56 protein-coding genes and 1 pseudogene (2 of these 57 only partly in view) are annotated in these 57,671 nt (G+C 50.0%); 46 read left to right on the forward strand and 11 right to left on the reverse strand.

What is annotated here, in order from left to right; genetic code table 11:
- From ACAN56_RS08375 to ACAN56_RS08385, 3 genes are all read left to right on the forward strand, one after another.
- On the forward strand, nucleotides 1-357 hold the 3' portion of the coding sequence (locus tag ACAN56_RS08375) for a hypothetical protein (protein ID WP_379141950.1). 381 nt of this gene lie to the left of the window's left edge; 357 of the gene's 738 nt are visible here — the last part of the coding sequence; the start codon falls outside the window, past its left edge; its stop codon occupies nucleotides 355-357.
- A 109-nt stretch (nucleotides 358-466) separates the two neighbouring features.
- Nucleotides 467-1,129, forward strand: a complete 663-nt coding sequence (locus tag ACAN56_RS08380) for a DUF2625 family protein (RefSeq protein ID WP_379141953.1) — start codon at nucleotides 467-469, stop codon at nucleotides 1,127-1,129.
- Complete coding sequence (locus ACAN56_RS08385; RefSeq protein ID WP_379141955.1) at nucleotides 1,126-1,986, forward strand: metallophosphoesterase family protein; 861 nt, start codon at nucleotides 1,126-1,128, stop codon at nucleotides 1,984-1,986. The genes ACAN56_RS08380 and ACAN56_RS08385 overlap by 4 nt, the downstream gene beginning before the upstream one ends.
- A 319-nt stretch (nucleotides 1,987-2,305) precedes the next feature.
- Here ACAN56_RS08385 and ACAN56_RS08390 read toward each other — a convergent pair whose 3' ends face one another.
- From ACAN56_RS08390 to ACAN56_RS08400, 3 genes and pseudogenes are all read right to left on the reverse strand, one after another.
- Complete coding sequence (locus tag ACAN56_RS08390; protein WP_379141957.1) at nucleotides 2,306-4,582, reverse strand: preprotein translocase subunit SecA; 2,277 nt, start codon at nucleotides 4,580-4,582, stop codon at nucleotides 2,306-2,308.
- Between the two features lie 106 nt (nucleotides 4,583-4,688).
- Nucleotides 4,689-4,886: pseudogene (locus ACAN56_RS08395) on the reverse strand (helix-turn-helix transcriptional regulator).
- A gap of 625 nt (nucleotides 4,887-5,511) precedes the next feature.
- Nucleotides 5,512-6,375: a sulfurtransferase gene (locus tag ACAN56_RS08400; RefSeq protein ID WP_379141959.1), complete on the reverse strand. Its 864-nt coding sequence runs from the start codon at nucleotides 6,373-6,375 to the stop codon at nucleotides 5,512-5,514.
- 244 nt (nucleotides 6,376-6,619) lie between these two features.
- Here ACAN56_RS08400 and ACAN56_RS08405 point away from each other — a divergent pair, with 244 nt between their 5' ends.
- The 3 genes from ACAN56_RS08405 (at nucleotide 6,620) to ACAN56_RS08415 (ending at nucleotide 9,538) form a co-directional block, all read left to right on the forward strand.
- A complete protein-coding gene (locus tag ACAN56_RS08405) occupies nucleotides 6,620-7,579 on the forward strand; it encodes a phosphotransferase (RefSeq protein ID WP_379141961.1) in 960 nt (319 codons plus the stop codon).
- 358 nt (nucleotides 7,580-7,937) lie between these two features.
- Nucleotides 7,938-8,498, forward strand: coding sequence for an AAA family ATPase (locus tag ACAN56_RS08410; protein ID WP_379141963.1), 561 nt, complete (start codon nucleotides 7,938-7,940; stop codon nucleotides 8,496-8,498).
- A 68-nt stretch (nucleotides 8,499-8,566) separates the two neighbouring features.
- Nucleotides 8,567-9,538, forward strand: a complete 972-nt coding sequence (locus ACAN56_RS08415; RefSeq protein ID WP_379141965.1) for an alpha/beta fold hydrolase — start codon at nucleotides 8,567-8,569, stop codon at nucleotides 9,536-9,538.
- A 73-nt stretch (nucleotides 9,539-9,611) separates the two neighbouring features.
- On the opposite strand, the gene ACAN56_RS08420 is transcribed toward ACAN56_RS08415, so the two are convergent.
- Entirely contained in the window at nucleotides 9,612-9,983 is a 372-nt protein-coding gene (locus tag ACAN56_RS08420) for a hypothetical protein (RefSeq protein WP_379141967.1), read from the reverse strand.
- A 295-nt stretch (nucleotides 9,984-10,278) separates the two neighbouring features.
- Between ACAN56_RS08420 and ACAN56_RS08425 the strand changes: the two genes are divergently transcribed.
- From ACAN56_RS08425 to ACAN56_RS08445, 5 genes are read left to right on the forward strand one after another with little or no spacing between them, the layout of a single operon-like run.
- A complete protein-coding gene (locus ACAN56_RS08425) occupies nucleotides 10,279-11,250 on the forward strand; it encodes an ABC transporter ATP-binding protein (RefSeq protein ID WP_379141969.1) in 972 nt (323 codons plus the stop codon).
- Complete coding sequence (locus ACAN56_RS08430; protein ID WP_379141971.1) at nucleotides 11,243-11,989, forward strand: ABC transporter permease; 747 nt, start codon at nucleotides 11,243-11,245, stop codon at nucleotides 11,987-11,989. Before ACAN56_RS08425 ends, ACAN56_RS08430 begins: the two co-directional genes overlap by 8 nt.
- The gene (locus tag ACAN56_RS08435) at nucleotides 11,989-12,363 is read left to right on the forward strand and encodes a GntR family transcriptional regulator (protein ID WP_038591147.1); all 375 of its coding nucleotides are present in this window, start codon (nucleotides 11,989-11,991) and stop codon (nucleotides 12,361-12,363) included. The genes ACAN56_RS08430 and ACAN56_RS08435 overlap by 1 nt, the downstream gene beginning before the upstream one ends.
- 13 nt (nucleotides 12,364-12,376) lie before the next feature.
- Entirely contained in the window at nucleotides 12,377-13,078 is a 702-nt protein-coding gene (locus tag ACAN56_RS08440) for an ABC transporter ATP-binding protein (protein WP_038591149.1), read from the forward strand.
- Nucleotides 13,072-13,803, forward strand: coding sequence for a hypothetical protein (locus ACAN56_RS08445; protein WP_379141974.1), 732 nt, complete (start codon nucleotides 13,072-13,074; stop codon nucleotides 13,801-13,803). Before ACAN56_RS08440 ends, ACAN56_RS08445 begins: the two co-directional genes overlap by 7 nt.
- A 154-nt stretch (nucleotides 13,804-13,957) precedes the next feature.
- Here ACAN56_RS08445 and ACAN56_RS08450 read toward each other — a convergent pair whose 3' ends face one another.
- Complete coding sequence (locus ACAN56_RS08450; protein WP_038591155.1) at nucleotides 13,958-14,332, reverse strand: PilZ domain-containing protein; 375 nt, start codon at nucleotides 14,330-14,332, stop codon at nucleotides 13,958-13,960.
- 127 nt (nucleotides 14,333-14,459) lie between these two features.
- Between ACAN56_RS08450 and ACAN56_RS08455 the strand changes: the two genes are divergently transcribed.
- From ACAN56_RS08455 to cysK, 8 genes are all read left to right on the forward strand, one after another.
- Nucleotides 14,460-15,065, forward strand: coding sequence for a pentapeptide repeat-containing protein (locus ACAN56_RS08455; RefSeq protein WP_038591158.1), 606 nt, complete (start codon nucleotides 14,460-14,462; stop codon nucleotides 15,063-15,065).
- 157 nt (nucleotides 15,066-15,222) lie between these two features.
- On the forward strand, nucleotides 15,223-16,854 hold the full coding sequence (locus ACAN56_RS08460; RefSeq protein WP_379141978.1) for a sensor domain-containing diguanylate cyclase: 1,632 nt from the start codon (nucleotides 15,223-15,225) through the stop codon (nucleotides 16,852-16,854).
- 521 nt (nucleotides 16,855-17,375) lie between these two features.
- The gene (locus ACAN56_RS08465) at nucleotides 17,376-18,179 is read left to right on the forward strand and encodes a glycoside hydrolase family 73 protein (protein WP_379141981.1); all 804 of its coding nucleotides are present in this window, start codon (nucleotides 17,376-17,378) and stop codon (nucleotides 18,177-18,179) included.
- Between the two features lie 5 nt (nucleotides 18,180-18,184).
- Nucleotides 18,185-18,463, forward strand: a complete 279-nt coding sequence (locus tag ACAN56_RS08470) for a holin (RefSeq protein ID WP_038591166.1) — start codon at nucleotides 18,185-18,187, stop codon at nucleotides 18,461-18,463.
- Between the two features lie 136 nt (nucleotides 18,464-18,599).
- Complete coding sequence (locus tag ACAN56_RS08475; protein WP_379141983.1) at nucleotides 18,600-19,022, forward strand: hypothetical protein; 423 nt, start codon at nucleotides 18,600-18,602, stop codon at nucleotides 19,020-19,022.
- A gap of 159 nt (nucleotides 19,023-19,181) precedes the next feature.
- Nucleotides 19,182-19,316, forward strand: coding sequence for a YjcZ family sporulation protein (locus ACAN56_RS08480; RefSeq protein ID WP_218642515.1), 135 nt, complete (start codon nucleotides 19,182-19,184; stop codon nucleotides 19,314-19,316).
- Nucleotides 19,317-19,444: 128 nt separating this feature from the next.
- Nucleotides 19,445-19,897, forward strand: a complete 453-nt coding sequence (locus tag ACAN56_RS08485) for a GNAT family N-acetyltransferase (protein WP_038591171.1) — start codon at nucleotides 19,445-19,447, stop codon at nucleotides 19,895-19,897.
- A gap of 34 nt (nucleotides 19,898-19,931) precedes the next feature.
- Nucleotides 19,932-20,870, forward strand: coding sequence for a cysteine synthase A (cysK, locus tag ACAN56_RS08490; protein ID WP_076109223.1), 939 nt, complete (start codon nucleotides 19,932-19,934; stop codon nucleotides 20,868-20,870).
- A 1,541-nt stretch (nucleotides 20,871-22,411) separates the two neighbouring features.
- Here the strand turns inward: cysK and ACAN56_RS08495 are convergent.
- On the reverse strand, nucleotides 22,412-22,891 hold the full coding sequence (locus ACAN56_RS08495) for a ferritin-like domain-containing protein (RefSeq protein WP_379141987.1): 480 nt from the start codon (nucleotides 22,889-22,891) through the stop codon (nucleotides 22,412-22,414).
- A 543-nt stretch (nucleotides 22,892-23,434) separates the two neighbouring features.
- On the opposite strand from ACAN56_RS08495, the gene ACAN56_RS08500 reads away from it, so the two are divergent.
- The 3 genes from ACAN56_RS08500 (at nucleotide 23,435) to coaD (ending at nucleotide 25,215) form a co-directional block, all read left to right on the forward strand.
- Nucleotides 23,435-23,695: a hypothetical protein gene (locus ACAN56_RS08500; protein WP_379141989.1), complete on the forward strand. Its 261-nt coding sequence runs from the start codon at nucleotides 23,435-23,437 to the stop codon at nucleotides 23,693-23,695.
- 409 nt (nucleotides 23,696-24,104) lie between these two features.
- Complete coding sequence (rsmD, locus tag ACAN56_RS08505; RefSeq protein ID WP_038599635.1) at nucleotides 24,105-24,713, forward strand: 16S rRNA (guanine(966)-N(2))-methyltransferase RsmD; 609 nt, start codon at nucleotides 24,105-24,107, stop codon at nucleotides 24,711-24,713.
- Nucleotides 24,697-25,215: a pantetheine-phosphate adenylyltransferase gene (gene coaD / locus ACAN56_RS08510; protein WP_144024236.1), complete on the forward strand. Its 519-nt coding sequence runs from the start codon at nucleotides 24,697-24,699 to the stop codon at nucleotides 25,213-25,215. Before rsmD ends, coaD begins: the two co-directional genes overlap by 17 nt.
- Here coaD and ACAN56_RS08515 read toward each other — a convergent pair.
- Complete coding sequence (locus ACAN56_RS08515) at nucleotides 25,187-26,416, reverse strand: nucleoside recognition domain-containing protein (protein WP_052092054.1); 1,230 nt, start codon at nucleotides 26,414-26,416, stop codon at nucleotides 25,187-25,189. The genes coaD and ACAN56_RS08515 overlap by 29 nt on opposite strands.
- Nucleotides 26,417-26,570: 154 nt before the next feature.
- On the opposite strand from ACAN56_RS08515, the gene ACAN56_RS08520 reads away from it, so the two are divergent.
- The gene (locus tag ACAN56_RS08520; RefSeq protein ID WP_379141992.1) at nucleotides 26,571-27,608 is read left to right on the forward strand and encodes a SepM family pheromone-processing serine protease; all 1,038 of its coding nucleotides are present in this window, start codon (nucleotides 26,571-26,573) and stop codon (nucleotides 27,606-27,608) included.
- On the opposite strand, the gene ACAN56_RS08525 is transcribed toward ACAN56_RS08520, so the two are convergent.
- Nucleotides 27,598-28,836 (reverse strand): nucleotidyltransferase, encoded by a 1,239-nt coding sequence (locus ACAN56_RS08525; protein ID WP_379141994.1) that lies wholly within the window; start codon nucleotides 28,834-28,836, stop codon nucleotides 27,598-27,600. The genes ACAN56_RS08520 and ACAN56_RS08525 overlap by 11 nt on opposite strands.
- Before the next feature lie 149 nt (nucleotides 28,837-28,985).
- Here ACAN56_RS08525 and ACAN56_RS08530 point away from each other — a divergent pair, with 149 nt between their 5' ends.
- The 18 genes from ACAN56_RS08530 to hydF all read left to right on the forward strand — a co-directional run bounded on the left by ACAN56_RS08530 (nucleotide 28,986) and on the right by hydF (nucleotide 46,214).
- Nucleotides 28,986-29,495, forward strand: coding sequence for a YceD family protein (locus ACAN56_RS08530; RefSeq protein ID WP_379141996.1), 510 nt, complete (start codon nucleotides 28,986-28,988; stop codon nucleotides 29,493-29,495).
- Between the two features lie 62 nt (nucleotides 29,496-29,557).
- Nucleotides 29,558-29,731 carry a 50S ribosomal protein L32 gene (rpmF, locus tag ACAN56_RS08535; RefSeq protein WP_019911234.1) on the forward strand — a complete coding sequence of 58 codons (174 nt, stop codon included), beginning with the start codon at nucleotides 29,558-29,560 and terminating at the stop codon, nucleotides 29,729-29,731.
- Between the two features lie 269 nt (nucleotides 29,732-30,000).
- The gene (fapR, locus tag ACAN56_RS08540) at nucleotides 30,001-30,597 is read left to right on the forward strand and encodes a transcription factor FapR (RefSeq protein WP_038591193.1); all 597 of its coding nucleotides are present in this window, start codon (nucleotides 30,001-30,003) and stop codon (nucleotides 30,595-30,597) included.
- Nucleotides 30,581-31,570: a phosphate acyltransferase PlsX gene (gene plsX / locus ACAN56_RS08545; RefSeq protein WP_038591196.1), complete on the forward strand. Its 990-nt coding sequence runs from the start codon at nucleotides 30,581-30,583 to the stop codon at nucleotides 31,568-31,570. The genes fapR and plsX overlap by 17 nt, the downstream gene beginning before the upstream one ends.
- Before the next feature lie 8 nt (nucleotides 31,571-31,578).
- Complete coding sequence (locus tag ACAN56_RS08550; RefSeq protein WP_144024237.1) at nucleotides 31,579-32,568, forward strand: beta-ketoacyl-ACP synthase III; 990 nt, start codon at nucleotides 31,579-31,581, stop codon at nucleotides 32,566-32,568.
- A 97-nt stretch (nucleotides 32,569-32,665) separates the two neighbouring features.
- Complete coding sequence (gene fabD, locus ACAN56_RS08555) at nucleotides 32,666-33,598, forward strand: ACP S-malonyltransferase (RefSeq protein ID WP_379142003.1); 933 nt, start codon at nucleotides 32,666-32,668, stop codon at nucleotides 33,596-33,598.
- Between the two features lie 33 nt (nucleotides 33,599-33,631).
- Entirely contained in the window at nucleotides 33,632-34,381 is a 750-nt protein-coding gene (gene fabG / locus ACAN56_RS08560; RefSeq protein ID WP_038591204.1) for a 3-oxoacyl-ACP reductase FabG, read from the forward strand.
- Between the two features lie 121 nt (nucleotides 34,382-34,502).
- The gene (locus ACAN56_RS08565; protein ID WP_019911228.1) at nucleotides 34,503-34,736 is read left to right on the forward strand and encodes an acyl carrier protein; all 234 of its coding nucleotides are present in this window, start codon (nucleotides 34,503-34,505) and stop codon (nucleotides 34,734-34,736) included.
- 221 nt (nucleotides 34,737-34,957) lie between these two features.
- Nucleotides 34,958-36,196 (forward strand): beta-ketoacyl-ACP synthase II, encoded by a 1,239-nt coding sequence (gene fabF / locus ACAN56_RS08570; protein ID WP_076109231.1) that lies wholly within the window; start codon nucleotides 34,958-34,960, stop codon nucleotides 36,194-36,196.
- Between the two features lie 12 nt (nucleotides 36,197-36,208).
- Entirely contained in the window at nucleotides 36,209-36,913 is a 705-nt protein-coding gene (rnc, locus tag ACAN56_RS08575; protein WP_038591210.1) for a ribonuclease III, read from the forward strand.
- Nucleotides 36,914-37,191: 278 nt separating this feature from the next.
- A complete protein-coding gene (locus ACAN56_RS08580) occupies nucleotides 37,192-37,542 on the forward strand; it encodes a Na-translocating system protein MpsC family protein (protein ID WP_379142008.1) in 351 nt (116 codons plus the stop codon).
- 133 nt (nucleotides 37,543-37,675) lie between these two features.
- Nucleotides 37,676-39,820, forward strand: coding sequence for a formate dehydrogenase subunit alpha (gene fdhF, locus ACAN56_RS08585; protein WP_379142011.1), 2,145 nt, complete (start codon nucleotides 37,676-37,678; stop codon nucleotides 39,818-39,820).
- Nucleotides 39,817-40,407 carry a 4Fe-4S dicluster domain-containing protein gene (locus ACAN56_RS08590; protein ID WP_379142013.1) on the forward strand — a complete coding sequence of 197 codons (591 nt, stop codon included), beginning with the start codon at nucleotides 39,817-39,819 and terminating at the stop codon, nucleotides 40,405-40,407. Before fdhF ends, ACAN56_RS08590 begins: the two co-directional genes overlap by 4 nt.
- A gap of 32 nt (nucleotides 40,408-40,439) precedes the next feature.
- On the forward strand, nucleotides 40,440-41,837 hold the full coding sequence (locus ACAN56_RS08595; RefSeq protein ID WP_379142016.1) for a [FeFe] hydrogenase, group A: 1,398 nt from the start codon (nucleotides 40,440-40,442) through the stop codon (nucleotides 41,835-41,837).
- Entirely contained in the window at nucleotides 41,834-42,418 is a 585-nt protein-coding gene (locus ACAN56_RS08600; protein ID WP_038591225.1) for a 4Fe-4S dicluster domain-containing protein, read from the forward strand. The genes ACAN56_RS08595 and ACAN56_RS08600 overlap by 4 nt, the downstream gene beginning before the upstream one ends.
- Nucleotides 42,419-42,445: 27 nt before the next feature.
- Entirely contained in the window at nucleotides 42,446-43,486 is a 1,041-nt protein-coding gene (gene moaA / locus ACAN56_RS08605) for a GTP 3',8-cyclase MoaA (protein ID WP_379142019.1), read from the forward strand.
- Nucleotides 43,487-43,508: 22 nt separating this feature from the next.
- Nucleotides 43,509-44,915: an aspartate ammonia-lyase gene (locus ACAN56_RS08610; RefSeq protein WP_052092553.1), complete on the forward strand. Its 1,407-nt coding sequence runs from the start codon at nucleotides 43,509-43,511 to the stop codon at nucleotides 44,913-44,915.
- A 30-nt stretch (nucleotides 44,916-44,945) separates the two neighbouring features.
- The gene (gene hydF / locus ACAN56_RS08615; protein ID WP_379142021.1) at nucleotides 44,946-46,214 is read left to right on the forward strand and encodes a [FeFe] hydrogenase H-cluster maturation GTPase HydF; all 1,269 of its coding nucleotides are present in this window, start codon (nucleotides 44,946-44,948) and stop codon (nucleotides 46,212-46,214) included.
- An 88-nt stretch (nucleotides 46,215-46,302) separates the two neighbouring features.
- Here hydF and hydG read toward each other — a convergent pair whose 3' ends face one another.
- From hydG to fdhD, 3 genes are all read right to left on the reverse strand, one after another.
- Complete coding sequence (gene hydG, locus ACAN56_RS08620; RefSeq protein ID WP_379142023.1) at nucleotides 46,303-47,718, reverse strand: [FeFe] hydrogenase H-cluster radical SAM maturase HydG; 1,416 nt, start codon at nucleotides 47,716-47,718, stop codon at nucleotides 46,303-46,305.
- Nucleotides 47,719-47,818: 100 nt separating this feature from the next.
- Nucleotides 47,819-48,895: a [FeFe] hydrogenase H-cluster radical SAM maturase HydE gene (gene hydE / locus ACAN56_RS08625; RefSeq protein WP_052092055.1), complete on the reverse strand. Its 1,077-nt coding sequence runs from the start codon at nucleotides 48,893-48,895 to the stop codon at nucleotides 47,819-47,821.
- Nucleotides 48,896-49,016: 121 nt separating this feature from the next.
- Nucleotides 49,017-49,772: a formate dehydrogenase accessory sulfurtransferase FdhD gene (gene fdhD, locus ACAN56_RS08630; protein ID WP_144024241.1), complete on the reverse strand. Its 756-nt coding sequence runs from the start codon at nucleotides 49,770-49,772 to the stop codon at nucleotides 49,017-49,019.
- A gap of 269 nt (nucleotides 49,773-50,041) precedes the next feature.
- Between fdhD and smc the strand changes: the two genes are divergently transcribed.
- The 5 genes from smc to ACAN56_RS08655 form a co-directional block, all read left to right on the forward strand.
- Complete coding sequence (smc, locus tag ACAN56_RS08635; protein ID WP_379142026.1) at nucleotides 50,042-53,611, forward strand: chromosome segregation protein SMC; 3,570 nt, start codon at nucleotides 50,042-50,044, stop codon at nucleotides 53,609-53,611.
- Between the two features lie 67 nt (nucleotides 53,612-53,678).
- The gene (gene ftsY / locus ACAN56_RS08640) at nucleotides 53,679-54,677 is read left to right on the forward strand and encodes a signal recognition particle-docking protein FtsY (RefSeq protein ID WP_038591243.1); all 999 of its coding nucleotides are present in this window, start codon (nucleotides 53,679-53,681) and stop codon (nucleotides 54,675-54,677) included.
- 485 nt (nucleotides 54,678-55,162) lie between these two features.
- Nucleotides 55,163-56,626 carry a circularly permuted type 2 ATP-grasp protein gene (locus ACAN56_RS08645; RefSeq protein WP_038591246.1) on the forward strand — a complete coding sequence of 488 codons (1,464 nt, stop codon included), beginning with the start codon at nucleotides 55,163-55,165 and terminating at the stop codon, nucleotides 56,624-56,626.
- A 67-nt stretch (nucleotides 56,627-56,693) separates the two neighbouring features.
- Nucleotides 56,694-57,647, forward strand: a complete 954-nt coding sequence (locus tag ACAN56_RS08650; RefSeq protein ID WP_038591249.1) for an alpha-E domain-containing protein — start codon at nucleotides 56,694-56,696, stop codon at nucleotides 57,645-57,647.
- On the forward strand, nucleotides 57,644-57,671 hold the 5' end (the start) of the coding sequence (locus tag ACAN56_RS08655; RefSeq protein WP_038591251.1) for a transglutaminase family protein. 839 nt of this gene lie beyond the right edge of the window; 28 of the gene's 867 nt are visible here — the first part of the coding sequence; it begins with the start codon at nucleotides 57,644-57,646; its stop codon lies off the right edge, out of view. The genes ACAN56_RS08650 and ACAN56_RS08655 overlap by 4 nt, the downstream gene beginning before the upstream one ends.

Genomic DNA, 57,671 nt, shown 5'->3' on the forward strand with positions numbered 1-57,671 from the left:
GGTCTAAAGGGTTATAACGATAAGATAGAGCTTTTATTAGGAGGTTACCTTTCTTTGTATTCACCTAAGCCCGTATTTGTATCGTCGTGGGAGCTGGACAATCAGAAATGGACTGAGAAGAAACATAGTTTCACTAACACAATTGACTCTAATGATTTTTGGGACCTGAGTATTGAAGATAACACACTTATTGTTGAAAACCAGCAGTATATAGAAATGAATATAGAGATCTCAGAGGATACAAATGGATTTGTAATTACAAGTGATAAAGATACAAGTGTAACCGTACAATTTTCTGGAAAAGGTGTTGAGATACGGCAAGCACTGAAATCATTTAATGTTGATGGGGGAAAGTGAATTAGGTATTATTGGTGTGTTTGATTTGGGTATATATTGGTAGAAGTACATATAGCCGCATTATTGGCGCGATCACGAGATACGTTATAAATGAGAGAGGCGGAAGAATATGCACTCATTATCTGTAGCAGAATTGGTGGATTTGGAGAATCATGCTTGGGAAGAAGTCAGAGAGCTGCTGAGTCAAGGTACTCGCACCTATCGGCTGACAGCAGCGGAACCGGAAATAGCAGCACAGACGCTCGTTTGCTTACAGGTAAGCACCAAGTCTTATCTGGGAGCGATTGCTTACGAGACCGGAGGGATCGTTTTTGAGCATGGCTGGATTACACTTCTTGGCGCTGGTGGCGAAGGTATCTATGGGAGTCTTACTTCCTGGAATGGTCTTGCAGCCTCACAAGATATTCCTGCATTGCCCGGTCTGCTGATTGTGGCTTATGATGCTGCAGGCGGTTTTTTTGGACTTGATGTGGGACGGTTCGGGCAGAGCGGGCATGTATATTACTTCGCCCCGGATACGCTGGAATGGGAGTCGACCCAATTGGCCTATTCCGGGTTCATCGGCTGGCTGGCGGAAGGGGATCTTGATCTGTTCTATGAGACATTCCGCTGGGAAGGATGGGAAGAGGCGGCCCTGAAGCTTCAACCTGGTCAGGTCTTTGGCTATTATCCTTCGCTGTGGGCTAAAGAAGGCAGCGGTCAATTTAGCCGCAAAGCGCCAATTCCTATACTGGAGGCTTGGCAAGAGGCGAGGAGTGAAGGCAAAGCGTGAGCAAGAGAAAGGCAGGAAAAACAGGCAGAGCAGTGCTTAAGATCGTAAGTATTGCCGAAGAGCCGCTCGAGCAAATTCCTTATGTCAGTGCTGCGGCGGGCGGCCAAGGGATCTCATATGAATGGCTTCCTGTATATTGGGGAGAAATTCTGGGGCTCCCTCAGGATGTGGATGCGCTGATAGTGGCATCGGATCTTCAAGGTATGACCATTCATAGCACAACCGGTGAATATGGCAACTCACTGCTGGGTGAGGTACTTCCTGAATCGCTGGAATTTTTGCTCCAAATCCACATGCCGGCCATAGATCCCGAGAAGGTGCTAGTCTGTTTATGCGGTGATTTATACGGTGATCCCGCCAAAAGAGGTTCAAGCGGTGACCCGCTTCCAGTATGGAAGGCATTCCGCAACAAGTTCGGCACGGTGTTGGGCGTTAACGGCAATCATGATTTGCTGTCCCGGGAAGGGCAAGCCGAGCTTGCGTCTCATACCGGAATTCATCTGTTCTCTGAACCTGATATTATACGGCAGAAGGGGCTACATATAGCAGGTCTTGGAGGTGTGACCGGAAGAGGGGATAAACCGAACCGGAAGCCTGAAGGTGAATATCTGGAAGCGCTGCGGAACCTGATGCATCGTGGCCCGGATGTGCTTCTGCTGCACCAAGGCCCCGAGGTTCCCGAAGCCCGGCTTCCGGGGCATTCAGGTATCCGTGAACAACTGGAAGCCGGGCCCGAACTCTTATTATTTTGCGGGCATGTCCATTGGGACCAGCCCCTGGCGGAGCTTGAGAATGGCACCCAGATTCTAAACACGGACGGAAGGGTGCTGCTGTTCACCGCTGCGAGTCTGCAATGAATGAATAACTGCTGAGACAATGCCGGTTGCTGCGATTCATATCTATGAAGGGAGCATACAGGAAATTCAAACGATAGTTCGTAATTATTGAATACATCGCCAAGCGGCTTATACGCACCGGCGATGTGTTTTTTGTGTCCCGAAGTTAACACAGAGTCAACGCTTCGCTTCGCAAAACATTTTCAGTGTAGGTATGGAGTGTTCACTCGTAGCCGGCCATATCGATCTGTTTCCAAATCTTCTGGGAATAGCTCAGATCAGCCGTTATTTCGTGCAGCAAATGGGCGGCAACGCGATTATCCTTGAAAGCTACGCTGCATCAATATTTTGACAGCTTGAATATCGGCCTCGCAATCGTGCGAAGCCAATAAGCAAATACGGTCGTTCCGGTCCATGAGTTGCGCTTATTCTGTAGGTATTGATCGTTGATAATATAAGTCCGGGTGGAAGCAGGGCTCTTCAGACCGAACTTTTCCCACTCAGCCGGGTCATTTGAACCTCCGAGCCTTTCAAGCATATTCTCCGACGCGCTATTTATTTTAGAAGGAATTTGCTCGTAGGCTTCGGTGATTTGCGCATGAAATTCGTCGATCGGATTGCGGCTGGCAAGGCTCTCCAGGTGAATCCCTTCGCGAAGGTAAGAAACGTATGCAAGATGGTCAGCCCAGAACTCGTCGAGATAAAAAAGCCGTACCCTCTGCTCCGCTGGGCTCAACGGCTGCTCGCCTTTCAAAATTCGGAGCCGCTCCGCGTATAGAATTCGCCTCTGATCCTCCACCATATCCGAATAACAGTTCAGTTCCTTGTGGATATCGAAGTTTTGGCCCATAACAATACGCTGAATACTGGTGATCTTGCTGCTGAGCCCCGGTGCTTCAAGAGCCTCATCCTGCCTGGAAGCGCGAACCGCTTTATGGATGCCGAAGCGAAGCAGCAACTCGTCCTCTAAGCTTACATAAAAAACGGAAGCTCCCGGGTCGCCTTGGCGGCCGGAACGCCCGCGTAACTGGTCGTCGATCCGCACGCTTTCGTTCACATGGGTGCCAATCACGTACAACCCGCCAAGCTTGGCGACTACCTCTGCTTGCGCGCCGCCGCCGCCGCCGAGCCGGATGTCGACGCCGCGTCCCGCCATATTTGTAGACACCGTCACTGCGCCGGGTTCTCCCGCTTTGGCGATGATGTCGGCTTCTTCCGCGTCGTTTTTCGCATTCAGAACATGGCAAGGTACGCCGGCAGCCGCTAGCGCCTCTGCCAGCATGGCAGACTCTTCGACGCTTGACGTACCAATGAGAATTGGACGTCCCGTCCTATGGACGGATGAGATTTCTTGTACGAGTGCCTTAAGCTTGGCTTCTTTATGGGTATAAATCCGGTGCCGGTGGTCGATCCGGATGTTTGGCTGGTTCGGCGGGATTTGCACGACCTGCAGCGCATAAATATCTTCGAAGTCCATTGCGGAAGCATGCGCGGTAGCCGTCATTCCGCAAATCTGCGGATACAGGCTGATGAAGTGTTGAATGGTGATCGTCCCGAGAATTTTCCCGCCGGCTATGGAGTACAGCCCTTCTTTGGCCGTAAGAGCGGCTTGCAGCCCGTCCGGCAAATACCGGTTCTCCGCCACGCGGCCGGTATATTCTTCGATCAGCTCGATTTTGCTGTCCCGGACGATGTAATCGACATCTTTCTTTAATAACGATTCCACATGCAGCGCGCAATTTAATGACGTCAGCAAGTGACTGTTATGGCTATCGTACAAATTTCCGCATCCCAGCAGCGATTCCGCTTTCGCAGCGCCTGTTTCATTTAAGTAAACGTTCCGCTGGAACTCGTCGAAGTCGTAATGCTCTGCTTGCTTGAGCTGCCTAGCCACTTCTGCGAAACGAAAGCCGTCGCTCCTGGAAGAGGCCGAATCGCCGCTGATGACTAGCGGCACCCGCGCTTCGTCAAGAAGCAGCGAATCCGCTTCGTCGACGATGACGTAGTGGAAAGGACGATGCACGGTATCGGCTTCGCTTAGCGCGATTGTGTCGCGCAAGTAATCGAATCCCGCTTCTTTGGCCGTAACATAGGTTACATCCTTGGCGTATGCTTCCCGTTTCTCGGACAGGCTCATGCCCGCTTGAACCGAGTTTACCGTTAACCCGAGGAAACGATAGATCGGGCCCATCCAATCCGCATCCCGCTTGGCCAAATAATCGTTAAAAGTCAGCACATGAACACCTTTGCCGGTCAGTGCATTTAGATATGCAGGCATAACAGCAGAGAGTGTTTTTCCTTCACCGGTATGCTGCTCGATCAGAAATCTCTCATGTAGAGCTATGGCAGCCATGATCTGGACATCGTAAGGCTGTAATCCGAGCGTTCTCTTCGATGCCTCACAAACTAGCGCATAGGCATCGACAAGCAGCTCGTCCAATGGCGTACCCGATTTTGCTTCTTCTTGCAGCCGGAGGGATTCCGCTTGAAACTGCCCATCGTCCCATGCTTCCAAATTCCGTTTCCTGATGAGCTCCGCTTTGCCCTGATAAACTTTCAGCTTATTCTGGTTATCGAGGTCTTTGAATTTTTGCATCAACTTGACGGCTATATTCATATTAATTTGATCTCCTCTCGGTAGAAAAACGCTTAGTTTTGAACAATATTTGCGCTGATGCCGGGAAACAATGGGGTTGAAAGTAATGGAGAACGCATAATCCGTTTTAACATCTTATATAAAGAACTTCCTCGACGGGTAACTTGAAAGCTGCGGCAATTATAAGAGCGAACGTAATCGAAGGGGAGTAATCTCCTTTCTCGATTAACCCTACTGTCTGGCGAGTGGCTCCGATGGCATCCGCTAGGTCTTGCTACAACCATCTGAAGCGAGCACTCAGTTCGCGAACGTTGTTAATAAGCACACGAGAGTTCCTTTCCAGTTATTGGTTGGGAGTGATTGTAACTTATGTATTGTAAAATGTAAACACTATATTGCATTTCGGAAGCCATCTTAGTCATTTAAAAGCAAAAAGAAGACGGCAACACGTTAATACCGACGCTATAATGATCAGGCAGCTTTTTGCAACGCTGAACGACTACAAAAGCCACTACCACTATCTGCAACGCTGGCTGGCCGAACAGTACCCGATACTTAAGCTGGAGAAACAGACCGCCGACCACGCTCGGCAGTCTGTCGGACACATGCTGACTGCCCTGCGGACTCGCTTAGCCTTACGCTTGAAAGCTTCGGAACGTAAGACTGCGTAAGCTTCTTTAAAATAGCGCTGAGGAGAAAACGAAGCGAAGTGTTCCAAGGGCGGTCAAGCTCCCGAGAGCCAGCTTGTGGATGGCCAAACAAAGCCCCCAAGCGTTCAATCAACTTGACCCGACAGCCCAGCCATGGCTGGTTTCGGGCCGTTTGCAACTGCTTTCGCCTTGTTCTAGTTTGCAGGTTGTTGACAGAAAAACCCAAAGAGGGCTGCAACAGTCTGCCTCCCGGCAACCTGTCACAGCCCCAAGCCCACGTCCGACGCGGCCTTTTGGTTCTTATTCTTCCCCCGTCGCCACCGGATTCTCGCTATACGAAATCCAGTCACTCCAGCTCCCCGCATACAACTTAACATTCCTATACCCGGCCTTTTCCAGTGCCAGTACATTCGGGCCGGCGGTGACACCGGATCCGCAGTAGACGATGATCTCAGCGTCTTTGTCCAGCTCGGAGAAATGCTCCTGCAACTCCTCGGCACTTTTGTAGCTTCCATCAGCATTCTGCGTATCCTTCCAGAAGAAGTTGAACGCACCAGGGATATGTCCGGCTTTCTTGTCCAAGGTTTCTTCCAGACCCAGGAAGCGTTCCCGGGCGCGGGAATCGATAAGGACCGGAGAGAGGCCGGTTGCAGAAGCCGAAGGCTCCATATTAGCAGATACCTGGTGTACCTTGTCCACGTCAACCAGCGTCTGCAGCTGCACATTTGCCTGGAACGAGCTTGGTACCCGTACCGGCTGATGCTCCGTTACAGGGAATTTCTCTGCCTTCCATGCGCTGAAGCCGCCTTCCAGAATGAATACCTGTTCATGCCCCAGGTAACGCAGCAGCCACCAGAGCCGCGCAGCATTCATGCCGCTTTCGTCATCATAGGCGACAATGCGTGAATCATTTCCGATTCCCAGCTTCGAGAGGCGTGCAGCAAGTAACTGCGGGTCGGGGAGAGGATGGCGTCCGCCATGTTCTCCCACAGGGCCTGACAGATCCAGCTCCAAATCGAGATAGACCGCACCCGGAATATGCTCTTGTTCAAAGCTTTCCCGGCCAGCTTGAGGTTTACCGAGCGTAAACCGGCAGTCTACTATGGTTTGCTCCGGCTCATAGAGCCTTGCCAGCAGCCAGCGTTTAGAAACAGTTGCATCCATAAGTATCCCATCCTTTGCGTATATCAATATGAAATTTATTATAGCGGAAAAATCGGGTGTTCGCTGGAAGTAGTTATTTTAGTTGTTTTGGCGATTTGACACAGCCAGTTACTGATTTTACAATTGCCTTTGAATTGGTGAATATTTTTCACTTTATGGTAGACTCGCTACAATACATATAAGAGAGGGGCATAAGCCTACGGAGACCATTGTAAGCCAGGTTTGGCCGGAGTGGAGTGGAACATTGAGGAAGCGGAGCGGGGGCTGGAATAATACAACCTATTTTGTAGAAAATAGCACTCGCCGCGCCGTGCTGCGTATCTATGATACACATAAAGATAGAGAGAAAATCGAATTCGAGCATGCCGTGCTGCAAAAGCTGGGGATGTTGTCTTTACCCTTCAGAGTGCCTGTTCCCATCGCGACACCGGCCGGAGAAACTTTGGTTCAGCTGGAGGACAGGGCTGGTAAATTTAGCTGCTTGTTCGAATACATAGACGGAGATTCGCCCACTGAGCAGGAGTCTGGCTATTTCGGATCCTTCGGGGAGGCGGCAGGTACATTGTCCGTAGTGCTGGCAGGGATAAGTCCCGGACTTGCTCCGGTCTACCGGCCTTATTACGAGCTGCGGCAGGCTTATCCGCTATGTACCGGAGAAGCAATCCGTGAGCTGTGTCTGCAACCGCCAGTCCCCTTTACTGAACTTGCTAAGGGATTGGAGATCCTTTACAACGCCTATGAAAATATCGCCGATTCGCTGGCTGAACTTAAGGGGTTGCCGAATCAGCTGGTGCATGGAGATTTGAATGCTTCCAATCTGCTGGTGGAGACAAGCGATCACCGGCAAGTAGCTGCGCTGCTTGATTTTGAATTTTGCACCTTTGATGTGAGGGCGATGGAGCCTGCGGTAATTCTGTCAGGGCTATTGGGTCATGCGGAGGAAAGAGCGGCGGTCCGGGATTTTTGCCGGGGTTTCAGCACCAGGGTCCGTCTTAGCGAAGCCGAAATCAAGGCCGTTCCCGTGCTGATGCTGCTTAGAAAAGTTGATGTGTTCCTGCACTTTGTCACCCGCTATCTGGAGGGCACGGATGAAGCACATGTGCTTCATGAACAAGTGAAACAGTTATCCGCAGAGGTAACCCAACTGTCAGTTGTATCTGCACAAATTCAAGAAATTCTGCTGGAAGAGCAAGGCGGAGCTTGATACAGCTGTCTCCCGGTATGGATCATGGTCTGAGATCCACAGCCAGTTCCCCCGGTTGAGCACATTATCTTATTCGTCCAGCTCCAGCTGTAAGTATCGATCTCCGTAATAAACGGACTGCCAAAATTTATAGTGTGGAATATTGCGGTAATCATCTCCTGTATGTAGTTGGACTTTTGATTTGTGGGATGCCATGCTTTTCTCCTTCGGCAGTTGGTTTCTAGTATGTGTACCCTTTTTTACCAAGGATGTAACCAGTCACTCTTTTTGTTCGTAAGCATAGTTAAATCTATGAATGGGTTCGCTGTATTTGCTTATTGAAGCTTATTGAATATTTTGGAGAATTGGAGTTGCATGGATGAAAAGGTTAGTGATTATTACCGTCGGTAAAACACATAGCGGGAAAACTACATTTGCGAAAAAATTAGAACAACACTTACACAACTCAGTTGTGATTGACCGGGATGACCATGCTGAATTTATCAACACCCATTACAAAAGCTTGCTGCCTAAACAAGGAGCCAATACCTTCAAAAACGCCATCTCTCGAACAATTGTAGATTATGCTGTTAATGAATCAAATTCGCATCTTATTTTATGTAACGCCAATCGTGGTCGCAAAGGCCGTTTGGAGATGCTCGAACGTTTTCATCACAAAGGTTTTGTCAGCATACTTGTTCATTTTGAAATCCCCGATGATATTCTTTATTCTCGTATTACCAATAGTCAGCGTAGTACAACTATTTTCAGAAGTGCGTCTAATTTTGAAGAAGTGTTTAGCCGGCAGCAAGCAGAGTCTCATCATGGCGATGTGGTGGCACCAGCAGCAGGCGAAGCAGACCATTTGTTTGTAATTAAGGATAGTCATGAAGTTCAGTCTATCATTCAAAAAATTACGAATATCGCTCAAGGCTTATGAGTGAGAATCGTCTGAATATAACGTTGTCGAGGTGAAGAGCAGCTTCAAACAAGGAATTGGAGGAGTGTATGTTAAAAAGAAGAGGTGTGAAAATTACACTCTGCCTGCTGGCTGCACTGATTGTATTGGCTGGATTGGGAGCCGCATACCAATGGTATGGTTCTACACAGGACAGGAAGAATTATTCACCCGCCGGAAGTCTATACCAGGTAAAAGGAGGTAAAATGCACCTATATACTGAGGGTGCGGGATCAACGACTGTGGTGTTTGCAGCCGGGTGGGGAACGGCAAATCCTTACGCCGATTTTTCTCCATTGTACGAGGGGCTGAGGCAGCATGCGAAAATTGCGGTCTATGACCGCTTTGGTTACGGATATAGTGACTTAACCGGCAGAAAGCGGGATATTGACTCCATCACCGGCGAAGTTCACGAGCTGCTGCAAGTTTCCGGCCAGCCGCCGCCTTATCTATTTGTCGGCCATTCGCTAGGCGCACTGGAAACCATCCGTTATGCCCAGCGGTACCCTGAAGAGGTGAAAGGGATTCTGCTGATTGACGGTGGAAGTCCTGAATACTATGAGTCCAGTCCGGAGCTTAAACTAGTGTCCGGAATTTACAAGGGGCTTCGGGCGACCGGTATATTGCGTGCATTATATCATGTGAACGGATTCGCAGAATGGGTAGCGAGTGACAGCAATGGGGATAAGCTGCTGCCCGAGAAGCTGAAGGAAATAAACCGCAAAGCGGTACTGCTGCTGGCGGGCAACCGGAATATGACCGATGAAATTCGCCAGAGTCAAGAGAATGCCCGCGTCGTGTTGGCTGGCAGCAAACCGCTTCCGATTCCTGTCACTGTCTTGACTGCCGACTATTTCGGCAAGCTTGACGATGATGCCTCATGGATGGACAGCCAAGCAGTTCTTCCTGAATGGTCCGTCAAGGGCAAACAAATCATCGTGCCTGACAGCTCCCATTACATTCACAGCTATCAGCCTGAGCGGGTTGTTGAAGAACTGCTGCAGTTAATTGAAGGGGAATAAGCTGATTCATGTAAAAGAGGGTACACCTTGCCGGGTGTACCCTCTTTTTTCATATGGCTGCAAGGCATAAACTCTAGATCAGACGATATCCGGCAGGCAGCTCTCCGCTGTCGCGGATATTGCGGATTTGCGCTAACGTCAGCCTTTGATTGGTGGAGATGATTGATTCCACGTCATTGCCGTTGATGTAATCATCCAGATCTCGGATGTTGTGATTTCCACGCAGTACACGGAAAATGCCTCTGAAGCGGGTTCTGCTGAACAATACAAGCGTAGCATTGCTGCTGGTGGAGAAGAAGCGCAGACTTTCGATTCCGTCGAGAATGATGTCTGTATTACGGATCCCGAGATTGCCGGTATAAATTCTGCTCCGTCCCCTGTAGTTCTCTTCCGAGTATACTGTGAGCCGCGGGTAAGTTTGGGAAATATGGACCGCTCGTTTCATTTTTTTTCCTCCTAAAAGTTTTGTGAGCATCGCGTCCAGAATCTTCAGCGTCCAAAACTGACTTCGGAAGCATGGGTTTAAGTTCTGTGAAATCAGCATGTGCTGAAGCTCATTCCACTACTATTCTATGTTTGCTTGAGAGGAAGTCTTGGACGAGGAACTATGGGACCGCCTTTTAATGACACCTAATTCCTAAAAAATGGCTTTACATCACATCGTCACTAGTGTACTATGTAACTAACACACCGACACAGTATTTGTTTCTCCAATATTTTTACTTTTTCAGGAGGTTGCTATGAAACAGTCAATGAGTACACAGGGACTTGCAACACAAGGGAAAGATTCCATTGTGCTGCAGATGAATCAGGTCAGTAAGGTTATCAAAGGAAAGGCGATAGTAGATCAGCTGTCTTTTGACATCCGCAAAGGAGAAATTGTCGGGCTGCTCGGACCTAACGGTGCCGGAAAGACAACGACGATCCGCATGATGACCGGCTTGATCAAGATGAGCGAAGGGGATGTGCTGGTTCAAGGACATAGCATCCGCAATGATTTCAACCGGGCAATAGCCCATATCGGAGCGATTATCGAGAACCCTGAGTTTTATCCGCATATGACCGGGCTGGATAATCTGAAGCAGTATGTACGGATGAGTGATGATGTTCCGGAATCGCGGATTGAAGAGGTTGTGCAATTGGTTGGACTGCATGAAGCGATGAGCAAGAAGGTAAAAGCCTATTCACTTGGTATGCGGCAGCGGCTAGGTATCGCCCAGGCACTGCTCCATTCGCCGAAGCTGCTGATTCTGGATGAGCCGACGAATGGCCTGGACCCTGCGGGAATACGCGAAATGCGTGATTATATGCGGACAATCGCTGAAGTTGAAGGGATATCCATCCTCATTTCTAGCCACATGCTTGCAGAGATTGAACAAATTTGCCATCGGGCCGTTGTCATTCAGAACGGAAAGCTGGTGACGGTAACCAAGCTGGGTGCCGGGGAAGAGACGGAAGGAGAAGTGTCACTCACTGTCCGGGTAGGCGGGATGGAAGCCGCACAACGAGTTATACAAGAGCTGCAGGGAGTGGGGCTGGGCAGCGTGGATGAGACCCGTTCTGAACTAAACATACGGCTGCAGGACATCAGGGTGCCTGAGCTCGTTGAGGCATTGGGAAGAGCCAATGTAGGCGTATATCGGATTACGGAGAACAAACAAAGCCTTGAGGAAGATTTCTTGAAATGGACAGGGGGCAACCGCATTGCGTAAATTTAACTATCTGGTGCTGAATGAATGGCTGAAGCTGTCGAAGAAACGTTCTTTTTTCGTGCCGCATGTGCTGCTGATTCTGCTGCCGCTTCTGTTAGGCTATATGATCAAAGCTTTTTCCAAAGAGTCATTCGCCTCTGCTTCCGAGTTTACGGCGGTGATGCTGCAGCCAACCGGAATAGGCCAGGTCATCGCTATACTCGCCATCATTGGAACAGCGGGGATTGTATCCAAGGAGTATAGCCAAGGAACGATCAAGTTTCTGCTTATCCGCGCACGCAGCCGTATGGCTATTCTAGCCTCCAAGTATGTAACGGTACTGCTGTTCGCGCTGAGTCTGACCGCAGTTGCCGCCGTGGCTGTCTATCTCTCGGGTGCCATTTGGTTTGACGTTGGCGGGGGAGAAGCGGGAATAAGAGACATACTACTTTCGCTGCTGTACGGTTGCGTGTACACGGTCGTATATGTAACGCTGGCGTTTATGATCGGGGTGCTGACGACCTCCACAGGAGTGACCATCGGGATTACGATGTTTGCACTGACCTTGGATAAAGTAGTTATTTACCGTGATTTTTACAAATACTTTCTGTTTCCGAATATAAATCTTAGTGTCTACCACAACAACGCAGCGCCGTTGCCGGGAATGACTCTTGGCTTTTCCATTGTAATGCTGGCGGTCTATCTGATTGCGTTTCTGCTGGCGGGGTTTGTGGTGTTCAGACGAAGGGACGTTGCTTGATGACCATTGAATTTGACAACAACCAGCCCATATATATTCAGATCATGAATTATATCAAAGGCGAGATTATCACAGGCAAGCTGAAACCCGGCGATAAAATCCTCTCGGTGCGGGAACTGGCCGCAGAATTGCAGATAAATCCAAACACGGTGCAAAGAACCTTTCAAGAATTGGAGCGTGAAGAGATTGTGGAAACACGGCGGGGTATGGGCAGATATGTTACGGGGAGGGAAGAGACCATTATGACCATTAAAAAAGAGATGGCCCAGGATGTCTTGGACCGGTTTATCCGCGGCATGGAGGAGCTGGGTTTCCAGGGAGAAGAGATCTTGACGGTCGTGGCGGAGAATATTGCACAAAGGAATAGTAAATAGGGGGATTGCCAGGGTGGACAGTATACTTCAAGTACAACAGGTTACTAAAAAATACGGCTCAAAACAGGCGCTGCGCGGGGTTTCTTTTGAACTCGGTGCAGGCAGAATCACCGGACTGCTCGGCAGCAACGGCAGCGGGAAAAGCACACTCATGAAGCTGATTGCCGGGCTGGCACAGCCAACCTCAGGCAGTGTGTCTGTGCTCGGTGTTCCGGTAGGGAAACAAAGCAAAGCATTGGTTTCGTTTATGCCGGACCGGCCCCTGACAGACCCTTGGATGAGTGTGGGAGATGCGATGAAATTTCAGCGTGACTTCTATCCGGATTTTGACCCGGTCAAAGCCAAACGTATGCTGGAGTTTATGAAGCTTAGTGAACGGGATAGGGTGCAGACGCTCTCCAAAGGGATGAACGAACGGCTGCAGCTGACCATGGTCCTCTCGCGGCGGGCGAGTTTATACATGCTGGATGAACCTATTGGTGGAGTGGACCCTGTGGCGCGGACGAAAATTCTCAATGCGCTGATGGAATTTTACGAGGAAGACAGCAGCATTTTGCTCTCGACGCATCTGGTAACAGACATTGAACGGATATTTGATGAAGTTATTTTTATAAAAGAAGGAGAAATCATTCTGCAAAGTGATGTGGAGGAGTTAAGGCTGCAACGGGGAAAAAGCATTGACGAGCTGTTCAGAGAGGTGTATGCGGAATGCTGAAGCTAATAAAATACGATTTTAGACGGAGCCGTGACCGGATTCTTGCGTACTTTGTAATCGCAATTCTGGTGCATGCCGCCACATGGTATTGGAACAGACACATGGGGGTTCAATTGGTCGCAATCAATCTGACCACGTATGTCGTAGTGGGGATCAGCCTCCTGCTCACTAGCGCGATTACCTATGGCCGCAATTTGAAATCTTATCACCGCCGGCTTCTGCCAGTGAGTTCTCTGTATACCATCTTGTCACCGCTGCTGCTCTGCTGGACGCTGCTATTATCCGTTGTTATCATCGCAACCCTGCATCTTGGGATCTATATTCTCGTATATTCGGCGGATTTCCTCCCGGGAAACTTCTGGCCGGTTGCCCTAAACTGCATACTGCAGCTTATCTGGTTCTCCGGTTTAATGCTGATCTCCATTATGTTTGCCATCACGGTGGCCAATAGTGTGCGGGTCAGAGGAAAGATATGGATCATCATCGCTGTATTGGTGGTACTCCAGAACGGGCTGTCTTATCTTGAACAGCTGATGTTTAAAAGTTCTCTCGCGGGTGTGGAGAGCATGTTCGAGTTTGATATTCTTGATGCGGACTCGGTTCGCAGCGGGATTACATTCTCCTACCCAGTTCTTAATTACTGGCCTATGTTATTTGAAGCGGCCGTTGCAGTAATTCTAATTTATGCGATGAACGTGCTGCTGAAGAGAAGGGTGGAGGCTTAAACCGCCGCTCCATTTGTGAGGGAGGCTGGGGATACTAACTACTCATGCGGCGTTTGCTGCCGAACAAAAGCAGGGCTAATTGCCCTGCTTTTCGTGTTTGCACAGCAAAAGACGTCCTCGAAGGAGGACATCCGGCTGTGTCCTATTAACCAACTTACTGGGCGCTGCGCGTGTTAGTCCAGCTTTCCAGCTCCCGCAGGAGTTGCTCTTCTTCATCCTCCTGCAAATCCAGTCTTACCCCATATTGATATTGGCCAAGCCCGAACATCCAGCCCCAGCGTACACTTCCCACAAACTGAAGTTTGTCTTCTGCCAGCTGAAAGTGGATAATTATCTTCGTATCGCCTGCAGTGAAGCGGAGATTCAGCGAAGTTCGGATTTTGCACCCTGAACGGCTAAGGTCAAGCAGTACGCCTTCCGTAAGCTTGCCTGCCCCGGGACCGTTGTTACCAGCAGGAAGTTCAAGCCAGCATTCGATTGGCTGGTTCATTACATATCGGAACGGTTCTTTTCTGCTGGAGTCGTCCATTGTTCACCTCCGCTAGTTTATTTGCTATTATAACGAAATGGTTTCATTTGAACAATCTCCTAAAGTGCTATTTTTTAAAAAGAAAAGTTTTACTTATTTGTTGAAACGAGAGAGGAGCAGATACCCCGTGTATCAATATGACAATGAAAATTTTACCGGGCATAATTTTGACTACGCCGAATTGCGTGATGGAGAACTGAACAGCTGTACGTTTGATAGGTGTTCTTTCAAGGGAGCTTCTATGGAAGAAATGACTTCCGGCGGCTGCCGTTTTGTGGATTGTGATTTTACCGGCGCTTTGCTGAATGCCTCGCTACATAAAGGAGCAGCGTTTACCAATTGCAAGTTCTCCGGGGCAAATCTGTTTGTGTCTAAATTCGAGGATTGCAAAATGGTCGGTTCCGATTTCTCCAATGCGTATATGGACGGCATTACGCTGATCGGCGGGGATTGGTCTTACACCAATTTGCGGCATATTAACCTCAGCAGGCAGGACCTGCGGGGCATCAGGTTCGCTGAGGCGGACATGCTTGGCTGCAATCTGCAAAAATGCGATCTGCGCGGTGCGGATTTAAGCCGGGTACAACTGGCCCAGTGCAAGCTTGCGGGAGCAGATCTAAGGGATGCTAAGCTGGAAGGGATTGACCTGAAAAGCCTGGACTTAAAGGGAGTAAGGCTCGATGTGGAACAGGCGGTGCTGCTGGCACGTTCGCTGGGGGCTAAAGTCGGCTGATATTGGATACGCGAACAGCTCCGCTCTGTAAGATAAGGGCGGAGCTGTTGCTCTGTCTACAAGGCTGACTTTAAGATTGCAGATTTATAATTCCTGCGGCTTTATCCGATAAAAAAATTATCGACACTATTCTGCGAAAGATATGGGGAGAATGTGCATGACGTTTAACCTGCGGACTTTTTTTGCCAGTGCCTTTGCGGTAATTATTATCTTGCTGACTGCACTGCTTATTTATGTAATCGGGAATCAAGCTACGAAATCTGTGGAGGTAAGTATCGGGGGCTCGCTTGCTGCAGAAGCATATCAAATGTCGGAGAAACTGGATCATTTCATGTGGTCGCGTTCCGGGGAAGTGGAAGTGCTGAGCAAGCTTAACGCTTTCCAGAAGCCGCTGGACACTCAAGAAATCAGCGGATTGCTGAATCAATTGAAGAGCAGCCTGCCGGTGTTCACCTGGGTCGGTTACCTTGACCCGAAGGGAACTGTGCTTTCCGCAACGGACAACATTCTCCTTGGAAAGGATATCAGCCAAAGACCCGTATTTCAGGAAGGCCGGAAGGGGTTGTTCACGGGTGATGTGCATGATGCCGTGTTATTGGCAAAGCTCCTGCCTAATCCATTCGGAGAAGCCTTGCAATTCGTGGACGTGAGTGTCCCGGTCTACGACAAGGTGGGAATGCTTAATGGTGTACTGGCAGCGCATTTGAGCTGGGAGTGGTCGCGTGAGGTAGAGAAATCCATTCTGGACCCGCTCAAAGAACGGATGAAAGATGTGGAAATCTTCGTAGTCAGCCAGAAGGATGATACTATACTGCTTGGACCCTCTGGGCTGGTGGGGAAGAAAATGGCGAATGAAACGCTGCAGAAAGCCCGGGAGGGCGGAAATTCATGGATCGTGGACAGCGGCAGCGGAAAAGATTCTTACCTGACCGGATACGCTTACGGGGACGGTTATTTGAATTATCCGGGTTTGGGCTGGTCAGTGCTAGTTCGTCAGCCCACAGATGTTGCTTTCGCAACGGTACACCAGCTCGAAAGATTTATCATATTAAGTGGACTGGCAGCTGCGGTGATTTTCGCAATTCTGGGCTGGCTGCTTGCCGGATGGATTGCCCGTCCCCTGAATCAAATTGCCAAGACGGCAGATTTGCTCAGCTCCGGTGCCAATGTGGAAATCCCCGCCTTGTCCCGCTTTAAGGATGTGGCCATCTTGTCAACTTCACTGCGGAATCTGGTCAATAATCTGACCAAAACAGAGAATAAGCTGAGCTATATGTCGGATATGGCTCTGCACGATGTGCTAACAGGGCTGCCGAACCGGGCCGGATTGAACGAATTTTTGGTTCACGCGGTGAACAAGGCTAAATTGAACCGGACAACCCTCAGTTTTCTGTACATGGATCTGGACGGATTTAAAAAAGTGAATGATACTTTCGGCCATGCTACCGGAGATGTTCTGCTCCAGCAGGTGGCTGTGCGGCTGCGGGAGTGCACCCGAGACAATGAAATCGTTGCCCGTCTGGGCGGAGATGAATTTGTGATCATTCTGCATACTTCTGCAAGCAAACCCATGCAGGAGTCGGAGGTTGTTGCAGCGCGCATCATCAGCAAAGTTAATCTGCCGGTCGTCATTGGAGGCGATACCATACAGGTCGGATGCAGTGTCGGAGCAGCCGTATGGACTCCAGACTGCTTGGATACGGCCGAAACTCTGCGGCTGGCGGACGAGGCATTATATATTTCTAAACGCAGCGGCAAAAATCGGATTACATTTGAAGCCGCTTGCTAATAGGCGCTGTGCAGCCAAAAAACCTTTCTGTCTAGATATAGCGGTTAACCTGCCGCTGTACCCTAAGAAAGGTTTTTTTGTGTTGCTATTCTAATGAGATTCTTAGTTGTTAGTGAAAACCTTAGCGCAATTTTTTTCGGGGGGAAGCCCACCATTTGATCCAGAGGCTCCCTTCGTCATCATGAAATAATTTAATGCCAAACCATCTAAGGGGTGTCCACAACTCTTTAAAATAATATGATGGCATAGTCCAATAGACCCTCCTAAATAGTTAATTTTCACTATATACTACCCCAAATTTTAGTAACTAACAATAGCTTTTCTATCAAATCCAGGTAAAGTTTTGGTAAAATCAGGGCTGTTTATCTTAAAGCTGGTTGCTCTATGTATGGTGTAGGATAAACAATTGATAATTCATTACCCCTTTATTCACTTAGCTAAACATCTATCTTGAATTCATAGGAATAAGCACAAGCTATTTGGCAGAATGCGCATTTAATATAGGGAGGGGATGTGATGAGATGACGGAGACCGAATTTATTTCCAGAATTATACCCTACGCAGTCGAAGATACGAAGCGCAGTCATATTGCGGCCTCGCTGACCATTGCGCAGGCAGCGCTGGAATCCAGTTGGGGGAACAGCAGTCTAACGGTTAAAGCCAATAACCTCTTTGGCATTAAAGGCAGCGGACCTGCCGGAAGTGTGGCAGTACGGACAACAGAGTACAGAGACGGCAAAGCGGTGAAGGTGACTGCAGCCTTCCGTGCTTACAATAACTGGGGTGAATCTGTGGCCGACCATTCTGCGTTGCTCATCGGCGGGGTCTCATGGAATCACACCCTATACAGCAAGGTGATTGGTGCGGATGGAAAAAAGGCCGCACGGGAAATTGCCGCAGCGGGATATGCGACTGATCCCAAGTATGCGGCAAAGCTGATTCAGATAATGAATACCTATAACTTGTACGCATATGATGAAATTAAGGAGGAGGATGAGATGTCGGCGGAAGATAAGCAAAAGCTTGCAAGTCTGGAAAAAGAACTGAAAGATCTGCGGATTTTGTTGTCCGATCTTGCAGTCAGCAGAGATATGCTGAAGACAGATGTACAGGAGCACGGGCAGGCGATCACTAGTGCGACTGAGCGCCTTTCCCTAATTGAAGGCCGGATGGTGATGAATGTCCCGGCATGGGCGGAGTCGGCTGTCAGTGCAGCAGTGGCGGCGGGACTGCTGGATACGCCTGCCGGCGGCAGCTTGGATTTTTACCGGGTTCTGACAGTATTGCATCGGGCGGGATTGCTGTCATCCCGGAAGGAGGGGTGAACGTCATGTATAACGATGCGCTTAACAATGTGCTTGCTTTCGCATCGGTGTTAGCCGTGTTTGTAATGGCTCTCGTTCAGCTTGTGAAGAATAGCGTGAAGCTTCCGCGCAACCTTGTACCGGCGGTTGGTCTGGCAATAGGATTATTAGTCGGGGCCGTTGCCTATCCTTTTACAGATATGAATCTGGTGCTGCGACTGTGGGCAGGCGGACTGGCAGGATTGTCCGCCACAGGTCTGTTTGAACTGGCTTTTAACAAAAGGGATGGAACAACTAAAGATTAATATCCTGTGATTGCCGATTCTTCCGAATCTATTAAAGATTTACTATAAATCATTGAACCTAATGGTGTTATGTACAAGCAATAAGTAATCTCTCTTAATACAATGAAATATGCAAGAAAGGAAGGGGGGGCTCATCATGGGAACTTATCTTGATGCTCGAACCTCGCAGAACGCGAGCATAGCGAACTCTATTGCCATTCCGATTCTGCTGCTGAATGCTCCGCAGCTGTTCGGACAAATTGGCTTGGTCACCGCAGGTGCTACGACGAATCCGCGAGTATTGTTAAAAGGAACAATCTCTTTGACGCTTCCGCTGGCGCTGGCTGGTATTACAATTACAATAGTGAGAGGAACGCTTAGTACCGATCCGTTTGTATATTCTGCTACCTCTACGTTTAGCCTTAGCGTCTTGGCGCCACAAGTCATCACGTTTTCAGCTGCAGACTTTAACCCTCCGATAACTCCTCAATTGACGTACACTGCTTTCGTTAGTTCCAACCTGCTCGGCACGGTTCGTGTCGGTCCGGAGAGCTTTGACGGTATTCTGGTCTCCGATTAATTTAAGGTTACTGTGTCTTGTCATGCCTGAAATATTGGGTATGACAAGACCTCTACATATACATTTGCCGTGGCCTAAATTTTGACCGTTTCGCCCAATCTGTTAAGCCAGCCAATACATATTCTACCTTGTAGTAATCATTATGAAGGAGGTAATCTCATGGGTGCAGATTGCGGATACGGTGGTAATGTTGGTGGCGTTCATAATTGTCCGGTAAGTCCTTTTACATCAACAGGTGCAATTCTTGTTCTTTATATCCTGTTGGTCATTATTTTGAGTGCCTGTTTCATCTAAGCTGGATAGCACATCGGCGTGTTCCCGGGCTTTTTGCCGGGGACGCGCTTTTTTCTGTGTCTAGTCCGATTTACATAATGCACCAAAACACTTATATTTGAGGATAATACCTTAATAAGGAGATCGTTATGGATTTCAGAAAAATAAAAAACGGTGAAAGTCTGCCGCTGGAGCTGCTGTTGTCAGCTGATCCTTCTCTGCCGAAAGTGGAGGATTATGCAAAAAGAGGTGATTGTTATCTCGCAGTTGACAAAGAGGACGTTGTAGGAGTGTATGTGCTGCTGCCGACAAGACCTGTTACGGTTGAACTGGTAAATATTGCGGTTGCTGAAGAGCAGCAGGGCAGAGGAATAGGTAAACAAATGGTGATGCACGCCATACAGATTGCCAGACAAGAAGGGTACAGCGTGATGGAAGTGGGCACCGGTAATTCAAGTGTAGGGCAGCTTGCGCTGTACCAGAAATGCGGCTTCAGAATAGTGGCCGTGGATATGGATTTTTTTACAAAACATTATCCTGAAGAGATCTATGAGAATGGCATACAATGCAGAGATATGCTACGGTTATCCCTAGATATATGACTCGCTGTATCATTAACTTATTGGAGGAATTGTTGTGACAACTATTTATAAGAATCTAACCGATCTGATTGGCAATACACCGCTGCTGGAGCTGGCAAATTACAGCAATTCTCATCAGGTTGAAGCTAAGCTTATCGGGAAACTGGAGTACTTTAACCCTGCTGGTAGTGTAAAGGACCGTATAGGCTTTGCGATGATCAAAGATGCTGAAACCAGAGGGCTGATCCAAAAAGATTCAGTATTGATTGAACCTACCAGCGGAAATACCGGGATTGGACTGGCTTTTGCGGCTGCTGCACTTGGTTACAGACTGATGATCGTGCTGCCTGAATCGTTCAGCGTGGAACGCCGCAAACTGCTGAAGGCGCTTGGAGCTGAGCTTATTTTGACCCCGGCGGCTGAAGGGATGTTAGGCGCGGTTACCAAGGCGGAAGAACTGGCTGCAGCAATCCCGAATTCTTTCATTCCACAGCAGTTCAGCAATCCGGCCAATCCACAAATTCACCGCGACACAACTGCAGAAGAAATTTGGAAGGATACCGGCGGGGAAGTGGACATTTTTGTGGCTGGGGTAGGTACTGGGGGAACCATTTCTGGTGTCGGAGCAGTATTAAAAGCAAGAAAACCGGGCGTGCAAGTAATTGCTGTCGAGCCGGCAGATTCGCCGGTCCTTTCTGGTGGCAAGCCAAAAGGGCATCAGATCCAGGGCATTGGAGCCAATTTTGTGCCCGATAATTTTGACCAAGACGTGGTGGACGAAATTTTTCAGGTTAAGAACGAGGAGGCATACGAAACGGCGCGCAGTCTGGCCAGAACAGAAGGCCTTCTTGTTGGGATTTCCTCCGGAGCAGCTGTGTATGCCGCATCGCAAATAGCCAAACGCCCCGGGAATCAAGGGAAGAACATTGTTATTATCCTGCCGGATACGGGAGAGCGCTACTTGTCTACACCACTTTTTGATGACGAGGAATAAATTCTTCTGCAGGACGTAACTCCGACGATAACAAGAATCTGATTATTCAAGGGGCAACCCAATATTAAGCAGATTTGGTCCAATCTTGTTGGGCCTCAGCTCCCCGGGATGGTGTTGTTGAACTTACTGTAAGTTGGAGCGAGATTTAAGTGTATATACCCTGCCGCTGGTAGGGTTTTATTTTTTACACTGCCTGTTTCATTGAATGTCTTTCGAATGACAATGTGTTAGAAGCCAAAAGAAATAGTCAAAACATCATCAATCTATACCATACTGATTTTCGTTTACTTAATGGGAAGCTATTAGAATATTATGGTTGTACAAAACAATTAAGTGAGGCATTAAGCAACAGTGGTTCAATAAGTGAAATAGAAGAGGTCAAACCTAAAGAGATAGAGGATTTTGTCCCTATGTATTAGGATATATGGATTAAGATAGGGACTGTTTAGAACAAAAATCGAGGCCCTATATCTAGTACCTTTTTCATATAACAACGGTAAAAGAGCAGGATAGAATATAAGAATCAAAGCCGTAAGTGCTAACAAGTGTAGATAAGCCAAATAGAATAATCGATGGTCTAAAGGTGGAATCAAATGGTATGAAAAACAATCCGGCTATAGCAAGGCCATATTGTAATCGGGTTAGATAAATTCTGGTTTGTTTGTTCATAAATATCCCTTCTATCTTTAATTAATACGATTTATAGAGAGATACGCAAATGGCGGGTGGTTACAGCAGCAGTTATTTTAATCCCATACTAATGCAATGTTGTGGAAAGCGAATCCAAAAGCAACAGCAAAGCAGATTCCTACTCCCAAGCCCTCGATTTCAAGTATTTAACAATTCTACTCGACTTATCTAATTTAGTTTCGTAAGGGCATAGCCTTGAACGTATATGGAATCACTTATCTGGGTGAAGTCGGCGAATATGAATCCTATTTTGTTATTCGAAGCGGGCTGACACATGGAAAAGTGGAATCTGCTAAGTACCATGAATATTCAGACCCATGCTCCGACTAACCTATTTCGAGTTTCTGAAGATGCTTCGCTGCCGTAAGATAGGTCAATCGACGCCGCGGCCCGACGAGGAAGCTTTCCCGGCGCCGGAACGCATCGAAACGGCAAATAGGCTGATTTGAGAGATCGGCAGCCGTGGACGCAAGTTTCTATATCACGAGAAGAAGGACTGATATGTGGCAAAGGCATGAAAGCTAAAACCATCATACAGCCCTGGGCGACACTGATCGAGCTTGGGAGAAGCGATTTGAAAATCGCAGATGGGCGACAAAACACCGCGGTGAGCTGGCAATCCACGCCGGGAAGAAGGTGGACCGGGAAATCAGCCAACAGGGGCCTTTTTTAAAAGCGTGCTTGCCCGCCATGGATATACAGCTGATAACCTGCTGACTGGGTGTGTAATCGCTGTTGCCAGGCTGGCAAAATTAAAGCTTAGATAGCCCATTTGAGAGGGCAGAGACAGCATGTATCACACTTAGTATAAAGAATAGAACCGTGTAATTATGAATGGGTAGTCCATGTAATTAGTACGGAGTTGCGACTGAATTTAGTAGTAATAGATTATTATACTTCGCTGCATGCTTCTGCTCATCGAGGATAATTCCGTACAAAGTATCCTTATAAACGCCGTATGGAAGGCCGAACCATATCTTTCGATACTTTTCAACAGCAGACAATTCACCTTGGAAGGCTTTTTGCAACCCGGCATTATACGAATTAACATGTTCAGGAACTTCGCTGCTAACTCCTGTCACTTCATGTCCTGTTAATTCCCTGTACATTTGTCGGAACATTTGATTATGCCCTCGTTCATCATTCCGGATAGAGGTAATCACTTCAGCTTGTTCGTGGTTTGGAGCCAGTTTTATGAGTTGGTCATAAAAAAGTTCATCATTTCGCTCCCCTTGGACTGAATTCCTCATTAATTCAAGTGCATCTTGAGTTGAAGTTGCCCAAATGGGGACAAATTGTGATCGGAACCAATACGGATACACCATATACATGAGCTAAACCCTCCAATAGTTTGTAAGTATTTTACCAGCAATCATATGCACACTAGCCCAAGATGTGCATGATTTCTCTTTTTTCTTAAAAAACTATTCATGGGAGTAGGAGTATCATGAGCGAATTATAGCTTCTTTGAAATCGTGAAACCCTTGGTACATTAGGCTTTTCATAAATAGTGGTGAGGAGTCAAATAACTGTTTTTTGGTCGTTTTTGCGAATTTGGCACCCAGTTGGCACCCAAGATTGCACCCAATTATGTTTTCCGTTTTGCAGGTTTAACCATATCGTCGAATACATCGGCAGCAGCTTTGTCCACCGATTCGAAGTGTTTGTTCTTCGGTCCTTTAATAACCAGAGCTCCATCTTTATACATGTTCAGGGGATATTGAAGATAGGGAGAAACCAAGCAGACATGTTGGTGGAATCTGGACAGTTCCATTTCATTAGGATTGGGCGGAGATTGGTCGTGCCAAAGCAGGGTTTTATTGAATGGTTGGAGGGTGGTATTAATTCAAATCGAAATTGATAGGAGTGATCTTATGCTACAAAGAAAGCATAGAGGCAAGATAATCTCGTGTTATGAGTACGGGGTATTATCACAAGGGCAATCTATTGTTGAAAATGGAGAAGAGACATGGGTCTTCCAGGCTGAAAATCATGAGAATCTGATGATGAATTATAGCTTAATTCAAGCTTTCAATGACCTTTTGATGGAAGGTTGGGAATTGGTAGCTGAGAACAAAATTAACTACATTCTCCGTAAATCCATTAAACGACATGCTTCATCTTCAGGTGTATAGAAGAAAACAATTCGGGAAAATGCACCCAATCAGCACTCAATTCATTATTTTTGCTCAAAACCATTTATTGCGAAATTTAGACGATCCTTTGTTACATAAGGCTTTATAGAACAAAAATCGAGGCCCTATTTCTAGGGCCTCTTTCATGGGAGAGGAGAAACCGGACGAAGAGCTTATGGGGAAACGTAAGCCTGCTCCGCGGTTGTCTACGACATTTTGTGATGTCGATAGTTACATGATGTCCCGGTTGCTCCAGTCTTATACCTGTGGACGTTAAAAAAAATCTGCCGGCCTCAATGTGACAACGGTAGACAATCTTTTTATTTCAATAGACAATTGTGGTACTATAGGCTTGGACTTGTGCCTTAATCGGCATAATAAACAGAGACATAGAGCAGGTGAATAATTGGTGAGAGTTGTATCGGGAAGTGCAAAGGGGAGGCCCCTGAAGAGTGTTCCGGGCAGCGGAACGCGGCCTACAACCGACAAGGTAAAAGAAGCGGTGTTCAGTATGATCGGTCCTTATTTTGAGGGCGGGGCAGCGCTTGATTTGTTCGCAGGTACTGGCGGTCTTGGCATTGAAGCCTTGAGCAGAGGGATGGACAGTGCGGTATTTGTGGATATGGAGCAGAAAAGCATCGACACGGTGCGTGCGAATCTGAAGGCAGCTAAGCTGGAAGCGCAAGCTGAGGTTTACCGCAATGATGCCGGCAGAGCCCTTAGCGCGCTGGAGAAGCGGGGACGTTCGTTTGATCTTGTGTTCCTGGACCCGCCGTACAGGCTGAAGCATGGGGATGAGCTGATGATGGCGATGGCGCAAAAAGGTCTGCTCAGATCAGATGCGGTCATCGTGCTGGAGCATGAATCAGGCTATGCCTATCCGGAGGATATTCCGGGGTTCTATAGAACCAGACAGGCCGTATACGGCGAGACGACAATTTCAATCTATCAGTATGAATCCGCTCTCCGTGAAGAGGCTGTGAGTGGTAAGGAGGGTAATGATGAGTCTGCAAATTAGAAAAGAACGTGTTGCCATTTATCCCGGGAGCTTTGATCCGGTTACGATGGGACATATGGATATTATCCGGCGTGCAGCCAAACAATTCGACAGACTGATTGTTACCGTGCTTAACAACCTAAGCAAGAATCCGATGTTTTCGGTAGAAGAGCGTACGGAGCTGCTGCGGCAGGCCACTGCGGATATTCCAAATGTGGAGGTTGACAGTTTCCGCGATCTGCTGGTTAATTATCTTCGCCAAAAGGACGCTCAAGTCATTGTCCGCGGGATCCGCACGGTCACTGACTTTGAATATGAATTGCAGAACGCATCCATTAATCATAATTTGGACCCTGAAGCGGAAACGATCTTTATGATGACCAATCCGAAATATTCCTACCTTAGCTCAAGTGTGGTCAAGGAAATCGCCCACTTTGGCGGGAATGTGTCGGATTTTGTGACCCCTGAGGTAGAACAGGCAATGAAGCTTAAATTCAGCCGTTTAGACGGCGGAGCCAAGTAACAGCAGATACAGCGGCAGACAGAGCGATGATCATCATCAGCAGCAGCGATTGCAGGCCAAGCAGCTGGGGGACTACACTCCATACGTTCAATGCTCCAAGTGTTGCGGTCGATTCGGCAACCTCGGGACCCGCCACCGCCGGCAGTACGGTTTCACGGAGATTCATCAGCGGGTTCCATAATAATAGGGTAAAAGCAAAGGCAAATACTCCATGCAGCAAGCGGACGGCGGCATAAGGCAGGAAAGAGATTTTCGCCCTTTTAAGCAAGGTAAGTGCTTGGAGCTGGCCGCAAATTCCGCTCCAGCCGAGAGCAGCTGATAGCAGGGCCAGGCCTGTGATCCCCATGGAACTAAAGTCGTGAGGTGCTGTCAGTTCTGAGGTCAGTGCATTTGCTCCGAGATGAATCTCCAGAAAACTTGCCGCCAAAGCAGGAGGCAGCTGCGGTACTAGAGAAGTAGCAATATTTATGACAACAGCGAACATAATCATGTAGCCGCCGATAACCATCAGGCTCTGAACGGCAGTTGAGACGGATTCGCCGAGCAGCTTGCCGAATCCACGGCCATCTTTTGCCCGGGCTTCTGATACTGCCTGATGCATCCGTCTGGGCAATGAAGCCGTTTTGCGCTGTGATGGAACTACCATCGGAGCTTCGGTTTTCGCCCGACCTGTGAGCAGGGTCGCGGTTACGCCTGCGGCAAGTCCCGAAATCCAGTGGATGGCCAGCAAGGTATATCCGGCGGCAGGACTGTGCAGAAAAGCAACGCCGACTACAATGAGCAGCGTAACCGGACTGGCGAAGTGGGCGACGGAAGCCAAGCGTCCGGCCTCCTTGTCCGTAATGCTGCCCTGCTTATGCAGCAATTGCACACCGCCTGCGCCAGCCGGGAAACCGGCGGTCATTCCGAGGGCGAGTGTCCAGCCTCCGGCCCCCGGAAGACGGAAAATCCTGGTCATCACCGGCTCCAGCAGTACTCCGAGTCCATGCACGAATCCCGTGGCTGTGAGCATTTCTGATAACATCAGAAAGGGCAGAAGCGCCGGGAAGACAAGTGTCCACCAGAGCTTCAGACCCTGAAGGGAAGCCTGGAAGGAGGACTCCGGCGATAAGATAATCGCAATGGCGAGCACAATGGCAACGGCCCCGGACAGAAAGGGAACCGAGGCTGAAGTGAACCGGCGTATTTTAAAGTTATTCATTATGAGCATCACCTCTTCATAACTTAGGACATGGGCTGAGACTGTTATCAATTTATGCAGGGCAGACAACCATCATGCCACAGCGGAGAGGATACAGCTCCGAAGTTTATTTGGAGACATAAGCATAGAGCCGCGGGGAAAGAAGGGAATTGCATTGAGGCAACTGAAACGCCGGGTAGGCGTTCGCGCCATAGCCTACTTGTTTACTTTTGTGGTTATACTCTATGTTGCAGTATTTATGAATACTCCATATCTCGTGTATCAGCCGGGCAGTGCCTCAGAGGTGGCGCCGATGATCAAGGTGGAGAATGCCGATCCGCAGGAGCAGGGCACATTCATGATGACGACCGTATCAGCGAGCTACGCCAATGTTGCCCTATTAGTGGCTTCTGCGTTTAATTCCAATGCGGAAGTCGTATTGAAAGAGACTAGGCTAGGGGATAAGAGTGAGCAGGAATATGCAGCTGAGCAGGTATATTATATGAGCAGCTCCCAGTCTGCTTCCGTTCAGGCTGCCTATCATGCTGCGGGCGTTCCTTATGAGGATGTTGTAGACTATCTGTATGTCTTCTCGGTTCCGGAGGAAAGCAGCCAGGACCAATTTCAAATAGGCGACAAAATCATCCGTGTTCAAGGGCAAACTGTGCCTGATCCCACTGCGCTCTCCAAACTGCTCTCCTCAAGCAAGGTCGGCGATCAGGTAGAAGTCGTGCTGCAGCGGGACGGTAAGGAAGTCAAGGAACAGGTAACACTGGTGGAGGTTAAAGACAAGGAGACTGCAGCGGGCCGTCCTGGATTTGGGGTTGTGATTGGCGCGGTGCAGAAGGTACAGCCGAAGGAAGCAGGAAAAGCGGTCAGCTTTGTGGATACCAGTGTCGGAGGACCCTCGGCAGGCCTTATGTTTACGATGGAAATTTATAACCAGCTTACCAAAGGCGATTTAACCAAAGGTCACCGGGTAGCGGGAACTGGAACTATTGACGCTGAAGGCAAGGTAGGGGCCATTGGCGGAGTTAAACATAAGATTGTTGCTGCAGACCGGGAGGATGCGGAGATTTTTTTCGTGCCGGTTAAGAATTATGATGAAGCCAAAGCCAGAGCGGATAAAATAGGCACCTCAATGAAGCTGGTGCCTGTATCCACTCTGGATGACGCGCTGAAATATATGGAAGAGCTGCCGGTCAAACCCTAACCGGCGGCTGCAAGAAATCGCTGTACAGATCAGTCCGCAGAGGATTGGCGAAAGCTCCGGCATACGCGGCGGAGGCTTGGAGATCGCGTTCAAGCATCGGATGTGAGAAATGGGCAGGACTCAGGACAACGGGAAGGGAGGAACTTCTCTTCATATTCTTGAGCAGCTTTCTGCCGCTCTCGCTGAACCCCAGAACCCGAATGTAGCCGGGGCCTTGGGCCAGCCGGGAAGGTGTCATTTCCTCCTTGCTGTGATTCAGCAGGGCATGCAGCAGCAATCTCTGCAGCCGTGTATGCGTGTAGCGTCTGCTCTTTAATACTTGCAGCAATGCGCTGACCGAAAATTGTTCAAGCTGCGGCATGACTCTCAGCAGCCGGTTCTCAAGCCCTTCATTCATATCCTGCAGGGACCTCAGCTCTGCGGCAGTATGCGTAGTCAGCACATGAAGGAGCTGGGTGCGGAAGTCCTCCAGGCTCAAAGGGCCTCTGCCGGCTGCATGCTCTCTTTCCAGGATGGACACGCTATATTCTGGCATGAATTCTGCAGGAGAGCCGCCTTCATTAAGAAGCCGGCGGATTGCTGTGGCGCTGGCAATCGAAGACCCCGCCTGCAATGGGTCATGGAAGCCTGCGCCAGTGCGCGGCACGGTAAGAGGTCTGATGACACTGCCGAGCCGCCGCAGGGCGATCAGGTAATGCAGGCCGAGACTGTTGTTCGGCTGCCGCAGCAGTTCTTCGGCATCGAAGGGTTTCTCCTCTCCCGGGAGAGACCCTTCCCAGACTGCCGCCGCTGCTGCGCTGTATGCGGCGGGGAAGCTTGTGCCTAGCGCCATGAGGCGGCGGATCTCGCCCTGAAGCTCGCTGCTTTCTTCGGCCAGGAATCCGGCCAGCGGCAGCAGCTCACCCAAAGTGCCGGCTTCGGAGCCGAAGCACAGGCTGTCCACGACCCCGGTCGCTTCCAGCAGGGATACAGCTCCGAAGGCGAACCACTCTGCCGGTTGAAGCGCATAAGCGACCGGCAGTTCAATCACGAGATCGGCGCCCATATGCAGCGCCATCTCCGTGCGGGCCCGTTTACTGACCGCAGCCGGCTCGCCTCGCTGGGTGAACGGGCCGCTCATGACGACGATCACGCTGTCCGCGCCGGAGATTTTTTTGGCTTCATTGAAATGGTGGACATGCCCGTTATGTAAAGGGTTGTATTCTGCTATTATGCCGACGGTTGTCACAGCTGCTTCACTCCGTATTCTGAGAAATATGGTGATTTAATAGTTATATCATAAATTGTCCCTCTTCCTGAAACAATATAAAGGGAAAATGGTTGACAAAGTTCGGTAATAATAGGTATAATAAATTTTGTTTGTTTGGAGTGATGATTATGAAGATTCACTTTCGCAAAATGGCAAATGTCGATGAGCCTCTGAATATTCATGAAACTATGGATGTCAGCGAGCTTGTCAAAGGGCGAAAGGATATACTTGCTGTTGCACCGCTCTTGGTGGACCTTAAAGCGCTGCCCGCGGATACCGATTGTGTGAACGTGGTGGGAAGACTGAGTGGAGAGGTGGACATGTTATGTTCACGTTGTCTCATCGAGGTCAACAGTAAGCTGAACATTCCTTTTGCGGAGACTTTCAAGTGGCTTAAGGAGCCAATTCTTCCCGAAGATGAAGATGATGAACTCATTTACATCAAAGATGAGACTGTGGAGCTTGTCCCGTTCGTGGAAGAAAACTTCGTACTGCACTTGCCGGATTCGGTATTGTGCAAGGCAGACTGTCTTGGTCTTTGTCAGAAATGCGGACAAAACTTGAACGAAGGCACCTGCAGTTGCGACAACACAGTGATCGATCCTCGACTCGCTGGGTTGAAAGACTTTTTCAAATGAAGTATGACTAAGACCAAATCCCGCGATAGGCGGGTTAAAACCGAATTAGGAGGTGTAACACAATGGCAGTACCTCAACGGAGAACGTCCAAAACACGCCGTGACAAACGCCGCACCCACTTCAAACTGGTTGTGCCGGGCATGGTGAAATGCGAACAATGCGGAGAGCTGAAACTGGCTCACCACGTATGCAAAGTTTGCGGAACTTACAAAGCAAGAGAGATCATCAAACAATAGTTTCTAATAAGAGTAGCACTTCATCTAATGGTGGGGTGCTATTTTTTTGGGGATGGGTAAAGATTCCCCTCCGTTATTGTGTGGCTGAAGCCGCGTGGTTATGCCGCTTTTCAGGCAAAGCTTTATTTTTGCCGCAGCATGCTTTATACTACATATTAGTACCAGGTTCTAAATGAAGTTTATGACCTTTATATTGATGACGATAGCGGCCTTCTCGCGGCCGGATGCTAAGTTCAGCATGTGCCAGGAGGTGAGCCGCCATAGAGCGGATGTCCAAGAAAGAGCGCCAGCAGCAGCTGCTGGGTATTATCGATGGCAATCCATTTGTGACCGACAGGGAGTTGACCCGGCAGCTCAAGGTGAGCATTCAGACCATCCGTCTGGACCGGCTGGAGCTGGGGATTCCGGAGCTGCGTGAACGGATGAAGCAAATGGCTGAACATTCTTATGATCAGGTGCGCTCCTTACCAGCCAATGAAGTGGTCGGTGATATTGTCGATCTGCAGCTGGACAAGAGCGGCATTTCCATATTTGAAATTCGTGAGGAGCATGTCTTCTCCAGGAACGGGATCGCTCGTGGCCACTACGTGTTCGGACAGGCCAATTCGCTGGCGGTTGCCGTGATCAATGACGAAATTGCCCTGACCGCTTCAGCCGACATCCGGTTTGTGCGCATGGTCCGGTTAGGCGAGAAATGTATTGCCAAAGCGCAGGTGCGTTCGCTCGCTGGCCGGAACGGCAAAGCTGAGGTGGACGTATTTACGTATGTCGGAGAAGAACTCGTGTTTCAGGGTCATTTTGTAGTGTACCGGTCCGCAATTGAAGAATACAGCGAAGGGGGAAACCGCAGTGCTGATCGCCATTGATGCCATGGGAGGCGATAATGCTCCTGAATGCAATGTGGAAGGGGCATTGTCCGCGGCCGCGGAATGGAGCGATACGCAGATTGTGCTCGTCGGCGACGAAGCCAGACTTGAGCCGCTGCTGAAGAATAAACCGTCCAATGTGACGGTGCGTCATGCGGGGGAAGTGATTGGCTCCGATGAAGAGCCGGTCAAAGCAGTCCGCCGCAAGAAGGATTCATCCATGGTTGTGGCTGGACGTATGGTGCGTGAAGGGGAAGCAGATGCCATGATCTCTTCCGGGAACACAGGCGCGCTGATGACCACGGGGCTGCTTGTGGTGGGGAGAATGGATGGAATAGAGCGCCCGGCGCTTGCTCCGATGATTCCGACGCTAGATGATGTCGGCGTACTCGCCCTTGATCTGGGGGCCAACATGGATGCCAAGCCCCAGCACCTCGCACAATACGCGCTGATGGGCAGCATCTACCGCAGCAAAGTACACGGAATTGCCAAGCCGCGTGTAGGGCTGTTGAATGTGGGGACTGAGCCGGGCAAAGGTAATGAATTGACCAAAGAAGCTTATCCTCTGTTAGCCGCTTTGCCGGGGATTCATTTTGTCGGCAATGTTGAAGCACGTGATGTGCTGACGGGCAATTGTGATGTGCTTGTTTGTGACGGGTTTGCGGGCAACATACTTCTGAAGACACTTGAAGGTACGGCGGGCGCTATGTTCTCTCTGCTGAAGGAACAGTTCAGCCGTTCGCTCAAGACCAAGCTGGGTGCGGCTATACTGATGCCGGAGCTCAGAAGTCTCAAGGGGAAGATGGATTACAAGGAGCACGGCGGAGCGCCGCTGCTCGGTCTTAGCGGTCTGGTAGTGAAAGGGCACGGCTCATCTGACGGCAATGCGGTCAAGAATGCAGTCAGACAAGCGCGGATTGCGCTGCAGGCGGGTCTTGTGTCCAGCATATCCAAGGAAATTAGCGGGAAGTGAGTGACGATATGAAACAGTTGCGTCCGGTAGGAATAATTGGTACAGGAAAATATGTGCCCGAAAAAATATTAACTAACAGTGATTTGGAAAAGATAGTCGAAACGAATGATGAATGGATTGTCAGCCGTACAGGGATCCGTGAACGGCATATTGCCGCTCCGCATGAGGCGACCTCGGATCTTGCTTATGAAGCTGCGCTGAAGGCGCTGGAATCAGCAGGCATGAAGGCGGAGGATCTGGATCTCATTATTATAGCAACAGTTACACCTGACAGTTCTTTTCCGTCCACAGCCTGCATTCTGCAGGACAAACTGGGGGCCAAAGGAGCCGCGGCTTTTGACTTGTCCGCAGCCTGCTCCGGCTTCGTCTACAGTCTGGCAACAGCAACCGGATTTATCCAGAACGGGATGTATAACAATGCATTGATCATTGGAGCGGATACCTTGTCGCGGATTACGGATTACACGGACCGCAACACTTGCGTGTTGTTCGGAGACGGCGCGGGAGCGGTTATTCTCGGCGAAGTTCCGGAAGGCAGAGGTTTCCAATCCTTTGATCTCGGTGCTGAAGGCTCCGGAGGCAGCCTGCTGAAGATGGAAGCGGGCGGCTCGCGTATGCCGGCTTCCCAGCAGACGATAGACGACAAGAAGCATTTCATCTACATGAACGGCCGTGAGGTGTTCAAGTTCGCCGTTCGGGTGATGGGTACGGCTACCGAGCGTGTGCTTACCAAAGCAGGTCTCACGAAGGAAGACATTGATCTGTTCGTGCCGCACCAGGCGAATATCCGCATTATTCAATCGGCTATGCAGCGTTTGGATCTGCCGGAAGAGAAATGCGTAATCAACGTCGACAGATACGCCAATACGTCTGCGGCTTCGATTCCGCTTGCGCTGGTTGAAGCAGCGGAAGAGGGCCGGATGAAGGAAGGCGACACCGTGCTGATGGTTGGCTTCGGCGGCGGCCTTACTTGGGGTGCCTCGGTACTGAAATGGTAAACATATAAACGAGCAATGAATTCAAAGAACTCGGTGTGCCTGCCGCTTGATTTGCAAGCCCGGCAGCTGCACCGTTTACGGGAAGGAGTTCGAACTTATGGGTAAAATCGCATTTGTCTTTCCCGGCCAGGGTGCACAGGCAGTTGGGATGGGTAAGGATGTATATGACGCTCTGCCGGATAGCCGTGCGGTGTTCGAGAAGGGCGATGAAGTGCTTGGGTTTCCGCTGAGTAAACTTGTATTTGAAGGTCCGGACAGCGAACTCAAGCAGACGGTAAACACACAGCCTGCGCTTGTAACAACCAGTGTAGCTTATCTGGAAGCACTGAATAAGCATGGACTGAAGCCAGACTACGTTGCAGGTCACAGTCTGGGTGAATACAGCGCTCTTGTGGCTTCAGGCGTACTGTCTTATGAGGATGCAGTCAGCCTCGTGCGTCTCCGGGGACGTTTCATGGAAGAAGCGGTTCCTGGCGGACAGGGCGCTATGGCAGCTGTATTGGGTGCAGAACGCGAAGCTTTGGCTGAGCTGTGCAACAATATTTCCGCAGAGGGCAACCCGGTTGAATTGGCAAACGTCAACTGTCCGGGTCAGATTGTAGTGTCCGGATCGCTCGAAGGTGTGAATGCTGTCGTTCAGCGTGTGAAAGAAGCCGGAGGCAAGCGGGCGATTCCGCTCGAAGTCAGTGGACCGTTCCACTCTTCTTTGATGAAGGAAGCTGCCGAGCGTCTGGCAGCTGAACTGAAAGGTGTAACCTTTAATGCGCCTTCAGTTCCTGTAATTGCCAATGTTACTGCCTCGCCGGTTACCGATCCCGAGGAAATCCGCGGGCTGCTGGTACGCCAGGTGTTCTCGCCTGTACTCTGGCAGGACAGTGTGGAATGGCTGATTGCGGCTGGTGTGGACACATTTGTTGAGATTGGCTCCGGCAGTGTGCTGGCAGGACTGATCCGCAAAATTGACAAGAATGTCAAGGTGATCAATATCAACAGTCTGGAAAGCATCCAGACAGTCAATGGCTTGGCTTAACCACAGCGCAGGATAAAGGGAGGGGAATACAGAATGTTCTCAGCATTAAGAGGCCAGACGGCCCTTGTAACCGGCGGTTCCCGCGGCATCGGCCGCAGCATAGCGCTTCTACTCGCAGAGCATGGCGTGAAAGTGGCCGTGAACTATTCCGGAAGTGAAGCTGCAGCGCAGGAAACAGTAGCCCGGATAGCAGAGCTAGGCTCCGAGGGGATTGCCCTGAAGGGGAATGTAGGCAAAAGCGATGAGGCGGAGAATCTCGTTAAAGAGGTCTTGAACACTTGGGGCAAGATTGACATCCTCGTTAATAATGCCGGCATCACCAGGGACAACCTGATTATGCGCATGAAGGAAGAGGAATTTGATCAGGTCATCGAAACGAATCTCAAAGGCGTGTTCAACTGTCTAAAAGCAGTCACACGTCCGATGATGAAGCAGCGTTACGGGCGGATCATCAATATTTCTTCGGTTGTGGGTGTGACGGGGAATCCTGGGCAGATTAACTATACTGCTGCAAAGGCAGGGGTAATCGGCATGACGAAAGCTGCGGCCCGCGAGCTGTCTTCACGGGGAATTACCGTGAACTGCATCGCTCCCGGTTTTATAGACACCGATATGACCCGTGAGTTGTCCGATGAAGTCCGCAGTGAGCTGATTAAGGGAATTCCCCTTGCTCAGCTTGGGCGGCCGGAGGACATTGCTATGGCGGCGGTATTTTTGGCCTCGGAAGGGGCTGCTTACATGACCGGTCAGACACTTCATGTGGACGGCGGTATGTACATGTAAGATCAAACCAGCGTATAGGGATTAAGGGAGAAGCGGGAAGAAGCGCCCGGAAAGCGTTTTTTACGCTCTATGGTATTTTGACTTCATATCTCGTATAATACCAAAAGAGGAGGTGAACCGGATGTCCGATGTATTGGAGCGTGTAAAACGCATTGTCATCGACCGCTTAGGTGCCGATGAAGCTGAGGTAACATTAGAAGCGTCTTTCAAAGATGATTTAGGTGCTGATTCTCTTGATGTAGTAGAATTGGTTATGGAATTGGAAGATGAATTCGATATGGAAATCTCTGATGAAGATGCAGAGAAGATTACGACCGTGGGTGAAGTTGTGAAGTACATACAATCTCATACCTAGAGTCATATGATTGAGGGTCCCGTTCCTGCTAGGGCGGGACTTCTCCTCATTTTACAGCACAAATGAAATGCAAAAGGATGCATATTTGCACCTTTACGGGGAAAATAACAGAACCGCAGAGGGGTTAATTTTTGCGGCGACTGCAGTTTATATAGACTATTCAGAGAGCATGTATGTTCAATTATGTTGAAGTATACAGCCTACAGATGGGGTGATTGCGTTTGAGTCATAGAGTGGTAATTACCGGTATGGGCGTGATGACGTCACTGGGTAAAGATTTGGATACGTTCTGGGATAGCCTCATGAGCGGGAAATCCGGTGTTTCCAAGGTTGAAGCCTTTGATGTCAGTGAATACACTACGCAAATAGCAGCTTCGGTTAAAGACTTTGATGCGGAAGAACGTTTTGGCCGCAAGGAAGCCCGCAAGATGGACCGTTTCGTTCAGTTCGCGGTAGCAGCCGGAGAAGATGCGCTGAAGGACAGCGGACTTAAGATTGGTGAAGATATTGATGCGGAGAGAATTGGTGTGTCCGTCGGATCAGGTATCGGAGGTCTGGGTACTTGGGAAGACAATCATAATCTCCTGCTCGAAAAGGGACCGAAACGGGTCAGCCCGTTCTTTATTCCCATGATGATTGCCAATATGGGCTCCGGCCAGCTGTCGATCAATCTTGGTGCAAAAGGTCCTAATACAACAACTGTGACAGCCTGTGCAACAGGAAGCCACTCCATAGGGGAATCCTTCCGCCTGATCCAGCGCGGTGACGCGGATGCGATGATCTGCGGCGGTTCCGAAGCTACTATCCGCCCGACAGGGATGGCAGGATTCTGTGCCATGCGGGCGATGTCCACCCGCAACGACGAGCCGGAGAAGGCCAGCCGTCCATTTGACAGCGGCCGTGACGGTTTTGTAATGGGTGAGGGTGCCGGAATTCTGATTCTGGAATCGCTGGAGCATGCCGAGAAACGCGGGGCGAAGATCTATGCCGAAGTGATCGGCTACGGTCTGAGTGCGGATGCCCATCATATGACGGAACCGGATCCTGACGGCGCAGCACGCTGTATGAAGATGGCGATCCGAGATGCCGGTATCGCACCGGAAGAGATTGATTACATCAATGCGCATGGCACTTCCACGCCAGTAGGCGACAGATCGGAAACGGCTGCCGTGAAGAAGGCGCTTGGAGATCATGCTTACAAGGTTGCAATCAGCTCCACGAAATCAATGACAGGCCATTTGCTTGGTGCTGCCGGCGGTGTGGAAGCGATCATTTGTGGTCTTTCCCTGCAAAATAACATCATTGCGCCAACCATCAATTTGGACAATCCTGATCCGGAATGTGATCTGGACTATGTTCCGAATGAACCGCGCAAAGCAGATCTGAATATTGTTATGTCGAATTCGTTCGGATTCGGAGGACATAACGCAACCGTAATTCTCAAAAAATATAATCAGTAAGGGGACAGTGCAGTGAAAGGAGACCTGAAGCAGTTACAAAGTCAACTTCAAATCCAATTTCACGATGCTGTACTTCTGAAGCAGGCCTTTACCCATGCCTCTTATGTGAATGAACACCGTTTCAATCAGCATCAGGACAATGAGCGTCTGGAGTTTCTCGGAGACGCGGTTCTGGAGCTTACGGTTTCTGAATATTTGTACAAGCTGCTGCCGGACAGACCGGAGGGTGAATTGACTAAGCTGCGGGCCGCTATTGTATGCGAGCCTTCACTGGTCAAGTTCGCTGAGAGCTTGGGTTTCGGCAAATATGTATTGCTGGGCAAAGGGGAAGAACTTACGGGCGGACGTACTCGCCCGGCCTTGCTGGCCGATGTGTTCGAATCCTTCGTGGGAGCGCTTTATCTCGACCAAGGGCTGGAAACGGCACGGCGGTTTCTTGATCATCATGTATTTCCGCTGGTGGAGACGGACGGCAAGCTGCAAATGCAGATGAGCGATTTCAAGACGGAGCTTCAGGAGCTGATACAGCATCACGGATTGGGTACGCTGGAATATCGGATTATTGAAGAACGGGGACCGGCGCATGAGCGCGAATTCGTCTCTGAAGTGTATATGTCCAGCCAGTCTCTCGGCAAGGGCAGCGGCCGTTCCAAGAAGGAAGCGGAACAACAGGCTGCAGCTGCAGCGCTTTTGCGTCTGAAGGAAGACGGCGCCTGAGTGATGTGGAACTTAGATAAGGTAGCTAGCAAAGAGCGGTAAAGGTCTGAATCCGGCAGGAAAAGCGGAATTTAGACCTTTGCTGCTCTTTTTTAAATATCGTTAGATTGAACAAGCTTTTTAGGAATTTATGGATATCGTGTAAGAAGTGGATGAATTCACGTTGAAACGAAAGGATTTGCCCTTTTTTGTGGTTTGACAATCTTTATTGGGTAGGTTTAACATGTAATTAATTAAATAAATTACCATAATAGGGATGTTAAGGCTGGGATGTAGTGATGTCTGAGACTGTATTTGAATGCCAGGAGAAGATGCGAAGACTTGCAGTTAAGATTGTGAAGCATTATCGCGGCAAAGGTCCGGAGAATGTAAAGGTTAGGATGGAGTATGAGTCCTTAATCATTATAGAGATTCGTGGAATTCTCTCCAGTTTATCTGAAATTTTACTCAGAGAAGGTGCGGTACATTTAGTTACAGAATACTGGAAAGTGCTGAAGCCTTATTTGGAGAGAGAGTTTATGGCAGAGATCGTAGAAACGCTTGGCAGCCCCTTTACATATACATGGAAGATCGAAGACCCGAATCCAGGGGATAGGGCAATTATTATTCAATTGAATAAATCGGTTTGATTAGAGAGAATGGACTTTTGCTCCTTAGCTTTTTAATAAGCCAGTACATTGTGTATTTCTGATTATACCTTGTATTGGCTTATTTTTGTGTTGCTATAATTGTGCAAAAAATCACAAGGAGTGGTGAGGAACTATGGAGAATAAAGTGCTGACTGTATGTCCGTATTGCGGAAGTGGTTGTCAGATGAATTTACTTGTTGAGGAGGGGAAAATCGTAGGCGCTGAACCAGCGGATGGAAGAACGAACGAAGGGAATCTATGCCTTAAGGGTCATTATGGATGGGATTTTCTGAATGATCCGCAGATTCTTACCGCCCGTATCCGCAAGCCGATGATTCGTAAAGCAGGGACACTGGCAGAGGTATCCTGGGAAGAAGCCATTCAGTATACAGCCGAAAAACTAACAGCAATCAAGGAAAAGTATGGACCGGATGCAATCATGGGAACCGGTTCAGCCCGTGGCCCGGGAAATGAAGCCAATTATGTCATGCAAAAATTTATGCGCGCTGTTATCGGAACCAATAATGTTGACCATTGCGCTAGGGTATGTCACGGGCCGTCCGTAGCTGGGCTTACCTATTCGCTAGGGGATGGCGCAATGTCCAATTCAATTCCTGAAATTGAGGACACGGATTTGTTGTTTATTTTTGGATACAATGCAGCGGTTACCCATCCCATTGTGGCGAGAAGAATTGTTAGTGCGAAGCAGAAGGGCGCAACCATCATCGTAACCGATCCCCGCAAGACGGAGTCGGCCCGCATTGCAGATACTTGGCTGCCCCTTAAAGGCGGCACGAACATGGCGCTTGTCAATGCCTTTGGTCATGTGCTAATTGCTGAGGAGTTATACGACAAGCAGTATGTTGAGAAATATGTGGAAGGTTTTGCGGAATATAAAGCCAGTGTACAGAAATATACACCTGAATATGCGGAGAGCATTACAGGTGTGCAAGCGGCGGAGATCCGCAAAGTAATGAGGCAATATGCGAGTGCGAACAAGGCGATGATCCTGTACGGTATGGGGGTATGTCAATTTGCCCAAGCCGTGGACGTTGTAAAGGGTCTGGCCTCACTGGCGCTTCTGACCGGTAACTTTGGCAGACCTGGCGTCGGGATTGGTCCGGTCCGCGGCCAAAATAATGTACAGGGTTCCTGCGATATGGGGGCATTGCCAAATGTCTATCCGGGATACCAGTCTGTTACGGATGACAAGATTCGTAAAAAATTTGAAAAGGCCTGGGGAGTGGCTTTGCCTCGCAAAGTCGGGTATCGGATTACCGAGATTCCTCATCTCGTTCTAAAGGAAGACAAGGTGAAGGCCTATTATATTTTTGGCGAAGATCCGGTGCAGAGCGATCCGAATGCCTCAGAAGTGAGAGAGACGCTGGATAAATTAGAATTTGTAATAGTCCAGGACATCTTCATGAACAAGACGGCCCTGCATGCGGATGTGATTTTGCCGGCCACCTCCTGGGGTGAGCATGACGGGGTCTACTCCTCAGCTGACCGTGGGTTCCAGCGGATCAGAAAGGCCATCGAGCCTCCCGGTGAAGTAAAGCCCGATTGGCAAATTATCAGCGAGCTTGCCACGGCGATGGGCTACCCGATGTCCTACCGGAACACGGAAGAAATATGGGATGAAATGAGGGGGCTCTCTCCGTCGTTTGCCGGAGCCAGTTATCGGAAGATGGAAGAACAGGGCAGTGTTCAGTGGCCTTGTCCGTCAGAAGATCATCCGGGCACACCGTATTTATATGAAGGGAACCGGTTTACCACTTCCAGCGGCAAAGGACAGCTGTTTGCCTGTGAATGGAGGGCACCGCTGGAGCAGCCGGATCAGGAATATCCGTTGTCCTTGTCCACAGTGCGTGAGGTAGGGCATTATTCGGTTCGGACGATGACCGGCAACTGCCGTGCCCTCAGTCAACTGTCGGATGAGCCTGGTTTCATCCAGATGAGCCCGGCGGACGGATCAAGCTTAGGGATTGAAGACGGCCAGCTTGTACATGTTGTATCCCGCCGAGGCAGAGTGTTAGCCCGGGCACAGATCAGCAACCGTGTCAAAACCGGAGCCACCTATATGACCTACCATTTCTGGATTGGGGCCTGCAATGAGCTGACGGGTGATTATCTGGACCCGGTCTCCAAAACTCCGGAATACAAGTATTGTGCGATCCGTATCGAGAAAATTGCAGATCAACTGCGCGCGGAACAACAGGTTCAGCAGGAATATGAGGCGCTCAGAGCGCAGATGCATGTGGAGGCGAGACCGGTATGAATAATGTACAGCCGAATCCGTTTGTCATTGCCGAAGCGGGCAAATGCATAGGCTGCAAGGCGTGTGAACTGGCATGTTTCGCAGTTCATAACGATCACAATGGGGTTGGGGCGGCGGCGGGTACTGTTACGGTACCCGTTATTCCCCGCCTGCATGTCATTCGAACAGAGAGCTTCACACTGCCGGTACAATGCCGCCAGTGCGAGAATGCGCCTTGTGCGGAAGCCTGTCCGGTTCAGGCGATCCGGCAGGAGGAGGGGACGATAGTTATTCATGAAGAGAGCTGCATAGGCTGCAAAGGCTGTGCCATGGCCTGTCCGTTTGGTGCCGTCAGTCTGTATAAAGCATACAGCAACGGCAAGGTAGTCCCTCAGATTCAACTGAAGGAGCGGCAGCATAGCGCGATGGTACATAGCGCCAAAGTGATCGCCTATAAATGTGATTTATGCCGGACCAGGGACCATAAGGACGGAGCTATGGGAAACGTTCCGGCTTGTGTAGAGGTCTGTCCGGTAGAGGCACTGTCACTGGTTCATCCGGATACCAGTGTATCCTGGTCGCGGACAGCAGCAGCCATGCGACTGTAACACCACTTCAATTCAGAAAAGAAGGTTGCACTATGTCGTATAAGGATCCAATCATTCATATTGACGAACAATTATGTACCGGCTGCAGACGTTGCGCGGCTGTATGTCCTGTGGATGCCATTATCGGCGAACCGGGCCACCCGCAGACAATTGATGCTAATCGCTGCGTCGTTTGTGGACAGTGTGTGCAGATTTGTACCGCTTATGCTGCGGACAACGAGTCGACGACAGCCTCACGAGCGGTAAAGTTACAGGAAAGAGGGCAGCTCCCCAATGTGCGTGAGCCTTTGTTCGCTGCTTATTCGTCAGGGGATATCCAGAAGGTAAAAGCTGTTCTGGCTGATCCGAAACGGTTCAAGGTGGTGCAGTGCGCTCCTGCGATCCGAGTATCTCTGGCGGAGGAGTTTGGGCTGCCCTTCGGCACTTTAACCCCGGGGAAAATGGCGGCGGCGCTGAGACGACTGAAGTTTGACCGGATTTATGATACGAATTTTGCTGCGGACGTGACGATTATGGAAGAGGGCTCAGAGCTGATTGGCAGAGTGATGTCAGGAGAGCGGCTGCCAATGTTCACCTCCTGCTGTCCGGCCTGGGTGAAGCATGCGGAGACGGCAGCACCGGAGCTGCTGGAGCATTTGTCCAGCTGCAAGTCCCCGATGCAAATGGGTGGAGCCTTGTTCAAGACCTACGGAGCGGAGCTGGATGGAATTGCACCTTCGGATATTTTCAGCGTCGCGGTTATGCCCTGTACCTGTAAAAAATTTGAATGCAGCAGAGAAGAAATGAGTGTGGATGGTTGCCGTGAAGTGGATCTCGTTATTACTACAAGGGAACTGGCCAGCTTAATCAAGGATCAAGGCATCGATTTCATTCATCTTCCCGACGAGCCGTTTGATTCACCGCTGGGCAAATACTCTGGAGCGGGCTCGATCTTCGGCGTCACAGGCGGTGTGATGGAAGCTGCGATACGAACGGGGTATGAACTGATCACCCATGAGCAGATTCCCAATCTGCAATTGGATTTTGTCAGGGGAGAGGAAGGCATCCGGACGGCAGAAGTTCAGATTGGCGATTTGGAGCTCAAAGTGGCAGTAGTTGCAGGACTGAAATATGTGGATGCTGTTTTGGCAAAAGTTGCAGAGGGCACCTGCCCGTATCATTTCATTGAAGTGATGGCTTGTCCCGAAGGCTGTGTCAGCGGCGGCGGACAGCCCAAGCTCCTGTTGGAAACGCAGCGGAAAATTGCTTATCAGGCCAGAAAGAGCGCTGTCTACCGCCACGACTCTCATCAGAAGGTCCGCAAATCCCATGAGAATCCAGATATTATCAAATTATATAAGGACTTCTTAGGTGAACCGTTAGGCCATACTTCACATCATTTGCTGCATACCAAATTTGTTGACAGAAGTCTTAAGGAGGAGATGTCATGAACCGGTTTGTCATTGCCGATCCCGATAAATGTATTGGTTGTCATACTTGTGAAGTGGCCTGCGTAGTTGCCCATGCCGGGAATAATATGTTCGTTCAGGAAGAGAGCGGGGCTGACTTCTATCCACGGTTGACAGTCGTCGAGACCGATGAAGTTACCGCACCGGTGCAGTGCAGACATTGCGAGGATGCTCCTTGTGCCAATGTGTGCCCGAATGGCTCCATTACGAGCAAAGACAATAGCATTTTCATCAATCAGGATAGCTGCATTGGTTGCAAGACCTGTATGCTGGTATGTCCTTATGGGGCGATTACAATGGTTCCGGCACATAAAGGTGGCCAAAAGCAACTTCAATCCGGGCTTCGTTCCAATACATCGGGTGCATGGAGCCGCAAGGAGAGAATTGTGGCGAACAAATGTGATTTGTGTGAAGACAGCGGCAAGGGCCCGGAATGTGTACGGGTATGCCCCACAAATGCTCTCCAATTCATCGTTCCAAGCCAGATTGAGGATTCCATTTCCCGGAAAAGACTGGCCAGTGCGCAGTCATTACAGCAGTTTAGCGGTTTTTCGCGCCTCTAATTCAGTCACTATAACGCAGAAAGCAAGGTGGAGCGTTTGTCCGATATCTTGGTCGATCACTTTGGTCGTTTACATAATTATGTGCGTATCTCCGTTACTGAGCGCTGCAACTTGGGCTGTCAGTATTGCAATCCGGGCAGAGTAGAAAAGGCTGTGGAGGGTAACCCGCTTACCTTTGACGAAATTGAACGGATCGTAAGGGTACTCGCTGAGATGGGGGTAACCAAGGTGCGACTTACCGGAGGAGAACCGTTGATGCGTCCGAACCTGGAAGAACTGGTGGCCAGGTTAAGGGCAATCTCCGGGATTGAACGTGTCGGTCTGACCACGAATGGACTGCTGCTCGCCCCCAAAGTGCAGAAGCTGCGTGATGCCGGGCTTACAGATCTCAACGTCAGCCTGGATTCTCTAATTCCAGAACGCTATTCCAGAATCACTGGGGGCGGCGATGTCAGCAAGGTGTTGCATGCTTTAGCAGCTGGTTTTAAGGCTGGCTTCGAGGTACTGAAGCTGAATATGGTCTTGATGAAAGGTGTAAACGATGATGAAATTGAATCTTTTCTGCAGCTGACTCAGAAATATCCGCTGCACGTCCGCTTTATTGAATATATGCCCATGGGTCATGATATCAACGGATGGGAAGCGGGATATATGCCTTTGGATGGAATACTGGAGCGGTGTGCCAAGGCTGGTTTTAGTCTTGAAGCAGATCCGGACCCGGGTAGGACAACTGATGAGCCGACTAGGAAAGCAGCAGATTCCGGCCCGGCCCGTTATTTTCGCATCCAAGGTGCGGCAGGGCAATTTGGCTTGATTCATCCGGTCAGCCAGCATTTCTGTAATTCATGTAACCGGCTGCGTATTACAGCAAACGGTCACGTTAAGCCGTGCCTCTTCTGGAACGAAGAGCTGTATATCCGGCCTTACATCGCTCAATCAGAGCTGCTGAAGCAATTGTTTCTGCGCGCCCTGGAAGCCAAACCTGGCCAGCATATAATGATGGACCAACCGGGCACCAAGCCACCCCTGAAGGCCACAATGCGTCTGATGTCGCAAATTGGGGGGTGAAAAACAATTGAACGACGATCCTATGTTTCGGGTGGAATCGGATGCTTTAGGGAGTGAAGCGGTTCCCAGTGGGGCTTATTATGGAATTCACGCGGTAAGGGCGCGGGATAATTTTGCGGTCAGCGGCCGGCCGGTGAATCCGCGGATCACGCGGGCCATTGTAATGGTGAAGAAAGCGGCAGCCAAAGTAAATGGCAGGCAAGGGGGTATTTCCGAGCAGGCGGCTGCGGGTATTCTATCTGCTTGCGATGAAATTCTACAGGGCCAGATGGATAAACACTTTATTGTGGATGCGTATCAGGGCGGAGCGGGAACGAGTACGAACATGAACGTTAACGAGGTGATAGCCAATCTGGCCATCGAGAAACTTGGTGGACATAAGGGGGATTACCGGCTGATCCATCCGATAGATCATGTGAATCTCTATCAATCTACCAATGACGTGTATCCCACTGCCATGCGAATTGCGATGATTCCGCTGCTTCGCTCGCTTAGTGAAGAGTTCGCCTCTCTTCAGGAGGCATTGCAGGAGAAGGAGCGGGAATACGCTGATGTGTTAAGGTTAGGACGGACTCAACTCATGGACGCACTGCCCATCATGGCCGGACAAAGCTTTGGTGCTTATGCCAAAGCGGTTGCACGGGACAGGTGGCGGCTGTACAAGGCGGAGGAACGGCTGCGGGAGATTAACCTTGGAGGAACGGCAGTGGGCACAGGAATGAATGCCCCCCTTGCTTATATTTATGCCATTGCAGAAGAGCTGCGGGAACTAACCGGAATGGGGCTGTGCCGCAGCGATTTTCCGATGGATGGCACACAGAATATGGATGTGTTTGTGGAAGTTTCAGGTTTGCTCAAAGCCGCTGCAGTGAACTTGCTGAAGATATCCGGCGATTTCCGGCTGCTTAATGCCGGGCCCTCCGGCGGAATTGCAGAATACATCCTGCCGCCTATGCAGGTAGGTTCTTCGATCCTGCCCGGTAAAATGAACCCGGTCATCGCAGAGATGGCCGGGTCAGTCGCTATGAAGGTGATCTCCAATGATACAGCAGTCACTTTGGCGGCGGCCAGCGGACAGCTGGAGCTGAATGCCTTTGCCCCTTTAATCGCAGAATCTCTGCTTGAATCTCTTGAAATTCTTACTGAGGCTGTACGGCTCTTTCATGAGCGATGCGTGCGTGGGTTGAAAGTCGATACTGCACATTGTCTCGAGCATTTGGAACGCTCCGGCGTCATGGCTGCCGCAGCAGTGACGTATCTGGGTTATGACGCCGCAGCTGAACTGGCTACGTCTGCGGCGGCCTCGGGCCGGCCGTTAAAAGAGATTTTGCTGGAACAAGGACTGATGACGAAAAAGCAGATCGATGCCATTCTGCACCCGCTGGAGGTTACCAAACCAGGCATCCCTGGAAGATCAAGAGATTTATAAAGGTTCTAAGATAACGAAGGAGCGCATGTTATGAGCTTAAATAATACCCCGCGTGGAGAACGAATACACATTGCAGTTTTTGGACGGCGTAATGCCGGGAAATCCAGTGTGATTAACGCTTTAGGCGGTCAGGAGACGTCCATTGTTTCTCCGGTAAGCGGGACAACGACAGATCCGGTTTATCAACCGATGGAGCTGCTGCCGGTGGGACCGGTAGTGCTCATTGATACCGCCGGATTGGATGATAGCGGAAGTTTGGGCGAACAGCGGATTCGCAAAACAAATCAGGTTCTGAGCAAAACCGATCTGGCATTGCTGGTGATAGACGCTGTCCAAGGAGTAAGCGAATTTGAGCACAATCTTTTACAGAACCTGTCTTTCAAGAAGATTCCGGTCATTCTACTATTGAACAAAGTAGACTTGCTCGAAGAACATGGTAACGGTGAGGAACACACTGTAGTGGCGGCAAAGGCAAAGGTAGAAGACCAGCTTCATTTGAAGCCAATGCTATTCAGTGCTCTCAGGAATACTGGGATCACGGATCTAAAAGCTGCAATCGTCCGGGAGCTGCCGAGGGACGAAGACCGGTTCCGGCTAGTGGGAGACCTGTTGAATCCCGGAGACTTGGCTGTTCTGGTAGTGCCGATCGATAAGGCAGCACCCAAAGGAAGACTGATTCTGCCCCAGCAGCAGACCATTCGTGACATCATGGAATGTGATGCAGTTGCTGTTGTCACCAAGGAACAGGAGCTTGGACACACGCTCAAGACGCTGGGGCGCAAGCCAAATGTGGTCATCACGGATTCACAGGCATTTCTTAAAGTTCAGGCAGATACCCCAAAGGATATCCCGCTCACGTCCTTTTCCATATTGTTTGCCAGGTACAAGGGGGATCTTCCTCAGCTTGTACGCGGGGTTCGCGCTATTGGTCGTTTGCAGGACGGAGACCGGGTGCTCATTGCGGAAGCCTGCACGCATCACCGGCAATCCGATGATATTGCTTCCGTGAAGATTCCCCGCTGGCTGCGGGAACTGACAGGCAGGCAGCTTCAAATTGAACATGCCGCAGGCAGCGATTTCCCTGCAGGACTCGGCGGTTATTCACTGATCATTCACTGCGGAGCGTGTATGTTGAACCGCAGGGCGATGCTGGGGAGGCTTGAAGAGGCGGAACATGCGGGTGTTCCAATTGTGAATTATGGTGTATTTATTGCCTACGTGCAGGGGGTGTTCCCAAGAGCCATCGAAATGTTTCCGTCTGCAATGCTGGCCTGGGAGGAGGGGGCATATAACCATTAATGCGTATATTAAAGCGGGGGTGTTCCAAAAGCCATCTGAATGGCTGCTGGAACACCCCCTTTTTGTGACAGCGTACATTGGGTGCGGCCTAAAACCGTAGATCTCGTTCGCCGTTATGGATACGCTGAAGTTGCTTTAGGGTCGCTTTTTTGACCGATTCCTTGGGAATGCGCTCCAGATTGTCATGAATCGTCTGCTCTCCAATGGCCCGCATCTCCTCATCGGCGTAATCCAGCAGGTATTCCTGAAACGTCATCAGGGAGTTCGGCTGACAGACATTATGGATTTGGCCGGATTTGGCCAGCTGCATGAAACGGTCTCCCGTGCGGCCTTCCCGGTAACAGGCGGTGCAGTAACTCGGCACATAGCCGTCCTGGCAGAGATTTTTGATGATTTCCATAGGGGAGCGGTGATCGCCTACCATGAATTGCGGTTTGTCATCTTTATCTTTGTTCACACTGTATGCGCCAACACCTGTGGCGGAGCCTGCGCTGATCTGGGAAATGCCCAGTTTGATTATCTGATCACGAAATTCAGCGTCTTCGCGTGTAGAGAGTATCATTCCTGTATAGGGAACGGCTATTCGCAGAACGGCGACGATTTTGGCGAAATCCGGATCGCTGACCAAGTAAGGGTAACTGTCCAGGTTCACATTCTCCGCTTCGCGCAGGCGGGGGACGGAAATCGTATGCGGTCCGCAGCCATAGGCCTGTTCCAGATGCTCGGCATGTTTTAACATGGCTATCGTTTCATATTTATAATCATAGAGCCCATACAGAACACCAATACCAACATCCTCGATTCCGGCTTTCATGGCCCTGTCCATGGCGGTCGTATGCCAATCATAATCACTTTTGGGTCCTTGCGGATGGTATTGCTTGTAACTAGGTCTATGATAAGTCTCCTGAAATAAAATATAAGTTCCAATTCCCGCCTCAGCCAGCTTGATGTAGTCATCGAATGTGGTTGCGGCGATATTGACATTGATCCGGCGGATACTGCCATTGTCCAGCTTCGTATCGTAAATAGTCTTTATGCAGTCGAGAATATAATCGATGGAACAATTGCGGGGATCCTCACCTGCTTCCAGCACAAGCCGTTTGTGTCCCAGAGACTGCAGAACTGTAACTTCCTGGGCAATTTCATCTGAGGTTAAGCGGCTGCGTGTGAATTCAGAATTGGAATGTTTGTAACCGCAGTACACGCAATTATTGACACAGAAGTTGCTGACATAGAGCGGTGCGAACAATACAATCCGGTTGCCGTAGATCCGTTCCTTGATATCTCTGGATACCTGATAAATCTCATTCAGTGTTTCCTGATCTTCCACATTTAAGAGGACAGCTGCTTCTTGTGAGGTCAGTCCTTTACATTGTCTGGCTTTCTCAAGAATTGCGGACACCTTGGCCCGATCCGATCCAGCATTTTCTCCAAATCGCAGCGCTTCTTTGATCTCTTCGTCCTGAATGAAATCCGCCGGACGACTTTCATTTACTCGGCTCACGAACATCCACTTCTTTCTGGGTTCATTATTGGATTGACAAGCAGACTTGGACTCTTCCAACTCGATTGCGAGATGACAACAGGCTGATTCGGTGGCTTCCTTACAATGGAACATGCTGTGCAGAAGAACGGGATAGATAATTCAGACTATCTCCCCGGCCCATATCCACATGGAATCCGGCAGCTTCAATCCGCTGTTCCAGACAGAATCTGCATTGGGCGGATTCGTCACCCAGACAGATTTTGTTATTGTAGAGCGTATATTGGGCTCGTACAGTCAAAGGAGAGAGATTAGGCATGACCACATTGGCGCCTGCTTGCAACGCCAGCTCCCGCCCGTTCGGGTGAGCGGTTCCCATGGCTGTTGTAGCAGGGATTAGGGCATTCGGCACGAAGAGCCGGGCAAGAGCAATCATATCCAGTGTATCTATTACTGTTCCGGCCGGCTCGTCCTTTAAGGGTGTGGCCTGATGCGGCAAAAAAGGGCCAATGCCGATCATATCCGGTTCAAGCGCCTTAAGATACAGCAGGTCTTCAGCCAAATCCCCGGGCGTTTGGCCTGGTAAACCAACCATAAAGCCTGCACCCACCTGATAGCCGAGGGACTTGAGAGCCTCCAACCGATTCCGGCGGCTGTCAAAGGTCATGGTCGGGTGCAGGGCTTGGTACAGCTTACGGGAGGCTGTCTCATGACGCAGCAAGTAACGGTCAGCTCCGGCCGCGAGCAGTGTAGCGTAAGTCTCATCATCCCGTTCACCAATCGACAGTGTTACCGCGGTATCCGGATAGAGTGTTTTAATGCGCGTAATGAGCTCGGCCAGCTTCTCAGTGGTGTACCAGTCGTCTTCTCCGCTCTGCAGAACAAAGGTACGATAGCCCAGCTCATACCCTTCCCGGCAGCATTCCAAGATTTCTTCAGGTTGGAGCCGATAGCGGCTGACTGTCTTATTGCCGGAGCGTATGCCGCAATACAGGCAGTTCTGTTTGCAAATATTGGAAAATTCGATCAGCCCACGCAAAAATACACGGTCGCCATAACGTTCCATTCTTTTCAGATGGGCCAGGTGATGAAGCCGCTTTTTTAGATTTTGGTCCGGGTTCCTCAGTACGGTAATGATCTCTTGAGCTTCCAGTGATTCTTCTTCATATAATCGATCCAGCAATTGTTCCGTTGACATCACTCCCTATCCTGGAGGGGATTAATCATATAACCAAAAAATAACAATTGCGAAGCTCTAGAAAAAATTGTAACAAAAGTAAAAATAGAGAACAGTGAGTTTTGTGCTTGAATTTTGAGGTTCAAGGAGGGGGGAAAGCGGGACAACCGGAGATACGATCCGGACGGGTATACACATTACATGAATTCTGACGAATGAAACCAACGGTGGTGATTCCCAACTGTTCCGCCAGCTCAAGTGCTAGTCCGGTGGGGGCAGATTTGGACAAAATCATTTCACAGCCTATTTTGGCTACTTTCAATAAGATTTCAGAAGAGATCCGTCCGCTGAAAACAACAATTTTGTCATTGAGTTTCAAATGTTGCTTCAGGCAGTAGCCGTAAATTTTGTCCAGTGCATTATGACGCCCAATGTCGCTGCGGGCCAGCAGCACCCCGCCGGCATCGCAAATTGCAGCAGAATGGACGCCACCGGTGCGGTGGAACAGCTCTGATCCGGTTTGCACTTCCTCCATTAAGCGGAAACAATCGTCGAAAGAAAGTGACACATGTACCCCGTCCGCAATTTTGGCCGTTCTGGCATCATTAATGTAGACGAAGCCATGCCGGCTAGACCCGCAGCAGGAAGTTACATATCGCTTGGCGAACAGCTGACGGTGTAATGGGCTTAAGTGGTCTATAGTTACGTGGACGAAACCTTCTTCTTCCTGACTCCAAATCGCCTTGATATCCTGGAACCCTCTAATGATTCCTTCGGATGCCAAATAACCGATAACCATGTCCTCGATATATTCAGGCGTGCATACCAGAGTGACGAATTCATCACCGTTTATTTTGATTGTGACCGGATGCTCCGTAACGATAAGATCTTCCTCCATCGTGATATGGCCACTGCGGTAACGTATAATTTCCCCATGCCGCTCGGATCCGAGTTCCAATGCAATCACCCTTTTTCGTTAGAAATTGAATATCTCAACATTTCCTTAAATGATAAATAATACCATCTAAAAACACACCCTTACTACATCACTTTTCCTAAAAAGTGTCAATTTAATATCTCACATACAGCCTTTGCGTTCTTCATGAATCAGAGCTATTTTAGGAGTTGAACGCTATGGTATAATGGGTCAGAGGTGATAGGCGAGTTATGTTTTTGAAACGGATTGAATTAGCGGGCTTTAAATCATTTGCCGACAAAACGGAAATGGAATTTGTACGCGGCATAACGGCCGTTGTTGGCCCGAACGGCAGCGGCAAAAGCAATATTTCCGACGGCATCCGCTGGGTGCTCGGTGAACAGAGCGCCAAATCGCTGCGCGGCGGCAAGATGGAGGATATTATCTTTGCCGGAAGTGATGCACGCAAAGCCGTGAATTACGGTGAGGTGTCGCTCACGCTGGACAATGAGGATCATGTCCTGCCGCTCGATTTCAGCGAAGTTACAGTAACGCGCCGTGTGCACCGCAGCGGTGAAAGTGAATATTTAATCAATAAGCAGGCCTGCAGGCTGAAGGATATCACAGAGCTGTTTATGGATACCGGCATCGGACGCGAGGCTTATTCGATTATCGGACAAGGCCGGATTGAAGAAATTCTGAGTACGCGTTCCGAGGATCGCCGCGGTATTTTTGAAGAGGCCTCAGGTATTGTTAAGTATAAATCACGCAAAAAAGATGCGGGCCGCAAGCTGGACGAAACCGAGCAGAACCTGCTCCGGATTCATGATTTGATCAGCGAGCTGGAGGATCAGGTAGGCCCGCTCAAGGATCAATCGGAGAAGGCCATCCGCTATAAGGAGCTGCGCGAGCAGCTGAAACAGCTGGAAATCTCCGTGTACGTGCACCAGATAGAAGGCATTCATACCTCCTGGAAGGAAGGCAATGCCCGGCTTGAAACGCTGCAGGTCGAACAGCTTGAGCTGTCCACTGTCGTTTCGGCCCATGACGCCAAGCTGGAGAGCGGGCGTGCTGAGCTTCGAGCACTGGAGGCGCAGGTTGAACAACTGCAGGAACAGCTGCTTCGTTACAGTGAAGCGAATGAGAAAAGTGAAGGCTACGGCGAAGTGCTGAAGGAGCGCAAGCGCAACCTGGAGAACAACCGCGAGCAATTGATGCTTACACTGGGCTCGGTAGGAGAGCGCTCAGAGGGTAGACAGCGCGAGCTGGCAGAGCTGGAGCATAAGCTGCAGCAGTCAAGACAGGCTCTGGAGGAGCTGCGCGCTCAACTGGCAGATGAGGAAGTCCGGCTGGAAGGAGTGGCTGGCGGGATTAGCCAAAGCAAGGAAGAGAAGCTGAAAAGCGCCTTGCTTGAGCTAATGAACCTGATGGCCCAGGCCCGCAACGAAATTCGTTACGCGGATCAGCAGAAGGAAGCCTTGGAGCGGCGGATGAGCCGCAGCGTTGAGGAAAGCGGCAAATGGGTCGCGCGGCTCGCGGAGCTGTCTGCTTCGCAGAAGGGTCTGAAGGATACCATTGCCACACTCGGCAAAGAGATTGGAACGCTGCGCGGCGCCTACATCACGGAGAGCGAGCAGACCAGCAAACGCCAGAAGCTGCTGGAGGAAACGCAGAGCGGACTCCGTAAATGGGAACAAAAGCGCGAAGCCCAGGTTTCCCGGCATGAGACAATGAAGGAAATGCAGGATGATTTTGACGGATTTATGCTTGGAGTCAAAGAGGTCCTTAAGGGAGCGCGCAAAGGCCAGCTAAGCGGTGTGCACGGTGCAGTAGCGGAGCTGATCTCCGTGCCGGAACGGCTGGAGCTGGCTGTGGAAACAGCGCTAGGCGCATCGCTTCAGCATGTGGTTATGGATAATGAAGCCGTCTCCCGTCAAGCGATTACCTTTCTGAAGCAGCGCCAGCTGGGACGGGCTACATTTCTGCCGCTGGATGTCATCCGGCCCCGGCAGATTACCGGCAGCGACCGCAGTATGGTGGAAGGTGCGGAAGGATTTGTCGGCATCGGCAGTGATCTGGTCGGTTATGAGGACAAATATGCAAGCATTGTCGGCAGCTTGCTCGGAAATGTCGTTATTGCAGAAAGTCTGGAACAGGCTAACCGGATCGCCGCCAAATGCCAATACCGCTACCGTGTAGTTACGCTGGAAGGCGATGTTGTCAATGCCGGCGGTTCGATGACCGGGGGCAGTCAGCATAAGAAGAACAACAGCCTGCTGAGCCGTAAACGCCAGCTCGACCAGCTGTTCGGTGAAATTGAAGAAAGCGAACGTCAGATTGCCAAGCTGAAGCAAGGCATCGCCAAACTTCGCGAGGAGCAGGAGAACGCTGCGAAGAAGCTGGAGCAGCTGCGCCATGACGGTGACGAGAAACGTCTGGAGGAGCAACGGGTCTCCGGTGATTTGAAGCAGCTCGAACAGGAACTGCGCCATGTTCAGGAGCAGGTGGATGGTGCGGGTGCCGAACGCAGCGGCTTTGAGAGTGAAGTCCGCAGTCTGGACGAGAGCCGCAATCAGGCGGTTGCCGAGCTTGCAAGGCTGGAGAAAGAAGAGAAGGATTCCCATGAGGCCATCCGCAATGCCGAATCTGAGCGTAAGGCGAGTGAAACGGCTAAGGAAGAGCTGCAGGGTAAGCTGACCGGCATGAAGGTAAGTGAGGGTAAGCTGGACCAGGAGATATTCTCACTGGAGGAACAGCTTAGACGCATGAGGCAAGACGCCGGATCGCAGGATAAAGAGCTGCGCCAGAGCCGCAGTCTGCTTATGACCATCGAGAAGGATCTCGAAGAGAATTCACGCGAAGCGGTCAAACAGAAGGAAGATCTGAACAACTACCGCCTGAAGAAAGAAGAGACGGCGGGTACGCTTGATTTGGCGCGCGCTGAACGGGCGGCGTTAACCCGCAAGCTGGAGCTTGCCGAAGGTGAAACCAAAGACCAGCGGCAGGCTTTAAAGGCCGTGGAGGACAAGCTGCGTTCCACAGAGGTAGCTGTAGGACGGCTTGATGTTGAGCTGGACAACATTCTCCGTAAACTGAGCGATGATTACGAGCTGAGTTATGAACTGGCGAAGCAGCGTTATCCGGTTCCCGAGGATGTGCCGGCCGCACAGCTGGAGGTGCAGCGTCTAAAGCGCAGTATATCTGCGCTTGGCGAAGTGAACCTGGGGGCAATTGAGGAGTATCAGCGCGTGCATGAACGTTATACTTTCCTCAGCGGCCAGAAGGATGATCTGGTGGAGGCCAAAACAACGCTTTACCATGTCATTCATGAGATGGAAGAAGAGATGTCCAAACGCTTCAAGCAGACCTTCGATGCCATCCGCCGTGAATTCGGCACGGTTTTCTCGAAGCTGTTCGGCGGCGGACGGGCGGACCTGATGCTGCTTGATCCCGAGCATATGCTCGACACAGGCATAGATATTGTCGCCCAGCCTCCCGGCAAAAAACTGCAAAATCTGCAGCTGTTGTCAGGCGGTGAACGCGCATTGACCGCTATGGCGCTGCTGTTCGCCATCCTGCAGGTCAAACCGGTGCCTTTCTGTGTGCTGGATGAGGTGGAAGCGGCACTGGATGAAGCGAACGTAGTCCGCTTTGCCCAGTATCTGCGCGAGTTCTCGGAGCAGACACAGTTTATCGTGGTTACCCACCGCAAAGGAACCATGGAGGAAGCGGATGTGCTGTATGGTGTAACGATGGAAGAAGGCGGCGTATCGAAGCTTGTCTCGGTGAAGCTGGAGGATGAGGAAGCGGAGATTGCCTAAATGAAAGCATTGTATTTCGGAAATGAACCGGGGAATCTGGTGTCTTAACGATAAGAGGAGGAAGAGCATGAGTTTTTTTAAGAAACTGAAAGAAAGTATTTCCGGTAAAACCGAAACGGTTACCAAACAGTTCCGCGACGGTCTGGAGAAGACCCGCAAGGGTTTCGTTGAGAAGGTATCCGACCTCATCATCCGCCGTAAAAAAATAGATGAAGAGTTTTATGAGGAACTGGAAGAGATTTTGATCGGTGCCGATGTCGGGGTAAATACGGTAATGTCGCTTGTTGAAGAGCTTCGGGCTGAAGTGAAGCAGAAACGGATTGAGGATGCCTCGGAGCTGCAGCCGATCCTCTCCCGCAAACTGATGGAGCTGCTGCGCGGTGATGACGACAACAGTCTGAAAGAGAATCCGGACGGAATCACCGTTATTCTGTTCGTCGGCGTAAACGGTGTCGGCAAGACAACAACAATCGGCAAGCTGGCACACCGCTACAAACAGGAGGGTAAAAAGGTTCTTCTCGCCGCAGGCGATACCTTCCGGGCCGGAGCGATTGAGCAGCTTGAGGTCTGGGGTCAACGGGCTGGTGTTGACGTCATCAAGCAGCAGGCGGGCTCTGACCCGGCTGCAGTAATGTTCGATGCCGTGCAGGCAGCCAAGCAGCGGAATGTGGATGTGCTGATTTGCGATACGGCGGGAAGACTGCAGAACAAGAGCAACCTGATGGAAGAGCTGAACAAGATCTTCCGGGTCATTCAGCGTGAAATTCCCAGCGCTCCGCATGAGGTGCTGATGGTGCTGGATGCGACTACCGGTCAGAATGCCTTGACGCAGGCGAAGCTTTTTGGTGAAAAAAGTGGCGTTACCGGCCTGGTGCTGACCAAGCTGGACGGGACCGCCAAAGGCGGTATTGTTGTGGCGATCCGCCAGGAAATGAATCTGCCGGTGAAGCTGGTTGGACTGGGCGAGAAAATGGAGGATTTGCAGCCATTTGATTCCGGACAGTTCGTTCATGCGCTGTTCGCCGGGATGATCTCTGACGAAGATCAGAAGGAAGCGCAGGAGTAACGCGCCGCAGGCGCTTCAAACGAGGATGAACTATGATTACCATAAAAGCCCTGCAGAACGGTTCACGTTCTGCAGGGCTTTTGTCATTACTGATTGTGTGAAAAAACAACTGCCACCAGGTTTTTTTGTGAAAAAGCTGCCCCCTCTTTAAATAGAAGGAACGGGTGCTTTTATATTTGGATACTTATATTAAAAAAACATTATATGAAAAATTCATAATAGTACTGCTTGTCAACTCACCTGCATACAATTCAATGTATAATTCACTTTCGTGCTCCCGAAAACTAAACTCATGAGAAAGGAAGCGATTCCACGAATGCTGGATGGGGTATAAACTCCATTTTGTTGTTATATATATTGACATGAACAATATCATTTACGTATTATGAGAGTAGTATTTAATATTTTCATACTTAATTCTTAAATTACGAACCAGCTTGTCAACAAACTTCACACATTATAATGATCCGAAAGGAGTCGGGCTCATGTCCAAACTTGATCCTTTGCCCGGTCTGTCTCCGTATCCGCTGCAGCATTTCTATGATGAAATGTATGCCGATGAACGGAGCATCCGTCCTCATTACAAACATGTGAACCGCATGTTTTCCGGGATGAGCCCTGAAGAGCTGCAAGGCAAGCAGAAGCTGCTGCAGCGCCGGATGATGGAAGAAGGTATTACCTTTACGCTGTACAACCCGGCACAGGATCATCCGATGGAACGAACGATTCCTTTCGATATGATTCCGCGGATTATCCCCAAGGGGGAATGGGAGAGGCTTGAGGCTGGCATTGTCCAGCGGATCACGGCTTTGAACCTGTTCATCCATGATATTTACCACGAGCAATACATTGTAAAAGACGGGATTGTCCCGCGCCGCATGATTATCTCCAACTGTTATTTCCGGCCGGAGATGGCGGGACTGCGAGTCCCCGGCGGTGCTTATGTCACTACCTCGGGCATTGACCTGATCCGCCATCATGACGGAGAGTATTATGTGCTCGAAGACAACCTGCGTACTCCTTCCGGCTTTTCCTACCTGTTTAAAGGCAGATCACTCATGAATCAGCTTTTCCCCGAATTGTCTTTCGCCAGCTCCATCCGGGATGTGGATCATAGCTTAAACCGTTTTCTGTCTGTGCTGCGGAGTTTATCTCCGTCGAGGACCAAAGATCCGGTTATTGCGCTTCTGACCCCGGGAGAATATAACTCCGCTTATTATGAACATGCTTTCCTGGCACAACAGATGGGCATTCATCTTGTAGAAGGCCGTGATCTGGTGACCCAGGACCACAAAATTTATCTGAAAGAAATGAATGGGCTGCGCCGTGTAGATGTGTTGTACCGCCGATTGGATGATGACTATATCGATCCGCTGGCGTTCCAGCCCAGCTCCCTGCTTGGTGTCGCCGGACTGATGAATGCCTACAGGGCAGGCAACATTGCCATCGCCAATGCACCGGGAACCGGAGTAGCCGATGACAAAGCCATGTATGTCTATGTTCCAGATATGATCCGGTATTATCTCAATGAAGAGCCGATTCTGGGCAATGTCCCCACCTACCTGTTATCACGTCCGCAGGAACGCCAGTATGTGCTCGATAATCTTGCGGAGATGGTCGTGAAGGAGACATCACTCTCCGGCGGCTATGGCATGCTGATTGGAAGTGAAGCTACCAAGGAGGAACTGGTTGATTTCCGGCTCAAGATCCTCGCTGACCCTGCCCGTTACATCGCCCAGCCGATTATGTCGCTGTCAAGAGCGCCGGTATTGTCAGGAGGGACAATGGCTCCGCGTCATGTTGATCTCCGTGCATTCGTGCTCATGGGTGCGGACCGCAAACCGCATGTGATTCCCGGAGGGTTAACCCGGGTTGCCATGAAGGAAGGCTCGCTGGTCGTGAATTCTTCACAAGGCGGTGGGGTCAAGGATACCTGGGTAATGGCCTGAGGGAAATGTATATTGCGTCTGGATCATAAAATGCCGAATCACTATGTTAGATGAGGGAGTGGCGAGGATGCTGAATCGTAATGCGGAGGCTTTGTTTTGGATCGGCCGGTATATTGAACGGGCAGAGAATCATGCGCGGCTTATCGATGTGCATTATCATATTCAACAGGAAGAGGACTTCCAGGAGGAAGGACATAAATGGTCGAGGCTGATTGATGCGCTCGGGGTCAGAAATGAATACCTGCGGCAATTTGACAGCTTTTCGGAACAGGATGTATTGTCCTTCATTACGCTGGATCTGGGCAATTCCAATTCTTTATTCTCTTGTGTTCATCAAGCGCGCAACAATTTGCGCACTCTGCGTCAGCATTTGCCAAGCGAGCTGTGGGATATTGCCAACGGTTTTAATCTGTGGCTTGCAGAGCAGTCGGTAGCGGATATTATGCGGGGGCCGCATCATTTCTATCAGCAGGTCAAAGAGCGGGCGGCGATGTTTCTCGGGGCAGAGCAGTCTGTCATGCTGAGGGGAAATGAATGGCATTTTATTGAGAGCGGCCGCTTTCTGGAACGGGCAGAGAACACGACACGGATTCTGCAGGCGGTCACTGTACAGTGCAAGTCTAAGGAAATTAACGCGATTTATACCCAGCTTCAGGCGGTGCTGAAATCCGTGAGCGGTTATCAATCCTTCCGAAGGTATTATGCAGATGCCATGTCACCGGAGAGTATTCTGGAGTTCCTCATTGTGAATGCCTCTTTTCCGCGTTCGGTCCGCTTTTCATTCCATAAATTGGAGGAGCATTTAGCCAAGCTCGAGCTGGATACTTCTGAGAAGGGCTCCGGGCATGAGAAGGTCATTCGCCAGGCCGGAAAGATCAAAGCAGAGCTGGATTATATGGAGAAAGAAGAAATGTCCGGCGATCTCGTCGAGGATGTGCTGCATTCGCTGATGTTATCATGCCAGAGACTGGGCAAAACGATGGAAGGCGCCTTTTTTCGCCGCGAAGGAGTGCGGGTATGAAAATTCAGATCCATCATACGACCA

Source organism: Paenibacillus paludis (genome assembly GCF_042610515.1).
In the GTDB taxonomy this organism is placed as follows: domain Bacteria; phylum Bacillota; class Bacilli; order Paenibacillales; family Paenibacillaceae; genus Paenibacillus_AQ.

Bases quoted from the DNA above. Each gene is read 5' to 3' on its own strand.
- ACAN56_RS08380 (WP_379141953.1), top strand. From the start codon at position 467: ATGCACTCATTATCTGTAGCAGAATTGGTGGATTTGGAGAATCATGCT.
- ACAN56_RS08390 (WP_379141957.1), bottom strand. From the start codon at position 4,582: ATGAATATAGCCGTCAAGTTGATGCAAAAATTCAAAGACCTCGATAAC.
- ACAN56_RS08400 (WP_379141959.1), bottom strand. From the start codon at position 6,375: ATGGATGCAACTGTTTCTAAACGCTGGCTGCTGGCAAGGCTCTATGAG.
- ACAN56_RS08410 (WP_379141963.1), top strand. From the start codon at position 7,938: ATGAAAAGGTTAGTGATTATTACCGTCGGTAAAACACATAGCGGGAAA.
- ACAN56_RS08415 (WP_379141965.1), top strand. From the start codon at position 8,567: ATGTTAAAAAGAAGAGGTGTGAAAATTACACTCTGCCTGCTGGCTGCA.
- ACAN56_RS08420 (WP_379141967.1), bottom strand. From the start codon at position 9,983: ATGAAACGAGCGGTCCATATTTCCCAAACTTACCCGCGGCTCACAGTA.
- ACAN56_RS08425 (WP_379141969.1), top strand. From the start codon at position 10,279: ATGAAACAGTCAATGAGTACACAGGGACTTGCAACACAAGGGAAAGAT.
- ACAN56_RS08435 (WP_038591147.1), top strand. From the start codon at position 11,989: ATGACCATTGAATTTGACAACAACCAGCCCATATATATTCAGATCATG.
- ACAN56_RS08445 (WP_379141974.1), top strand. From the start codon at position 13,072: ATGCTGAAGCTAATAAAATACGATTTTAGACGGAGCCGTGACCGGATT.
- ACAN56_RS08450 (WP_038591155.1), bottom strand. From the start codon at position 14,332: ATGGACGACTCCAGCAGAAAAGAACCGTTCCGATATGTAATGAACCAG.
- ACAN56_RS08460 (WP_379141978.1), top strand. From the start codon at position 15,223: ATGACGTTTAACCTGCGGACTTTTTTTGCCAGTGCCTTTGCGGTAATT.
- ACAN56_RS08465 (WP_379141981.1), top strand. From the start codon at position 17,376: ATGACGGAGACCGAATTTATTTCCAGAATTATACCCTACGCAGTCGAA.
- ACAN56_RS08470 (WP_038591166.1), top strand. From the start codon at position 18,185: ATGTATAACGATGCGCTTAACAATGTGCTTGCTTTCGCATCGGTGTTA.
- ACAN56_RS08475 (WP_379141983.1), top strand. From the start codon at position 18,600: ATGGGAACTTATCTTGATGCTCGAACCTCGCAGAACGCGAGCATAGCG.
- ACAN56_RS08480 (WP_218642515.1), top strand. From the start codon at position 19,182: ATGGGTGCAGATTGCGGATACGGTGGTAATGTTGGTGGCGTTCATAAT.
- ACAN56_RS08485 (WP_038591171.1), top strand. From the start codon at position 19,445: ATGGATTTCAGAAAAATAAAAAACGGTGAAAGTCTGCCGCTGGAGCTG.
- ACAN56_RS08495 (WP_379141987.1), bottom strand. From the start codon at position 22,891: ATGTATATGGTGTATCCGTATTGGTTCCGATCACAATTTGTCCCCATT.
- ACAN56_RS08500 (WP_379141989.1), top strand. From the start codon at position 23,435: ATGCTACAAAGAAAGCATAGAGGCAAGATAATCTCGTGTTATGAGTAC.
- coaD (WP_144024236.1), top strand. From the start codon at position 24,697: ATGAGTCTGCAAATTAGAAAAGAACGTGTTGCCATTTATCCCGGGAGC.
- ACAN56_RS08515 (WP_052092054.1), bottom strand. From the start codon at position 26,416: ATGAATAACTTTAAAATACGCCGGTTCACTTCAGCCTCGGTTCCCTTT.
- ACAN56_RS08530 (WP_379141996.1), top strand. From the start codon at position 28,986: ATGAAGATTCACTTTCGCAAAATGGCAAATGTCGATGAGCCTCTGAAT.
- rpmF (WP_019911234.1), top strand. From the start codon at position 29,558: ATGGCAGTACCTCAACGGAGAACGTCCAAAACACGCCGTGACAAACGC.
- fapR (WP_038591193.1), top strand. From the start codon at position 30,001: ATGTCCAAGAAAGAGCGCCAGCAGCAGCTGCTGGGTATTATCGATGGC.
- ACAN56_RS08550 (WP_144024237.1), top strand. From the start codon at position 31,579: ATGAAACAGTTGCGTCCGGTAGGAATAATTGGTACAGGAAAATATGTG.
- fabD (WP_379142003.1), top strand. From the start codon at position 32,666: ATGGGTAAAATCGCATTTGTCTTTCCCGGCCAGGGTGCACAGGCAGTT.
- fabG (WP_038591204.1), top strand. From the start codon at position 33,632: ATGTTCTCAGCATTAAGAGGCCAGACGGCCCTTGTAACCGGCGGTTCC.
- ACAN56_RS08565 (WP_019911228.1), top strand. From the start codon at position 34,503: ATGTCCGATGTATTGGAGCGTGTAAAACGCATTGTCATCGACCGCTTA.
- ACAN56_RS08580 (WP_379142008.1), top strand. From the start codon at position 37,192: ATGTCTGAGACTGTATTTGAATGCCAGGAGAAGATGCGAAGACTTGCA.
- fdhF (WP_379142011.1), top strand. From the start codon at position 37,676: ATGGAGAATAAAGTGCTGACTGTATGTCCGTATTGCGGAAGTGGTTGT.
- ACAN56_RS08590 (WP_379142013.1), top strand. From the start codon at position 39,817: ATGAATAATGTACAGCCGAATCCGTTTGTCATTGCCGAAGCGGGCAAA.
- ACAN56_RS08595 (WP_379142016.1), top strand. From the start codon at position 40,440: ATGTCGTATAAGGATCCAATCATTCATATTGACGAACAATTATGTACC.
- ACAN56_RS08600 (WP_038591225.1), top strand. From the start codon at position 41,834: ATGAACCGGTTTGTCATTGCCGATCCCGATAAATGTATTGGTTGTCAT.
- ACAN56_RS08610 (WP_052092553.1), top strand. From the start codon at position 43,509: ATGTTTCGGGTGGAATCGGATGCTTTAGGGAGTGAAGCGGTTCCCAGT.
- hydF (WP_379142021.1), top strand. From the start codon at position 44,946: ATGAGCTTAAATAATACCCCGCGTGGAGAACGAATACACATTGCAGTT.
- hydE (WP_052092055.1), bottom strand. From the start codon at position 48,895: ATGTCAACGGAACAATTGCTGGATCGATTATATGAAGAAGAATCACTG.
- fdhD (WP_144024241.1), bottom strand. From the start codon at position 49,772: ATGGAGGAAGATCTTATCGTTACGGAGCATCCGGTCACAATCAAAATA.
- smc (WP_379142026.1), top strand. From the start codon at position 50,042: ATGTTTTTGAAACGGATTGAATTAGCGGGCTTTAAATCATTTGCCGAC.
- ftsY (WP_038591243.1), top strand. From the start codon at position 53,679: ATGAGTTTTTTTAAGAAACTGAAAGAAAGTATTTCCGGTAAAACCGAA.
- ACAN56_RS08645 (WP_038591246.1), top strand. From the start codon at position 55,163: ATGTCCAAACTTGATCCTTTGCCCGGTCTGTCTCCGTATCCGCTGCAG.
- ACAN56_RS08650 (WP_038591249.1), top strand. From the start codon at position 56,694: ATGCTGAATCGTAATGCGGAGGCTTTGTTTTGGATCGGCCGGTATATT.